Below are 42,415 nucleotides of genomic sequence, written 5' to 3'. Positions count from 1 at the left end.
CCTCTTCCACCGAGATCTCGTCGAACGGGTTCATCGACATCTTCACATTGGCAAGCTCGACACCCGTGCCATCCGGCTTCACCCGGATCTTCACGTTGTAGTCGACAACCCGTTTGACTGGCACGAGTATCTTCATGTGGTCCTTCCTTCAGGAGAAACTGGCTTCGGAGACTTTTTTAGAAAATGCGCGTTCGGACGCCGCTCCGATTGTCGAATGGCGACATGGATACGCGTTTTTCCTCCAAATTCAACGCTTGCATGAGGCCGGCAGGCGATTTGCCTCGGCAATATATGGACGTTTACGTTCACGTCAATATTGTCGTCAGCGGCGGCCCCAGGGAAATCGCTGCGCCGTCCGCCCGTCCGTGCCGGCTGCGATGGCCGGGCCGGCGCCCGGGTCGTTTCTGACGGCGCGGGGCGTGACGATCTGCCGGTCGAAGAGCGGCACACCAGGCCGGCGCAACAGCAGGATCAGTAAAGCGCCGGCAAGGATGCCGCCAACATGCGCGCCCCAGGAAACGTCGCCGTCAGGTGCAATCGCCAACATGAAGAACTGCTGCCCGATCCACAAAAGCAGCGGCACGAAGGCCGGCAGGGGCAACGGCACGCGGAAAAACACCAGCACCCAGACCCGGACGCGCGGATGCAGCATGACATAGGCGGCAACGACGCCGGAGACCGCCCCCGACGCGCCGACCAGCGGTGCTTCCGAGGTCATGGTCAGCAGGCCGTGGCAGAGCGCGCCGGCGGCGGCGCAAACGAAATAGAAGATCAGGAAGCGCAGATGCCCCATCGCATCCTCGACATTGTCGCCGAAGACCCAGAGGAAGATCATGTTGCCGGCCAAATGCCAAAAGCCGGTATGGACGAAGGCGTAGGTCAGGTAGGTCAGCGGCTCCGGCACGATTTCGAGCCCCTGCGCCAGCACCGCGTGACCGAAGGCGATTGCCGGGATGTAGCCGAGCCCGACGGTCGTTGCCTGGGCTGCCTGCTCGCTCTCCAGGCTGGTCAAAAGCCAGACCGCGATATTCAGGGCGATCAGTGCGAGCGTCACCCACTGGACCTTGATATGTTTCAGCGTATTGGCATCGTGAAGTGGTATGAACATAAAGGCCCCCCGGCGATCGTGATCGAGGCAAGCCTATCTGGTTTTTCCCGGAACCCAAAGTACATCCGCATGGCCCCGGTCATTTGCATGACGCGCGGCGACGAAGAGGAAATCGGAGAGCCGGTTGACATATTTCATCGCCGGCTCGCCGACGATTTCGCCGTCGGTGCGGGCAAGCGCCACCATCAAACGCTCGGCTCGGCGCGCAATCGTGCGGGCAAGATGCAGATGGGCGGCGGCCGGACTGCCGCCTGGCAGGATGAAGGATTTCAGCGGCTCCAGGCCGGCGTTCAACTGGTCGATATCACGCTCGACGCGGTCGACCTGCGTCTCGATGATCCGCAGGGGCTCGTAGGCCGGCGGCTCACCAGTGTCGGGGGTAGCGAGATCGGCGCCGAGATCGAAGAGATCGTTCTGGATCGACATCAGCATGGCGTCGAGTTCGGGCAAGCCTGATGTGTGCAGCCGCGCCAGGCCGATCGCGGAATTGGCCTCGTCGATCGTACCGTAGGCCTCGACGCGCAGATCGTCTTTGAGCCGGCGCGGGCCGGACACCAGCCCGGTCGTGCCGTCATCGCCTGTTTTCGTGTAGATCTTGTTGAGCTTGACCACGGTTTCCCCCTTGAAGTCCGGTCACGTCGGACGGCCGCCGCCGGTCCACCAGAGCGTTATCATGATCAGGATGACGGCGATCGCCTGCAACAGCACACGAAGCTGCATCAGCTTGTTGGAACGGTTGGGATCGCCGCCCTTCATCATGTTGAAGAGGCCGCGGATCAGGACGAGGGCGACGAGGCCCATGACAATGATCGCGAGGATATAGGTGACCGTGGACATGGCGTTCAACTTTCTCAGTCAGTCCGTCCAGCGCATCAGGCGGTAGAAGAGGTCTGCCGGAAGCAGCCGCTTCAGGAACATGCCCTGCTTAGCCGGAGTCGTTACAGGATAATGTGGCCTCGGATTTTTCGAGTTCAATGCGTGTTTCAACACGGAATAGACCGCTTCCGGGCCGAGTTTATGGCGGTTGACCGGCCCCGATCCGTCGAGTCTCGCCAATTGTCTGATGTAATCGACCGCGTGCGGCGAATTCTCGAGGTCGATATGCTCCTTGATCTTTGCGAGCGCATTGGCGGTGAACCGCGTAGTGATCGGTCCCGGCTCGATCAGACTGACATGGATGCCGCTGCCCTGCAGCTCCATGCGCAGCGTAACGCTGAGGCCTTCCAGCGCGAACTTGGACGCGGTGTAGGCGCCACGATAGCGATAGGGGACGACGCCGAGGATCGACGAGCATTGCACGATCCTCCCCTCTCCGCGCTTGCGCATCGGCGGAATGACCTGCCGCGTCAGCTCATGCCAGCCGAAGAAATTCGCCTCGAACTGCGCGCGCAGCGTTGCCGTCGACAGATCTTCGACGGCGCCCGGCTGGCCATAGGCGCCGTTATTGAAGAGGGCGTCGATGCGACCGCCGCTGCGTTCCAGAACCGCGCCGACCAGATCGGAAATCGTCTCGGTCCTGGCATAGTCCATCAGGAAGGCTTCGATGCCTTCTGCTTCCAGCCCCGAAAGATCGTCCGGCTTGCGCACCGTTGCGAAGACACGCCAGCCATCGGCTTTCAGCGCCCGCGCGCAATGAGCGCCGATACCGGACGAACATCCGGTCACGACGATGGTGCGCTCTCCCGCCATGGAATGATTCCTGTACAAAATGGGACTCGTTTCCCATATTCGGCCAGAGGATACAATCTGGAAAGCCGGAGACGGAATGCCGAAGGTGCTGCGCACGATCTACGACGTGGTCTATGACGCGATCTGTCACATGGTCGAGGACGACGGCTTTGCCATGGCAAGCCATGTGGCGCTGTCGAGCCTGCTTGCGGTTTTCCCCTTCCTGATCTTCGGCACCGCGCTTGCAAGCTTCCTCGGCGCCGATCAGTTCTCTTCGACCGCCATCCACCTGATCTTTGACACCTGGCCCGAGGCGATCGCCAAACCGCTCGCCGACCAGGTGCTGCAGGTGCTGACCATTCCGCGCGGCGGGCTGCTGACGATCTCGGTGCTGGCGGCCGCATATTTCGCTTCGAACGGTGTCGAGGCGCTGCGCATTTCGCTCAATCGCGCCTATCGGGTGCAGGAAACGCGGGCCTGGTATTTCACCCGTCTCGCCAGCCTGGGCTACGTGTTGATCGCGGTCATCATCTTCACGGCGATCAGCATTCTGCTGGTCGCCCTGCCGCTGGCGCTCGATTACTCGAGGAAATGGTTCCCGCTGTTTGCCGATACGCTCGACATCGTCTTCAGCTGGCGCATCTACGGCACGCTGGTGGTTCTGACCGTCGGACTGCTGGTCATGCATCTCTGGCTGCCGGCCGGCAAGCGGCGGGTCTTCGACGTCATTCCCGGGGTGCTGCTGACGCTGCTTCTCTGGCTCGCCGGCGCGCTGATCTTTGCCTATTATCTCGCGACCTTCGCCAATTACACGGCAACCTATGCCGGTCTCGCCTCTGTCATGATCGTGCTGATCTTCCTCTACATGGTCGGCGTCATCTTCATCATCGGGGCGGAGATCAATGCAGCGCTGATCAAGTTCCGCGTCTTCCGGATGTTCTCCCACACGCTGTCGATCGTCGGCAGAGAGCGTGTCGAAAGGCAATCAGAGCCCGACAAGGCGGCGAATATCCGCCCCTGACATGCCCTGGGCGCGCAATTCGCCAAGCCCGGTGTCGCCTTGGCTTTTCGAAAGCTTGCGGCCATCGGCGCCGAGAATGAGACGATGATGGTGATAGACCGGCTGCGGCAGGCCGAGCAGCACCTGCAACAGCCGGTGCACCGATGTGGCGTGGAAGAGGTCGAGCCCGCGCACGACATGGGTGACGCCCTGCAGCGCATCGTCGACGACCACGGAAAGATGATAGCTCGATGGCGCATCCGAGCGCGACAGGATGACGTCGCCCCAGACGTCGGGTTCTGCGGCAATCTCGCCTGTCCTGCCGTCGCCGGTTTCCGTCCAGAACAGCAGTTCGCCGATCAGGTCGAGCGCTTTGCGCATATCGAGCCGCCAGGCATGTTTCTTCCCCGAGGTCAGTATGTCCCGCCATTCGTCTGCCGGACGCTCGCGATCACTTGCGGGATAATGCGGGGTGCCGTCGGGATCGCGCGGCCAGAGTTCACCCGCCGCCTCGTAGGCGACGACGCGGGCCTTCACCTCGCCGCGCGTCAGAAAGGCCGGATAGACCAGCCCGCGCTCGATCAGCGTGTGCAGTGCCGCCTGATATTCGGGAAAATGTTCCGACTGGCGCCGCACCGGGCTTTCCCAGCCGATATCAAGCCATTCGAGATCCCTGAGAATGCCGGCCTCGAACTCCGGCGTGCAGCGTGTCTGGTCGATATCCTCGATGCGCAGCAGCAAGCGCGCTTGTTCGGCCTGCGCCATGTCGCGGTTCATGAGGGCCGAGAGGGCATGTCCGAGATGCAACGGTCCGTTGGGGCTCGGCGCAAAACGAAAGACAGGTTTTTGACGCTCACTCGTGGTCATGCTTTCTTCTGCCATGGATTCGGTTTTTGAACCACTGCGAGGCAAAGTGCAGATCATCCGCAACGAAGATGACGTCAAACAGGGGCTCGAAGCGCTGCTTCGCCTCGATCCGCGTCTTGCGACGATCGTTGCGGAGGCCGGGCCCATTCCGCTCAGGTTGCGCGAACCCGGCTTTGCCGGCCTTGCCCATATCATCGTCTCGCAGATGGTGTCGCGCGCCAGCGCCGAGGCGATCTGGCGGCGCATGCTGCCGGAGGACGGTTCGCTGACGGCCCAAGGCTACACGCTGCTTCACGCCGATGCGTGGCGCGAATTCGGTCTGTCGCGCGCCAAGGCCGAGACGCTGTCGCGGATTGCCGAAGCGGTCGCCTCCGGCCGTCTCGATCTCTCCGGGCTCTGCCTGAAGCCGCCGGGCGAGGCGCTTGGCGAACTGACCGCGTTGAAGGGCGTCGGGCCGTGGACGGCAGAGGTCTATCTAATGTTTTGCGGCGGCCACGCCGATGTTTTCCCGGCCGGCGATGTCGCGCTGCAGAATGCCGTCGGGGCGGCATTCGGTCTCGCTGCACGGCCGCAGGCGAAGACGCTTGCTGAGCTTTCGGCAGTCTGGTCGCCGTGGCGCTCGGTAGCGGCACGGCTTTTCTGGGCCTACTACGCCACGAAGATGCGCCGTGACATGGTGCCGATCGGCTGATCGGCAACACTCTTCAAATTGCCTTTATCCTCTGAATTTATTGGACTTCACAATCCTGTAACAACCGGCCTAATATACAGGTGCAGATGCCGAATCGATCAGGAGAGTCCCTTGACGATTGCAGTCTCCCCACAGGCCCTGCCGGCGCTCGTCCTGAACGCTGACTACCGGCCGCTGAGTTATTACCCCTTGTCGTTGTGGTCCTGGCAGGACGCGATCAAGGCGGTATTTCTCGACCGTGTGAACATCATTGCAGAATATGAACATTCGGTTTCCTCGCCGAGCTTTTCGATGCGGCTTCCGAGTGTCGTGTGCCTGAAGACTTACGTTCAGCCGTCCCGCAATCCCGCTTTCACCCGGTTCAACGTCTTCCTGCGCGACCGGTTCGAATGCCAGTATTGCGGCGCCCATGACGACCTGACCTTCGACCACGTCATCCCGCGCGCCCATGGCGGCGAGACCACGTGGGAGAATGTCGTGGCAGCCTGCTCGCCTTGCAATCTGCGCAAGGGCAGCAAGCTTCCGAAGCAGGCAAGCATGTTCCCGGCGCAGAAGCCCTATCAGCCGACGGTGCAGGATCTGCACAATAACGGCCGGCTGTTCCCGCCGAACTATCTGCATGAAAGCTGGCTCGACTATCTCTATTGGGATACCGAACTGCAGCCTTGATCGAACGGCCTGCAGCGTCGCGTCTTTTCGAGAGGCGCAAGGACGCTGCAGCACTTCGAATGCTGCATAATTTTATGAGGCGGCCTTGCGAACGCCGACAAAGGCGAAGGCTGCGAGCAGGATTCCGGCAATCACGTTCCAGCCCGCAAAAGACAGGCCGAGCACGCGCAGTGCCGCGTCGGTGCAGGACGGGCCCTTGATGGTGTTGAGCTCACCGAGCAGATCGCCGGCATTGGTCGTCATGCTGCTTGCCGTCGTTGAGCAGGTGGCCGGGCCGGGCCAGAAGTGCCATTCGACGCCGGCGTGATAGACGCCCATGCCTGCCGTCACCAGCATCAGGATGCCGGCCGCGAGAATGAGCGCCCGGGTGATCCAGTTCGGAAGTCCGACGAGCTCGGAGATGGCGGCCAGGATCGCGATCGGGATGGCGTAATAATAGGGCTGCCGTTGCAACAGGCAGAGGGCACAGGGAATATAACCGCCGATATACTGGAAGCCGAGCGCGGTGCCGACCGCCGCAGCCATGCCGATGGCGAGCAACATGGAATAGACAAAGCCGGGGCGGGCGAGCGGCGAGGAAATAGTCATGGCGGAGCTCCGCGAGTTTAGTAGAGCATGAGATGCAGATTGAGATTTTAGGCCTGTGCGGCCGAAAATCATCCTCGCCTAGTGAGCGAAAGAGCGGTAGCCGACATATAGCACGATCACGGTAGCGGCACCGATGCCAACGATTTGGCCGAGGCGCTTCTCGATGAAGTCACGGATCGGCTCGCCGTAGCGGCGCAGCAGCCAAGCGAGGAAGAGGAAACGCGCGCCGCGTGCAATAATCGCCGAAACAATGAAAAGGCCCAGATTGACGTGGATGACGCCAGACAGAATCGTCACGATCTTGATCGGCGGCAGATGCGCAAGACCTGATGTGACAAGCAGCAGCAGGATCCACTCGTAGGTGACATAGGCCTTCATCTGCTCAAAGGCATCGAGCTTGCCATAGAATTCGAGAACCGGCCGCGCGACCGTCTCATAGGCGTAAAAGCCGAGCGCCCAGCCGGCGATGCCGCCGAGTACGGATGCGACGGTCGCGACCAGCGCGTAGCGATAGGAGCGTTCCGGCCTGGCAAGCGCCATCGGCAGGAAGAGCACATCGGCGGGGACGAGAAAGATGGAGCTTTCGACGAAGGCGATGACGGCGAGCCAGATTTCGGCCGATTTGCGCGCGGCCAGAGACATGGTCCAGTCGTAAAGTCTGCGGAGCATTCCGTTTCCTTCCTGTTGCAGTGCAAAAGAGCTTTAGGGGCCGTGCGCGGCGCTGTAAATGCTCGCCCGTGTCCTTCCTGCCACCGCCGTCGAAAAATTTTCGTGATGACGGGTGTCAGCGCCTCTCCCAAGATTTCGCAGGATTGCGAATCGGCCATTCTGCGGCAAGCTGATTTAGGGTCGACGTGCAAGGTGGCATGAGAATGTTCAAAGTGATCGAAGGCGGCCGTGGGCGGGCCGTGCAAATGGATGACTGGTCCGAAGAGGGGCGCGGACCAAGCAAAGAGGACGTGCGCCGGGAGGCTGCGCGACGGATCAGCGAGAGCGGTTATCATCTGTCCCGCATCCGGGAATTCGCGACCGGTGTGCCAATGCTGGCGTCTCTCAAACACTTGTCGCTGCAGATCGATTTCGCAGCCGAGACGTTGTCGCGGCTCGATCCGATCCCGGAGGATTTCCGCTCCGACGGCTATTGGCCGGCGGGCTGAGGCAATCACGGTCGCGTGACATGCGGCGCTGTTTGCGTCAGGACAGGTCCATCGACTTTTCCCATTGCTGCCGCAGGACGTTCATTTCCGTCCGCTTCTGGGCCATTTCGCTAACGGCAGCGCGCAGATGCGGATGGTGCGACATGAACATGTTGAAGTCGCGCCGTTCGAGCACCTCGAACTGGCAGAAGTCGACGGCGATGACGTCGGCGGTGCGCCGTCCGCCGGTCAGCAGCGCCATTTCCCCGAAGAAGGCTCCCGGCTCTAGGCGGATCGCGCCGCTGGCGAGCCGCACTTCCACCGCGCCCGAGGAGATGAAATACATGCTATCGCCCCGGTCACCACGGCGGATGACGCGCTCGCCCGGCGGCGCGGATTTCGCCTTGAAGAGCAGCAGCAGCTCCTCCTGCGCGTTCTCATCGACCTCCGAGAACAGCGGGAAAGTCTCGATCAGCTGCTGCATCTTCAGTTGATGCTGGCGCTCGCGCTCTTCGCCGAGCGCCCTGATCTTTTCCAGTTCTTTGCCGAGCGCCTTCTGCCTGCTCCTACCGTAGCTTTCCCAAAGGGAGGGCCATTTCGAATGGATGTATTTCTTCAGGCCGTCGGTTGCGAAGATCACGATCGGGTTGAGTGTGATCGACAGGATCGCGGCGGCCAGGATCAGATCCTGGCCCTCATGCGGCAGGAGCCCGAGTGAGACGCCGAGGCCGGCGAGGATGAAGGAAAACTCGCCGATCTGGGCGAGGCCGCCGGCCAATGTCAGTCCCATGCTGATAGGGTATCTGAGCAGGATGACGATGAGGAAGGTGATGATGCCCTTGCCGAGGATGACGAGCGCCAGTGCGCCGATCACGGCCAGCGGCTGGCGCACCAGGATGGAGGGATCGAAGAGCATGCCGACGGAGACGAAGAACAGCACAGAGAAGGCATTCTGCAGCGGCAACGAGTCGGCGGCGGCCCTGTGGCTGAGCTGGGATTCGCTCATGACGACGCCGGCGAAAAATGCGCCGAGCGCAAAGGAGACGCCGAAGATCGCCGCCGAACCGAAAGCGATGCCGAGTGCGATCGCCAGCACCGTCAGCGTAAAGAGTTCCCGCGAGCCGGTGCGGGCGATCATCGTCAGCAGCCAGGGCACGATGCGAGGGCCGAGGAAGATCGCCATGGCGGCGAAGGCAACAACCTTCAGCAGTGTCAGGCCGATCGTCAGCGCCAGTGGCAGGTCACCGAGGCCGTGATTGGTCGTATTGCTGGCGTTGCCACCCAGAAGCTCTGCCAGCGCCGGCAGCAGCACCAGCGCCAGCACCATCACCAGATCCTCGACGATCAGCCAGCCAACGGCGACGCGTCCGCTCGCCGCGTTGACGAGATTGCGCTCTTCCAGCGCCTTCAAGAGAACGACGGTGCTCGCCACCGACAGGCTGAGGCCGAGGACGATGCCGGCGCCGAGGCTCCAGCCCCAGAGTTTGCAAAGGCCGATGCCCAAGAGGGTGGCGAGGATGATCCGCCCGATCGCGCCAGGCACAGCGATGCCGCGCACGGCGAGCAGGTCGGAGGCGGAAAAATGCAGGCCGACGCCGAACATCAAAAGGATAACGCCCATCTCGGCGAGCTGGCCGGCAAGGGCGGTATCGGCGACGAAGCCCGGTGTGAACGGCCCCATCAGGATGCCCGCCATCAAATAACCGACGAGTGGCGGCAGCCGAAGCCGGTCGGCCCCATAGCCCAGGATCGCTGCGAAAACGAAACTGACGGCGACCGTCGCGATAAGTCCTACTTCCTGATGCACGTCCGCCCTCTCTTGTGATAGCGGCGGCCACTTTGGACGAAGTGCAAGCAAAATTAAACAGTTGATTTGGGGATGGGCTGCTGTTCGGGCTTTCGTTCTCAGTCCTGGCTGGTGTGGCGCAGACGTCGTCCGCGGCACGGTCGGGCCGTCACCGATGTTGGAACCACTTGCGTCTTGCCTCGTTGCCCTTTCATCAAGAAAGGAGAAACGACATGCGGAAGATGATCTTGAACTGTACTGTGGCGGCCCTTGCCGCCTGCTCGTTTGCAGCGCCTGTTCTTGCCGACAGCGTCTATGTCAGGGAGCGTTCTTATGACGACGGCTATCGCCACGAGCGGGTACGACCCGGCATCACCATCAGCGAACGTGGCGTCACGTTCGGTGCCGTGCGTGAACGTGAGCACCGCCGCTATCGCGATAATGGCTGCGAAACCAGGAGCGTCACCCGACAGACCGACGAAGGCGAGGTCACCAAGACGGTCCGTCGCTGCAATTAGCGAAAAAATATGCGATAAGGACGAAGCCCGGTTCCGACGAGCCGGGTTTTCGCCTTTTGTGGCAAGAATATCTCAATGCGGTGGTGAAAGTCGTCTGTCGGTGTTATGAGCACGCCTTTGGTAAAAGCGCGTTCCCAGCGCAAACACCGCCCGCACAGGATCTTTTAGTATGATTGAGCTTACGCCGTCCCAGATCGCCGCACTTAAACTCGCCAGGGATGGAGACCTTTATCCTCAGCCAGCCAATAAATGGACGCACGAGAATGCGACAGTTACTTATGCAAAAACTGACCGGTGGAAAGAGCGGCCTCAGAAAATAAAGTCGGTCACTGCCAAGACGTTGGGCGAATTGAAGGAGCCGGGTTTTCTCGAAAGGCGGCACCTGGATGACGACGCATCAAAAGACGTCTACGGCATCACGATGGCCGGCAAGATGTGGCTGCTGAAGAATAAGTAAGCTTCGCTTAGATGCGAAATTCCTTCCGTAGGGCCATCGATTCTTTGAGGCAAGGCAAGGCATTTGAGATGATGGTGCAGCCAACCGGAGCATTATAGAACCCGTCCGCCTTCGTTCCTGACGGAACTACGGCGCGACAGCCTCCGCTTAGCTGCTCTCTTCGGCTTGCCGAGCCGAAGCTCACAGAGCGAAGGCTGGTGCCCCATGCCGGAGTCGAACCAGCACTTCTTTCGAAACTCGATTTTGAGTCGAGCGCGTCTACCAATTCCGCCAATGGGGCAACGGATATGAACGGGCGGCTGTCTAACATGCGAGCGCCCGGACGCGCAAGACGGGCAAGCGAAGTTATCGGACTGATCCGTAGAGAGATCCGGCCTCGCGTCGAGGCCGGATCCTGTCTGATATCAATGGGCGGCGGCCGGTGCCGGGCTGCTCAGGCCGGACTTCTTCAGCGTGATCGCCAGGATCGAGGCCAAGAGGCAGAAGGCGCCGGCGACGAAGAAGGCGGGCAGGTAGCTCGAAAGTTCCGTACGCGAGAGGCCGGCGCCATAGGCGGCGGTGGCTGCTCCCAGCTGATGGCCGGCGAAGACCCAGCCGAAGACGAGGCCGACCTTTTCGGGGCCGAAGCGATCGGCGGCGATCTTGACGGTCGGCGGCACGGTGGCGATCCAGTCGAGGCCGTAGAAGATGGCGAAGATGGAGAGGCCGTAAAAACTGAAATCGCTGAAGGGCAGGTAGAGCAGCGACAGGCCGCGCAGGCCGTAATACCAGAAGAGCAGCCAGCGATTATCGAAGCGATCGGACAGCCAGCCGGAGCCGATGGTGCCGAAGAAATCGAAGATGCCCATGACGGCCAGCACGCTGGCGGCGGCCACCGGCACGATGCCGAAATCGCCGCAAAGGGTGACGAAATGAGTCTGGATCAGGCCGTTGGTGCTGAGGCCGCAGATGAAAAAGGTGGCAAAGAGGATCCAGAAGGTCGAGGTCTTCGAGATTTCCTTAAGCACGGTGATCGGCGTCATCAACGCGACGCCAAGCGAGGTGCTTGCCGGTGGCGGCGTCACCTGCGTCTCACCGAAGGAGGGCAGGTTGAGGTCGGCCGGACGGTCGCGCATGAAGGCCAGCACGGCAAGGGCTGCGACCATGATCATGGCGCAGACGAAAAACACCGTCGAGCGCCAGCCGTAGCGCTCCGTCAGCTCCGCCATCAGCGGCAGGAAGACGAGCTGGCCGGTGGCCGAGCTTGCCGAGAGCATGCCGACGACGAGGCCGCGATGCTTGGTGAACCAGCGGCTGGAGACCGTTGCGGCGAGCACCATGGCCGTCAGACCCGTGCCGAAACCAACGACGATACCCCAGAGCAGCAGCAGCTGCCACAGCGTCGTCATGAACAGCGAACCGACGAAGCCCGCGCCAATCAGCGCCAGTGCGAAGACGATGACCTTGCGCACGCCGAAATAATTCATGAAGGCGGCGGCGAACGGACCCATGAAGCCGAAAAGGATCAGGCGAATCGCAAGGGCCGAGGAAATCTGCGAGGTCTCCCAGCCGAATTCGTCCTGCAGCGGCTTGATGAGTACGCCAGGTGCGCCCATGGCGCCGGCGGTGACCAGCATGGTGAGGAAGGTCGCGGCAACGACGACCCAACCGTAATGGATGTTGCGCCGGGCAAGGGTGGAGGCGAGGACGGTGGAAACCATGGGCAAGATTCCGTTTGAATTCAGGTTTTAGGAGATACTGGACCGATTTACATGATGGCCATCATATTTCTTGCGTATTGATGATGGACGTCATATATTTTGTCAAGCGACTATTTCTGGAGATGACAAATGCGGGTCAGCCGCGAAAAATTTGCCGAAAACCGCGAAAAGATCCTGATCGTTGCCGGCGTGCTTTTCCGCGAAAATGGCTTCGACGGGGTCGGCGTCGCCGACATCATGAAGGCGGCCGGGCTGACGCATGGCGGCTTTTACGGTCATTTCGGTTCGAAGGACGACCTGGCGCTTGAGGTCAGCCGCAAGCTGATCGACAAGGTCGAGACGCGCTGGAAGGAGCATATCGCCGAATCGCCGGACCGGCCGCTGGCAGCGCTTCTCGATCATTATATCCACTGGCGCACGGTTGACGATCCGGGCGGCAGCTGTGTCTTCGCAACGCTGATCCAGGAAGTCAGCCGCAGCCGCGGCGCGGTCCGCGCGGTCTTCAGCGACGGGCTGTCCGTGCTGGTCGACACGCTTGCCGATATCGTTCCCGGCGAAACGGAAGAAAAGCGCCGCGCCAATGCGACGACTACACTGTCATCGATGATGGGGGCCGTCATTCTTGCCCGTGCGGTCGAGGACAGGGCGCTTGCCGAGCAGTTTCTGGTGACGATGCGCCGGCAGCTCGATCCTGAAAGCCAGACATAATCTCAGTCGCGAATGGCGATGGTTTCGATCTCCCTCTCCACGTGGAGAGGGATCTACCTTGCATATGCCTGAGGACCGAGAAGCCAGCGGCTACTTGAAGCCGGCGATGGCGTGCGGGATGTAGGGTGCCTCCAGTGCCGCGATTTCCTCGGCGGTAAGCTTGACCGAGAGCGAGGCAACGGCGTCCGTGAGGTGGTTCGGTTTGGACGCGCCGATAATTGGGGCGGTCACCGCACTTTTCTGCAGGATCCAGGCAGTTGCGACCTGGGCGCGGGAGATGTTGCGGGCCCTGGCGATTTCGGCCACGGCCCCGACGATCTTGCGGTCGGCATCGATGGACTGGGTGTAGAGCGTCTTGCCGAATTCGTCGGTTTCGCTGCGTGCCGTCGTCTCGTCCCAGTCGCGGGTCAGGCGGCCGCGGGCAAGCGGGCTCCAGGGGATGACGGCGATCTTCTGATCCTCGCAAAGCGGCAGCATTTCGCGCTCTTCCTCACGGTAGAGCAGGTTCAGGTGGTCCTGCATGCTGACGAATTCGGTCCAGCCGTTCAGCCTGGAGACGTAAAGCGCCTTGGCGAATTGCCAGGCATACATGGAGGAGGCGCCGATATAACGGGCCTTGCCCGATTTGACGACGTCGTGCAGCGCTTCCAGCGTTTCCTCGATCGGCGTCGTGTAGTCGAAGCGGTGGATCTGGTAGAGATCCACGTAGTCGGTGCCGAGGCGACGCAGGCTGTTGTCGATCTCGTCGAAGATCGCCTTGCGCGACAGGCCGGCGCCGTTCGGGCCCGGCCGCATGCGGTTGAACACCTTGGTCGCCAGCACGATGTCCTCGCGTTTGGCGAAGTCTTTTATGGCCCGGCCGACGATCTCCTCTGATGAACCATTGGAATAGGTGTTGGCGGTATCGAGGAAATTGATGCCGAGGTCGATCGCCTGCTTGATCATCGTCCGGCTTTCTTCTTCCCGCAGGCTCCAGGCATGATTGCCGCGGCCGGGATCGCCAAAGGTCATGCAGCCCAAGCAGATCTTCGATACTTCGAGACCGGTCTTGCCAAATTTTGCGTATTCCATGAAACGACTCCGTGATGAATTGGATGACCCCAGGCGGCTTTCCATGATTTAGCGCGAGATGGCCAAAGTCGCAGGGCGGCAAATGAAGAATCTATGCTGCATGCGCACAATGATCCGTGATCGAGACTTCTGAAGCCGCGCTCATCGCCGTCGATTCTGGCTGCAGCTTGCACATCCGCGCCGCAAGATGTTAGCTGATGCAGCATTTTTATCGGAATCCGACCATGCAACTGCCGTCCCACGATCGCTATGACGATCTTTATCGCGATTTCTCCTGGCGGATTCCGGAGGATTTCAATATCGGCCGCGCCGTCAGCGACGACTGGGCGGCGAGAGATCCGGAGCGTGTCTGCCTTGAGCATTTCAGCCCCGATGGCGATCATCTTTCGCTGACTTACGGTGAGCTTGCCGGCGCCTCGTCCATGTTCGCCAATGCGCTGGCTTCGCTCGGCATTAAGCGAGGCGACCGCGTCGCGCTGCTGATGCCTCAGTCCTTCGAGACCGTGGTCGTTCATGTCGCGATCTACAAGATGGGCGCAATCGCCTTGCCGCTGGCGCTGCTCTTCGGCGTCGAGGCGCTCGAATACAGGCTGAGGACCTCAGGTGCGGTGGCAATCGTCACCAATGATTTCGGCCTTGATCGCGTCCGGAAAATTCGCGATCGGCTGCCGGAGCTTCGGCATGTGATCAGCCTCGATAGTGCTCTCGATGCTCTCTCCTTTGCCGATCTGATCGTGTCATACGAGCCCTTCTTCAAGGGAGAAAAGACGTCTCCCGACGATCCAGCGCTGATGATCTTCACCTCGGGAACGACGGGGCCACCCAAGGGCGCGTTGCATGGCCATCGCGTCCTGCCCGGCCATGTTCCCGGCATGCAGTTCGCCCATGAGGGTTTTCCGCAACCGGACGATAAGGTCTGGACGCCGTCCGACTGGGCCTGGGCCGGCGGGCTGCTCAACGCGCTGCTGCCGAGTCTTCTGCTCGGTATTCCCGTCGTTTCGTCGCCGGCGCAGAAATTCGATGCCGGCATGGCCTATCGCATCATGGCCGAAATGAAGGTGCGCAATGCCTTCATTCCGCCGACGGCGCTGAGGCTGATGAGATCCGTTGCCGATCCGCGCTCGAAATATGATTTGGTGCTGCGCACCATCGGCTCGGCCGGAGAGGCGCTCGGGCGCGAGACCTATGAATGGGCGCGCCATACGCTCGGCATCACCGTCAACGAATTCTACGGCCAGACGGAGTGCAATTTCGTGCTTGCGTCGAGCGCTGCCTATGGCGTCACTAAAGCGGGCGCCATAGGGCGGGCGGTGCCCGGGCATCGCGTCGCGATCGTCAGCGAGACGGGCGACGAGTTGCCCGTCGGCGAACCGGGCCAGATCGCCATCGCCAGTCCCGATCCTGTCATGTTCCTCGGCTATTGGGACGACACGGTGGCGACGGACCGAAAATTCGCCAAAGGCTGGCTGCTCACCGGCGATATCGGCCGGCAGGACGCCGAGGGATATGTGACCTTCGAAGGGCGCGACGACGACGTCATCACGTCGTCGGGATATCGCATCGGCCCGGCCGAGATCGAGGACTGCCTGATCGGTCATCCCGCCGTGCAGCTTGCCGCCGCCGTCGGCAAGCCCGATGCCGTGCGCACCGAAGTCGTCAAGGCCTATATCGTGCTTTCACCAGGCCATCATCCAAGCGAGGCGTTGGCTGCCGACATAAGGGAATGGGTGAAGACGCGGCTTTCGATGCACGAATATCCGCGCGAAGTGGAATTCATCGATGCATTACCGCTAACCACCACCGGCAAGGTGATCCGCCGGCTGCTGCGCGAAAGAGCGGCGGCTGAAGGGCTCTAGCCCCGGCCGGCAAGCGACATGATCTTTTCGCGCAGCATCTTCGCCATATTGCGGGTGCTGCGGTACATGTGAAGCTGGGCGGTGACCTGGCGCATGTCGCGGTCGCTGTTCTGCGTCAGGCCGATCACCAGCGTTCCCATCTCCTCGCGCTCCTGCCAGAAACGGCTCATGATCGGATGATCCGAGACGGCGCAGGAATCGGAGCGGACGATATTGGCGTCGTCGAGATGCCATTCGGTGAGTTCGCTCATCAGCAGCTTGCCCGGCGAATAGCGAGCATAGTTTTCGTCGTAGGCGGTCTTCCAAGTATAGGCCTCGCCGCCCATCATCAGCACGACGATGGCGGCGATCGCCTTGCCGTTGAGATCGATCGTGTGAATACGCACGGCATCGACGGCGGCAAGGTTCGACACCGCCTCGCGGGCGAAGGCCGTGTGATAACGATCGGTGACGAGAGCGCTTCGCCGCTTGCCCTTCCAACCGCCGGCTTCCATCGCCAGGAATTCCTCGAAGCGGGTATGGATTTCGCGCGGCTGGCGGGCGACGGCATAGACCGCGGTTCCCTGTTCCTCCAGCAGGCGCCACTGGCGGCGCATCTCGCGCATATGCGAGGAGGAGATGGTTTTGCCGAGATAGACCGGCGCCTCTTCCTCGCTCTGCAGCATCGGGCGCAGGTAGGGATTGGTAACGGTGACGGGAAGATTGCGGCTGAGCGCAACGGCCTTGACCATGCGCACGAAGATACCGTTCAGCCTGAGATCCGGCAGGACCATTATGGCGGGCAGATTGAGATCACGGGCGGTCAGCCCCTCGAAGAGATTGTCGAGGGTTTCGGCGGCATCCTCGCCATCGACGAGCGGCGTGCCGAGCGGACCGAAACTGTTTGACCAGCCGCGGATGATCGACGGGCCGACGGCAAAGCCCGGCTTGTCGACCGAAAACGGCAAGAGGAAGCGCATGCGGCTGCGACCGGCATTGTGGTCGCGGATCAGGGCGAAGTTCACCTGCCGGTCTTCGAGCCGCGGCATGGCGGGGGCGAGGAAGCGGCCGGAGAAAAAGACATTCGGTTCCATCGCCCGGTTGGAGAGGAAATCGAGCTCATCCTGAAGCTCATAGCCGAGTTTGCCGGGATAGAGGCAGAGCTCGCGCCCAGGCCGGCCGATCTCGGTGCGAGCCTCGGCCTGCGGCGCTTCGAAATGCAGTGCTGCGAGATCATGCACCATGCGGTTTGCGGCGCTGTCGGTGCTTTCGGTAACGGGGGGAACACGCACCATCTATCGAACTCTCATTTCTGGCGTTGCGGCGGAGGGGCTGGCGAAGGCGAAAAGAACGATGGCGAGGGTGCGGCGCACGGCGACATGCAGCAGGATTGCCTCGACTGCCATGGCAGAGGCCGTGGCGATCGCCGTGCCCTCGATGCCGTAATGCGGGATCAAAGCGAGGTTGAGGCCGACATTGGCCGTCAGTGCGCCGGCATAGAGCGCGACACAGAGGTTCTGCTTGCCTGCCATCATCAGCAGCGTTTCGGCCGGGCCGACCAGCGATTTGGCAAGGATGCCGGCGAGCAGGATCGCCATGACCAGATAGCCCGATGTGAAGGCGCCGCCGAAGAGCGACAGCAGCAGATGACCGGCCGCAAGCACGACAAGGCCGACCCCGAGCGCCGGCCAGAAGGTCCAGCGGGCGGCGTCGATGGCTGCGGCTGCCAGCTGGGCGTGGTCGCCTTCGGCGATGATCGAGGAAAAGCGCGGGCCGGAGGCCGCCTTGACCGAGAAATTGATGAAATGTACCAGCGCCATCGTTTTGGCGGCGGCGAAGTAGATGGCGACGTCATGCGGCTCGAGGAAGATGCCGACGACGACGACGTCGGAATTGGTCAGCAGGAAGCTCACGCCCTCGATCAGGAAAATCGGAAAGGCGACGCTGAACCAGGCGAGGAAATCGACCTTGCGTGGGCCGTCGTCATAATGCCGGCGAAGGCGGTAAAGCGTTGCGGCATACTGGCCGAGAGCGGTGACGTAGGTGGCGGCGAGCGCTGCCTGCATCGCGGTGACGGCTGTGTGCTCGGCGCCGATGGCAATCGCGATCAGCATGAAGAGGATGATGAGGATCGGGCGGACGATATAGACCGGGCTCAGCGCCATCACCGGCCAATGGTTTGCCCGTGACGTGCCTTCGAGAATGTCGCCGAGCGCGATCATCGGCATGGCGAGCAGGCCGATGAAGATCGGGATGAGATAATAGACCTGGATCATATCGCCGAAGAAATGCAGCCCGAGCATGCCAGCGGCGAGCACCGCCGTGCCGGACAGCAGCGCAAAGATGCGCGCCGTGCCGGTCAGGCCGCGGATTTCCTCGAAAGCGCCCGCTGCCCTGTATTGCGGCAGAAAGCGGACGATCGCGGTGTGGAAACCGAGGCATGAGAGATCGCCGAAGACGACGACCAGCACCCAGACGAAAACGAAGATGCCGTATTCATATTCGCCCATCAGCCGGGCGAGCACGATCTGGGAGACGAAGGCGAGTGCGGCGCTGAGGATACGGATCGAAAAGGCCGTCAGTGCCATACGCTGGGCGGCCGCCCTCTCACCGCGCTCGGTGAGCACGGCAGCAAGCAAACGCAGCGTGCGGCCGCCGATCGGGCGCAGACCCGCGGGCAGCATCTTCTCCGCTGTTTCTATGACCGCCATGATGAACACGCAAAACTCTGAGGTCAGGCAAATCGCCCCTGAAGTCTTGACAGAACAGGGTTAAGAAACGGTTCCGGATCGGGTCTGCTGTCCAACGCTGAAATTCCGGCTTTCCGGCATTGCCGCAGAAAAGAAAATGCCGCCCGGAGGCGGCATTTTCGCAGATGTTTGCGGGCCTGCCTCAGACCTGCTCGAAGGCGCCGTGGCAGTGCTTGTATTTCTTGCCGGAGCCGCAGGGGCAGGTCTCGTTGCGGCCGACCTTGCCCCAGGTGGCTGGGTCATCCGGGTTGCGGTTTTCAGGAGAAACGATGACTTCCGATGCCTGGTATATCGCCGGCGCGAAATCGTCTTCGCCGGTCGTCGGATCCAGGTGATGGGCCTGCATCAGCGGCGGTTCAGGCTCGGCAGGGGCCTGCTGCACCAGTTCGACGCGCATCAGCTGGGCAGTGACGGCCTCGCGCAGATTGTTGAGCAGCGCCGTGAAGAGCTCGAAGGCTTCCGACTTGTATTCCTGCAGCGGATCGCGCTGGGCATAGCCGCGGAATCCGATGACGGAGCGCAGATGGTCGAGGTTGACGATGTGCTCGCGCCAGAGATGATCGAGCGTCTGCATGACGATCGAGCGTTCGACATAATGCATGATGTCGTCACCGAAACGCTCAGCCTTTTCCGTGAAGGCGGCATTGGTGGCTTCCGTCAGGCGCTCACGGATATCGTCTTCGCCGATACCTTCTTCCTTCACCCAGTCCTCGATCGGCAGGTCCAGATTGAGAATGTTCAAAGCACCGGTCTTCAGGCCGGCGGCATCCCATTGTTCGGCATAGGCGCGTTCGGGGATATGCTTTTCGACCATGTCCTCGATCACCTCACGGCGCATGTCGGAAACGGTCTCGGAAATATTGGTCGATTCCATCAGTTCGAGGCGCTGCTCGAAGACCACCTTGCGCTGATCGTTGAGAACGTCGTCATACTTCAGGAGGTTCTTGCGGATGTCGAAGTTGCGGGCTTCGACCTTCTTCTGGGCGCGCTCCAGGGCCTTGTTGATCCAGGGATGGACGATCGCCTCGCCCTCCTTGAGGCCGAGCTTGGTCAGCATGCTGTCCATGCGGTCGGAGCCGAAGATGCGCATCAGGTCGTCCTGAAGCGAGAGGTAGAACTTCGAGCGGCCGGGGTCGCCCTGACGGCCGGAGCGGCCGCGCAGCTGGTTGTCGATGCGGCGGCTTTCATGGCGTTCGGTGGCGATGACGTAGAGGCCACCGGCTTCGAGCGCCTTTTGCTTGAGTTCCTTGATCTCCTCGATGATTGCCTGGATCCGGGCGTCACGCTCCGGACCGGCTTCGACTTCGCCGAGCTCGCGCTCGATGCGCATGTCGAGGTTGCCGCCGAGCTGGATGTCGGTGCCGCGGCCGGCCATGTTGGTGGCGATGGTGATGGCACCCGGCACGCCGGCCTGGGCGACGATATAGGCTTCCTGCTCGTGGTAGCGGGCGTTCAGCACCTTGAAGTCGTCGAAGCCCTGCTTGCGCAGGCGCTCGGCGAGCAGTTCCGATTTCTCGATCGAGGTGGTGCCGACCAGCACCGGCTGGCCGCGCTTATGGGCGTCGAGGATCTCTTCGATGATCGCCTTGAACTTCTCGTCGAAGGTCCGATAAACCTCGTCGTCCTCGTCGAGGCGCTTGATCGGCAGGTTGGTCGGGACCTCGATGACATCGAGATTGTAGATATTGGCGAATTCTTCCGCTTCCGTCTGCGCCGTGCCGGTCATGCCGGCGAGCTTGTCGTACATGCGGAAGTAGTTCTGGAAGGTGATCGAGGCCAGCGTCTGGTTTTCCGGCTGGATCTGCACCTTTTCCTTGGCTTCGAGCGCCTGGTGCTGGCCTTCCGAATAGCGGCGGCCCGGCATCATACGGCCGGTGAACTCGTCGATGATGACGACTTCGTCGTTGCGGACGATATAGTCCTTGTCGCGCTGGAAGAGCTTGTGGGCCTTCAGCGCGTTGTTGACGTGGTGGACGATCGCAACGTTCTCGATGTCGTAGAGCGCGTTGCCCTTCAAGAGGCCGGCTTGGCGGAGCAGGTTTTCCAGCTTCTCGGTGCCCTCTTCGGAGAAGTTGGCGGAGCGCTGCTTCTCGTCGATCTCGTAATCGCTGGGCGCCAGCAGCGGTATGTAGGCGTCGATCGTATTATAGAGTTCGGAGCGGTCGTCGAGCGGACCGGAGATGATCAGCGGCGTGCGCGCCTCGTCGACGAGGATCGAGTCCACTTCGTCGACAATTGCGAAGTTGTGGCCGCGCTGAACCATCTGGTTCTTCTCGTACTTCATGTTATCGCGCAGATAATCGAAGCCGAGTTCGTTGTTGGTGGCGTAGGTGATGTCGCAGGCATAGGCCGCGTGGCGTTCCTCGTCGGAAAGGCCGTGGACGATGACGCCGGTGGTCATGCCGAGGAAGCCGTAGACGCGGCCCATGGTCGCGGCATCGCGCTGGGCGAGGTAATCGTTGACGGTGACGACGTGCACGCCCTTGCCGGAAAGCGCGTTCAGATAGACCGGCAGGGTGGCGACGAGGGTCTTGCCTTCGCCGGTCTTCATCTCGGCGATCGCGTTCGAATGCAGGATCATGCCGCCGACCAGCTGTACGTCAAAAGGTCGCAGGCCGAGAACGCGGCGAGAGGCTTCGCGCACGACGGCAAAGGCCGGGATCAAAATGTCGTCGAGCGTCTTGCCCTCGGCGAGCAGGGCGCGAAACTCCACGGTCTTTGCCGCGAGCTGCTCGTCCGTCAGGGCCTTCGTCTTCTCTTCGATAGAGTTGATGGCAGTGACGTTCGGCTGATAGGACCGCACGCGGCGGTCGTTGGAAGACCCAAATAACTTGCGGGCTATACCGCCAAAGCTGACCATATGACTGGCCCTTTCTCAATATTCATCCCCGGCGTTTCTTGTCCGCGGCCCAGCCGAAAATCAGGCGCGCGCCTTAAAACGCCCGGAAACTGTTCTGGACGCGAGGTTGCGTGACAGATAAGAGGGGGGTCGAATGATGTCAACGGATTTGGCGGATACAGAAAGGCCACAATCCGGTGTTGATGGCTATTTTGGGCTGGATTCAGGGGATGCTGAAACCGGCAATGTAACTGTGAAGGGTATTTCATGTTGAGCACCAACAAACTTGCCGTTCTGGCGTTTGCAACCTTTGTTGCGCTCCAGGCCCCGGCCTATGCCGATGACGCCGTCATCGCCAAGGTCGGCACCCTGGAGATCCACCAGTCGGAACTCGACCTTGCCGTCGCCAATCTCGACCCCCAGTTGGCGCAGCTTCCCGATGACCAGAAGAAGGTCGCAGCCCTTTCCGCCGCCATCGACGTGAAGCTGCTTGCCGCCGACGCTGCGGCCGAGAAGCTTGATCAGACCGACGAATTCAAGAAGCGCATGCAGTATCTCTCCGACCGCGAGCTGCACAATGCCTATTTCAAGAAGCATGTCGTCGACATCGTGACGCCTGAAGAAGTCAAGGCCCGTTACGACAAGGAAGTCGCCGCCCTGCCGAAGCAGGAGGAAGTCCACGCCCGTCATATCCTCGTCAAGACCGAGGACGAAGCCAAGGACATCATCAAGCAGCTCGACGCCGGCAAGGATTTCGCCGAACTCGCCAAGGAAAAGTCCACCGATCCGAACAAGTCGGAAGGCGGCGATCTCGGTTATTTCTCGCGCGGCCGCATGGTCAAGGAATTCGAAGACGCAGCCTTTGCGCTCGAGAAGGGCACCTATTCCAAGACGCCGGTGAAGACCGATTTCGGCTTCCACGTCATCAAGGTCGAGGATAAGCGCGACGCTCCGCCGCCGCCCTTCGAGCAGGTGCAGGATCAGGTTCGTCAGCTCGTCATGCGCGACAAGTATCTTGAGCTTCTGAACAAGGCGAAGGCCTCGGCCAAGATCGAGATCACGGACGAGACGCTGCGCAAGGGTTACGACCAGGCCAACAAGCAGCCCGAGCCGGGCAGCGAGCCCGTTGCGCCGGCACCGCAGCAGTAATAATCGCATTAGGGCCCGGTTCTTCCGGGCCCCTCACTATCGTGGTTGTCGCATTTCCGGACGGCGAACCGGTTTCCATTTCGCCTGGAAATGCTCATTGGCAGGTCTCATCATGTCCGGTTCCGTCTCTCCGCTTGCTCCGAAATCCTTCGTCTCGATGCCACCGCTACGCGGCGTGCGCATGGCGACGGCTTCCGCCGGCATCAAGTACAAGAACCGTACCGACGTGCTAATGATGGTCTTCGACAGACCGGCGACTGTTGCGGGCGTTTTTACCCGCTCGAAGTGCCCGTCGGCGCCGGTCGATTTCTGCCGGGCCAATCTCCCCCATGGCAGCGCCCGCGCCGTCGTCGTCAACTCAGGCAATGCCAATGCTTTCACCGGCCTGAAGGGCCGCCAGGCGACCGCACTGACGGCGAAGTCGGCTGCCGCTGCCGTCGGCTGCGCCGAAAACGAGGTCTATCTGGCCTCGACTGGCGTCATCGGCGAGCCGCTCGATGCCACCAAATTCGCAGGCGTTCTGGATCGGATGCAGGTCGAAGCGACCGGCGATTTCTGGTTCGAGGCCGCCAAGGCGATCATGACGACGGACACCTATCCGAAGGTTTCGACCCGCAGCGCCGAGATCGGCGGCGTGGCCGTGACGATCAACGGCATCGCCAAGGGCGCCGGCATGATCGCGCCTGATATGGCGACGATGCTCTCCTTCGTCGTCACCGATGCCGACATTGCGCCTGCCGCGCTGCAGGCGCTTCTGTCCGACGGCGTCGGCCCGACCTTCAATTCCATGACCGTCGACAGCGACACCTCCACTTCCGACACACTGATGCTGTTTGCAACGGGTGCCGCAGCCGAGGACGGCCAGGCCCGCATCGAGCGCGCCGACGACCCGCGGCTTGCCGCCTTCCGGGCCGCACTCAACGAAGTGCTGAAGGATCTGTCGCTGCAGGTGGTGCGGGACGGCGAAGGTGCGACCAAGATGCTCGAAATCACCGTGACGGGGGCCGAGAGCGATGCCGCCGCCAAGCGCATCGCGCTGTCGATCGCCAATTCGCCGCTGGTCAAGACCGCGGCCGCCGGCGAAGACGCCAATTGGGGCCGTATCGTCATGGCCGTCGGCAAATCCGGCGAGATGGCCGACCGCGACAGGCTTGCCATCTGGTTTGGCGATATCAGGGTCGCCGTCAATGGCGAGCGTGATCCCGATTATTCCGAGGCGGCCGCCTCAGACGTCATGAAGGCCCAGGATATCCCCGTCAAAGTCGATATCGGGCTCGGTGCCGGCACGGCAACGGTCTGGACCTGCGACCTCACCAAGGAATATGTTGCGATCAATGGCGACTATCGGAGCTGATCGTTCATTGGAGCAGGCATCCATTTCCTCACACAATCTGCCGCTGGTGCGCAGGCTGGAGGCCGTCGGCTTCCGCGCCTGGCCGGCGGCATCCGTGCAATATGACGGCAGCTGGCAGGTGCGGCTGACGGCCGGTCACCCGTCCAACCGGCTGAACTCGATCGTGCCGCTCGATCCCTCGGATCATCGCGACGTCGAAATCCGCCTGGAAAAGGCGAGCCGGAAGTTCGAGGCCTATGGCCGCGCCGCCGTGGTCCGCCAGACGCCGCTTGCTTCGCCGGTGCTGATCGAACTTCTGCGCGCGCAGAACTGGACGCGCTTCGACGATACGGTGGTGATGGCCTGCGACCTCGCCGAGGCGGAGCTGCCGGATACGCTCGATCACCTGCCGACCCATGATATCGGCCGTTTCGTCGACGCCAACCTTGCCGTCGACCAGTCGCCACTGAGGCTGAAGCCGGCGCTTGCCGAAATCATTTCGGCGATCAAGCCGCCATCCGGCCTGTTCATGATCGAGAACGCGGTGGACGGCCCGCTTGCGACCGTGCTCTGTGTCCAGGACAACGACCTCGCCGGCATCATGTCGCTTTCGGTCTCCGAGGCGCGGCGGCGCGAAGGACTCGGCACCGAAATCCTGACCTCGGCGCTGCGCTGGGCGCGCATGCGCAGCGCCCGTTCGGCCTGGCTGCAGGTGAAGCTGTCCAACCGTCCGGCCATCGCACTTTATGAGCGCCTCGGTTTTCGCGACGCCTATCATTATTGCTATTGGCAGCAGGAGCCGCGATGAGCGAGGCGGGCCGGAAGATATTGCTGGTCGCCGCCTGTGCGCTGATCGATGCCGATGGGCGTATCCTGTTGGCACAGCGCCCCGAGGGAAAGTCGCTCGCCGGGCTCTGGGAGTTTCCCGGCGGCAAGGTCGAGCCGGGTGAGACGCCGGAGGAAACACTGGTGCGCGAGCTCGAGGAAGAGCTCGGCATCAACACCAAGATCGCCTGCCTCGCGCCGCTTACCTTTGCCAGCCACTCCTACGAGACCTTCCACCTTTTGATGCCGCTTTATATCTGCCGGCGCTATGAGGGCATTCCCCAGGGCCGCGAAGGCCAGGCGCTGAAATGGGTGCGTCCGCAGGCGCTGCGCGATTATCCGATGCCTCCGGCCGACGAGCCGCTCATCCCGATGTTGCAGGATTTACTTTAGCATTATCTGATTATTATTGTGCCACACCATTTTCGGCTGTGGATATTAATGGATCGTTTAACACCTTCTGCCAAAGATCGGCCTCAATCAAGCATCTGGCGTGCGTGTATTAAAAGGCTTGACCTCATGGACGATGATTTCTGGAAAGCTGTCCGGGAAAAGGAACGGGCCTCGTCTGCTTCGCGCAGGACGGGTGCGCTGAATATCGCCCTCCTGTTCGGCACGGCGGTAGTCGCGCTGACGCTTATCCTGACGCCAATGCTTGCGGATTCCTCGAAGAAAAGCGTCTTTGCCAGTGCTCCGGCGGATTTCGATACGATCACGACGGGATCGATCCCCAAGAGTGAAAGCGGCAAGCGTTATACGATCCGCCGCAGCGTCCTCCAGGATACGCCCGGCTCGGTCTGCGTCGTCCAGGGCTACGGCGTCGGCGCCGGTTGCTGAAAAATACCGGCCGTCGCCCGATGGCCGTGGAATTGATCGTTCGCCGTCGGTTTCGCTCAAAGGGTCGCGAAATAATGCGTATTTTGAAAGCATTTCTTGCAGATAACAGAGCTGCGACGGCAATTGAGTATGGCTTGATCGCCGCCCTCATTTGTGGCGCGCTCGTCTCCGGTCTCGGGGTCTTCACCGGCGCCTTGCAAGGCGTCTTCAACGTGATCAATAACAATATGACGGTGAATTGAAGAAGCCGCCGGCCCTCACTGTTTGAGCTTGTGTTCGTCCACCTTCAGTGCATCGGCAAGGCGCGCCTTGGCCGAACCCGGCTTGAGCGGCTTTTGCTGGCTCTCGTGGGCAGCCCATCCCGAGACATAGATGATCGAGAAGGTGGCGCGGATACGTCCGTCGGGATCGGCATAACGTTCGCCGTAGATCTCCGCTGCGCGCAGGAAGAAGGCGCGCGTCAGTGGCATCCGGGCGCGGGCTGCAAGCGGATTGCTCATGCCCATCGCTCTCAGATCCCGCATCAGCGGAAAGAGCGAATCATAGCGCACCGTATAATTCTCCGCATCGATCACCGGCAACGTGAAGCCGGCGCGCTGCATGAGGCTACCGACATCGCGCACATCGGCGAAGGGAATGACACGCGGGCTTGCGCCACCTGTCATCTCGACCTCGGCGGTCAGCAGCACGTCGCGCAGTTCCTGTAACGTGCCGGCGCCGGGGATCGCGGCCAGGAAAAGGCCGTCCGGCTTCAGGGCGCGGCGGATCTGGATGAAGACACCCGGCGTATCGTTGGTCAGATGCAGGCTGAGCGGCGCAAGGATGAGATTGGCCGATTGCGGTTCGAGCGGCACGTCCTCGAGCGGCGCCTCGATCAAGATTTCGTCCGGCCCGGCATAGGCCTTCTCGCTTTCAACGCGGATCATCGTACCGATCTTGCCCGTTGCCAGCGCCGCCCGGGCGGCAGCACCGGTCGCGCCATGCAGTTCGACGGCGGTCCCGAAAGTCCGCTCGACCACGGAAAGCCTTTCGCCCATTTCCTCAGCGGCGATGTCGAGCAGGAAGGCGGCTTTTGGATCGTTGTTGGCAAGCGCGCGATGGCGATGTGCGGCGATCAGGGCTCTGTCGAAGATCGTATCCATGGCGATGTCCTTAGTCCCGCGCCGCCCGTGCGGCAAGACGATTTTCCTTTCGTGGAGAACGCGCTAGTCTCTGCGGTATGGGGCCAACCGAATTGAAAAGACCGGTAGAATTCTTGCGCACGCATCTCTTGCGGCCGTTTTCGGCGCTTGCCGATTTCTTTTATCCGCCGGCCTGTTCCGTCTGCGGCATTTCGACCGGCGGCCATCGCGGGCTCTGTGCGAAATGTTGGTCCGGTATCCGCTTCATCGAACGACCCTATTGCGAGGTGCTCGGCATTCCCTTCTCGCACGATCTCGGTGCCGGCATCCTCAGCGCCGAGGCGATCGCCAACCCGCCGCCCTTCGACCGGCTGCGGTCTGCAGCGACCCACGACCACGCGGTCCGCGATCTCGTCCATGGGCTCAAATATCGCGATCGCACCGATCTGGCGCCGATGATGGCAGCCTGGATGCTGCGCGCTTCCGACGGGACGGTCGAAAGCTGCGATTCGCTGATCCCGGTGCCGCTGCACCGTAGCCGCATGCTGGCGCGCAAGTTCAACCAGGCAGCCGAGCTGGCCCGCCATATGGCAAGGCTCTCGGGCAAGCCGCTGCTGGCCGCCACGCTTATGCGCGTCAAGCGCACCAGCCAGCAGGTCGGCCTTGGCGCCAAGGCGCGCGAAGACAATGTCAGGGGCGCTTTTGCGATCGCCAAGGGTAGCGAAAACGACATTTTCGGCAAGCGCATCGTCCTTATCGACGACGTCTATACAACAGGGGCGACGGTTGCCGCGGCAAGCCGGACGCTGCGCAAGGCGGGTGCGGCCGACATAACGGTTTTGACCTTTGCAAGGGCTCTCTCCGAGCCTATATGACAGAAATACCCGGCATCGGTCTGGAGAGATTATGGTACCCGTCACAATCTATACACGGCAGTTCTGCGGCTATTGCACCCGCGCCAAGTCCCTTCTCGAAGAAAAGGGTGTCGAATATGTCGAGCACGACGCGACCTTTTCGCCGGATCTTCGCCAGGAGATGATCGGCAAGTCGAACGGTCGTGCCACTTTTCCGCAGATCTTCATCGGCGCCGATCATGTCGGCGGTTGCGACGATCTCTTTGCGCTCGATCGGGCCGGCAAGCTCGACCCGATGCTGGCAGCCTGAGGAAGAACCGATGAGCTTCAAGGCCGCCGTCGTCCAGATGTGTTCCGGGGTCGATCCGGTGAAGAATGCCGCCGCCATGGCGCGGCTGGTGCGCGAGGCCGCTGGCCAGGGCGCGACCTATGTACAGACGCCCGAGATGACCGGCATGCTGCAGCGCGACCGTGCGGCCGCACGCGCCGTGCTCGCCGACGAGGCGCATGACATTATCGTCAAGACCGGCTCAGAGCTCGCCAGGGAACTCGGCATCCACATGCATGTCGGTTCGACGGCGATCGCCCTTGCCGACGGCAAGATCGCCAATCGCGGCTTCCTCTTCGGTCCCGACGGCAGGATCCTCAATCGTTACGACAAGATTCATATGTTCGATGTCGACCTCGACAATGGCGAGAGCTGGCGTGAAAGTGCCGCCTATACAGCCGGCTCGGAGGCCCGCGTCCTGTCGCTGCCCTTTGCCGAAATGGGCTTTGCGATCTGCTATGACGTGCGGTTTCCCGCACTCTTTCGCGCCCAGGCGGTTGCCGGCGCCGAGGTGATGACTGTTCCTGCCGCCTTCACCAAGCAGACCGGCGAGGCGCATTGGGAGATCCTGCTCAGGGCACGCGCGATCGAGAACGGTGTCTTCGTCATCGCCGCCGCGCAGGCCGGCCGGCATGAGGATGGGCGCGAGACCTTCGGCCATTCGATGATCGTCGATCCCTGGGGCATGGTGCTGGCGTCGGCCGGCGCCACCGGTGAGGCGGTTATCGTCGCCGAGATCGATCCCACCGCGGTCAAGGCCGCGCATGACAAGATCCCGAACCTGAGGAATGGCCGGGAATTCTCGGTCGAGAAGATTGCGGGGGCAGTCGCCGGAGGCGTCGCCGCTTGATCCGCTATTCCCTCACCTGTGACAATGCCCATGAATTCGAAGGTTGGTTTTCGGAAAGCGCCGATTTCGATCGTCAGATCGAAACCGGTTTTCTGACCTGCCCGGTTTGTCATTCCGCCGCCATTTCGAAGCTGTTGATGGCGCCTTCGGTGTCGACCGCGCGGAAGAAGGACGAGAGGCAGACGCTGGCGATGAATGCCATGCGTCAGGAGGCCCTGCAAAAGCTCAAAGAAGCCGTCGCTGCGGTCAAGGCCAATTCCGAGGACGTCGGCACGCAGTTTCCCGAGGAAGCCCGCAAGATCCATTACGGCGAGGCGGATGCCCGCGGCATCATCGGCCAGGCGACGGTCGACGAGGCGCAGGCGCTCTTGGAAGAAGGCATCGAGATCGCAGCCATTCCCGTCTTGCCGGAAGACGTGAACTGACATGAAGTTCACGCCGCTTGCTGTCCATGATTTCAGCTTGCGTGTCGCGCTGAAAATAGCCGGCTTATTGATGGCGGGAGCTATGCCGGCCGCTTCGCCAGCAGCATATAATTTACGTCCATATCCTTGGACAGGTTCCACTGGTTCGACAGCGGATTGAAGAAGACGCCGGTGCGGTCGGTGATCTCAAGGCCGCTTGCCACCAGCGGCTTTTCCAGCTCTTCCGGGCGTACCAGCTTTTCATACTGGTGCGTTCCGCGCGGCAGCCAGCGCAGAATGTTCTCGGCGGCGAAGATGGCAAGCGCTGCCGCCTTCATCGTTCGGTTGATGGTGGCAACGAAGATCAGGCCGCCGGGGCGGACCATTTTTGCGCAGGTCGTCATGAAGAATTCGACATCGGCGACGTGCTCCACCACTTCCATATTCAAGACGATATCGAAGGTCTCGCCAGCCTCAGCGAGCTCTTCGGCGGTGACGGCGCGATAGTTGACCGAAACGCCGGAGGCCTTGGCATGGGTGGAGGCGATGCCAATATTCTTCTCGGACGGATCGGCGCCGACGACCGAGGCGCCCATGCGGGAGACAGGTTCGGACAACAGACCGCCGCCGCAGCCGATATCCAGCACGCGCAGACCCTCCAGCGGGCGTGCGCTTTTTGGATCACGGCTGAAATTCTCGCAGGCCTTGTCGCGGATATAGGCGAGCCGGACGGGATTGAACTTGTGCAGTGGTTTGAACTTGCCGGTCGGGCTCCACCATTCCGCCGCCATCGCCGAGAAGCGGTCCACTTCGCCCTGGTCGATCGTGCTTTTGGCGCCTTCCGTCATCGTCCACTCCTTCATTCGTGACATGTGAAGTCGGATGATCGGGGGCATAAGTCAAGGGGCGCGGATCAGGGGATTGGCGAGTGCGGAACCGCTCACCAATAGCTTTTGTCGCGTGCGCTTGCCTCCCCTCGCCAAACTCGCTAAGAGACGCCGCAACTTGGGGCCTTTGGGGCCTGGGCTTTTAGAGCGGTTCCAGAAGTTGGGAATCCGGCTCTCTGGCCCAAGCGGTCTGCCCCAGAGCTTTCGTGATGCCGGGTCCGGTTTTCCGCTTTCCCGGCGCCAGTCGTGGTAGAGGCATATGGCACGCATCGTAATGAAATTCGGCGGCACGTCCGTCGCTGACCTGGACCGCATCAAGAATGTTGCCCGCCACGTAAAACGCGAAGTCGATGCCGGGCACGAGGTGGCGGTGGTCGTCTCGGCCATGTCCGGCAAGACCAATGAACTGGTCGGCTGGGTCCAGGGCACGCCGAAGGTGATCGGCGCCAATTCTCCATTTTACGATGCGCGGGAATATGATGCGGTGGTCGCCTCCGGCGAGCAGGTGACCTCGGGGCTGCTGGCAATCGCATTGCAGGCGATGGATATCAATGCGCGTTCCTGGCAGGGATGGCAGATCCCGATCCGCACCGACAATGCGCATGGCGCGGCACGGATCATGGAGATTGACGGCTCAGACATCGTCAAGCGGATGGGCGAGGGGCAGGTCGCCGTCATCTCCGGCTTCCAGGGGCTGGGACCCGACAACCGGATCGCGACGCTCGGACGCGGCGGATCGGACACTTCAGCCGTCGCAATCGCGGCAGCTGTCAAGGCGGATCGCTGCGATATCTATACTGATGTCGACGGCGTCTACACGACCGACCCGCGCATCGTGCCGAAGGCGCGCAGGCTGAAGAAGATCGCCTTCGAGGAAATGCTGGAAATGGCCTCGCTCGGCGCCAAGGTACTGCAGGTGCGCTCGGTCGAGCTTGCCATGGTACACAAGGTGCGCACCTTCGTGCGCTCATCATTCGAAGATCCCGATGCTCCGGGCATGGGCGATCTGCTGAACCCGCCCGGAACGCTGATTTGTGACGAGGATGAAATCGTGGAACAGGAAGTAGTCACCGGCATCGCCTATGCCAAGGATGAGGCTCAGATCTCGCTTCGCCGTCTTGCCGATCGGCCGGGCGTCTCCGCGGCGATCTTCGGGCCGCTCGCCGAATCCCATATTAATGTCGACATGATCGTCCAGAATATTTCCGAGGACGGGTCGAAGACCGACATGACCTTCACCGTGCCGTCAGGCGACGTCGAGAAGGCGATCAAGGTGCTCGGCGACCATAAGGAGAAGATCGGCTACGACGTCGTGCAGAACGAATCGGGGCTGGTGAAAGTATCGGTCATCGGCATCGGCATGCGCAGCCACGCGGGCGTTGCCGCTACCGCATTTCGTGCACTTGCCGAAAAAGGCATCAACATCAAGGCGATCACCACCTCCGAGATCAAGATTTCCATCCTGATCGACGGTCCCTATGCAGAACTCGCTGTCAGGACTTTGCATTCCTGCTACGGTCTGGATAAGAATTGATTCCCAGCGGGCGGCCTGCCCCTTCAGGTTGAGGAGATGAGGCCGGCCCGCCGGGACTAAGTGCGTTGTTTCGGGAGCTTGAGACGCCATGAGAGACCTTTCCGGCGGTCCGCGCGTGCTGCTCAGGCGGCTGCGCGAGTTGATGGCGGAGCCGCTGGAGCCGCAGGATCGTCTTGACCGGATCGTCCGCCAGATCGCCGGCAACATGGTGGCGGAGGTTTGCTCCGTCTATGTGCTGCGCGCCGACGGCGTCCTCGAACTCTACGCGACCGAAGGCCTCAACCGCGAGGCCGTGCATCTGGCGCAATTGAAGATGGGGCAGGGCCTGGTCGGCACCATCGCGGCCTCGGCCCAGCCGTTGAACCTTTCCGACGCGCAGTCGCATCCTGCCTTCCGCTACCTGCCGGAAACGGGTGAAGAAATCTACCATTCCTTCCTCGGCGTGCCGATCCTCAGGACCGGGCGCTCGCTTGGCGTTCTCGTCGTGCAGAACAAGGCAAGCCGCAACTATCGCGAGGAAGAGCTAGAAGCGCTCGAGACGACGGCGATGGTGCTGGCAGAGATGATCGCCACCGGTGAGCTCAAGAAGATCACCAAGCCGGGCCTCGAACTCGACCTGACGCGTTCGGTCACCGTCGACGGCGATACTTATAATGACGGCATCGGCCTCGGTTACGTCGTGCTGCACGAGCCGCGCATCGTCGTCACCAATCTGCTGAACGAGGATGCCGAGAAGGAAATCCGGCGGCTGGCCGAAGCCATGGGCTCGCTCAGGATCTCGATCGACGATATGCTGTCGCGCCGTGACGTCTCGATGGAAGGCGAACATCGCGAGGTGCTCGAAACCTATCGCATGTTCGCCCATGACCAGGGCTGGGTGCGCAAGCTCGAGGAGGCGATCCGCAACGGCCTGACGGCGGAAGCAGCAGTCGAGAAGGTGCAAAGCGACACCAAGGCGCGGATGATGCGGTTGACCGACCCTTATCTGCGCGAACGCATGCATGATTTCGAGGATCTGGCGAATCGGCTGCTCAGACAGTTGACCGGTTATACCGGCCGGACGACCGGCGAAGGTTTCCCCAGCGATGCGATCATCCTGGCGCGCGCCATGGGAGCAGCCGAACTGCTCGATTATCCGCGTTCCAATGTCCGCGGGCTAGTGCTGGAAGAAGGGGCGGTAACGAGCCATGTGGTGATCGTCGCGCGCGCCATGGGCATTCCGGTCATCGGTCAGGCAGCGGGCGTGGTGGCGCTCGCCGAGAACGGCGATGCGGTGATCATCGACGCCGACGAGGGACATGTGCATCTGCGGCCGATGGCCGATCACCGGCGTTCCTACGAGGAAAAGGTTCGCTTCCGCGCCAGGCGGCAGGAGCAGTTCCGGGCGCTGCGTGCCGTCGAGCCGGTGACCAAGGATGGGCAGCGGATCGCGCTGATGATGAATGCCGGCCTGCTGGTCGACCTGCCGCAGCTTTCGGAATCGGGCGCCGAGGGCATCGGCCTGTTCCGCACCGAGCTGCAGTTCATGATCGCCTCCACCATGCCGAAGGCGGAGGAGCAGGAGCAGTTCTATCGCAATGTGATAAAGCAGGCGGCGGGCCGCACCGTCACCTTCCGTACGCTCGATATCGGCGGCGACAAGGTGGTGCCCTATTTCCGCGGCCATGAGGAAGAAAATCCCGCACTTGGCTGGCGCGCCATCCGGCTGTCGCTCGACCGGCCGGGATTGTTGCGCACCCAGTTGCGCGCCCTGCTGAAGGCATCGGCCGACACCGAGCTGAAGCTGATGGTGCCGATGGTGACCGAGGTTTCCGAGCTGAAGATGGTGCGTGAGCTCTTGCAGAAGGAAGTGCAGCATCTGTCGCGCTTCGGCCACGGGCTGCCGCGCAAGCTGCAATTCGGCGCGATGCTGGAGGTGCCGGCACTGCTTTGGCAGCTCGACGAGCTGATGGAGGCGGTCGATTTCGTCTCGGTCGGTTCGAACGATCTCTTCCAGTTCTCGATGGCGGTCGATCGCGGCAATGCGCGGGTCTCGGACCGCTTCGATCCGCTCGGCAAGCCGTTCTTGCGCATCCTGCGCGATATCGTGCGGGGGGCGGAGCGGAACAAGACGCCGGTGACGCTCTGTGGCGAGCTCGCCAGCAAACCGATCTCGGCGATGGCACTGCTCGGTATCGGCTTCCGCTCGATCTCGATGTCGCCGGCCTCGATCGGACCGGTGAAGGCGATGCTGCTCGGGCTCGACGTCGGGGCGCTGACGAAGGCGATGGATGAGGTGCTGGACGATCACCACGCCTTGATGCCGATGCGCGAAGTGCTTGCCCGCTTCGCCGAGAGCCACAATATTCCCCTTTAGACAGAGATTAAGAAGAATCGGAGTGAAGGGTGGCGAAGCTTCCCGTTGAAAAGATGCGCGAGCTGGAACGTCGTTTCGGCGAGATCGAGGCGCGCATGTCGGCTGGCCCGGCTGCCGATGTCTATGTGAAGCTCGCATCCGAATATTCCGAGCTGCAGCCGGTCGTGACGAAGATCCGCGTCTATGAAAAGGCGGTCGCCGAGCTTGCCGATCTCGAAACGCTGCTCGAGGACAGGTCGGTCGACCGCGAAATGCGCGACCTCGCCGAGCTGGAGCTGCCCGATGTGAAAGAGCAGATCGAGTCGCTCGAGCAGGAGATGCAGATCCTGCTTCTGCCGAAGGACGCAGCCGACGAAAAGAGTGCGATCCTCGAAATCCGAGCCGGCACGGGCGGCTCGGAAGCGGCTCTTTTCGCCGGCGATCTCTTTCGCATGTATGAGCGCTTTGCGGCGGAAAAGGGCTGGAAGGTGGAGGTGCTCTCGGCAAGTGAGGGCGAAGCCGGCGGCTACAAGGAAATCATCGCGACGATCACCGGCAGGGGGGTCTTTGCCAAGCTGAAATTCGAATCCGGCGTGCATCGCGTGCAACGCGTGCCGGAAACCGAGGCGGGTGGGCGTATCCATACGTCGGCCGCAACGGTTGCGGTGCTGCCGGAGGCCGAGGAGATCGACATCGAGATCCGGGCCGAAGACATCCGCATCGACACGATGCGCTCTTCGGGTGCTGGCGGCCAGCACGTCAATACGACGGACTCGGCAGTGCGCATCACCCACCTGCCGAGCGGCATCGTCGTCACCAGTTCGGAAAAATCGCAACACCAAAATCGCGCCAAGGCGATGCAGGTGCTGCGCTCCAGGCTTTATGATGCCGAGCGGCAGAGGGCCGATAGCGAGCGCTCTGCCGATCGCAAGAGTCAGGTCGGCTCCGGCGACCGCTCGGAACGTATCCGTACCTATAATTTCCCGCAGGGGCGGGTGACGGACCATCGCATCAATCTGACGCTCTATAAGCTCGACCGGATGATGGAAGGCGAGATCGAGGAGGTTGTCGACGCGCTGATGGCTGATTACCAGGCGAGCCAGCTGGCGCAGCTCGGCGAGCAACAATGAGCTCGACGGTCGCCGATATGCTTGCCGATGCGCGCCGCCGCTTCACCGAAGCAGGTATCGTCGACCCGGCGACCGATGCGCGGCTGCTTGTCGCGGGTCTTCTGACACTGTCGCCGACCGAGCTGTTGACGCGATCGGCCGAGAGGCTTTCTGCCGAGCAGGCCGAAGTGATTTTCAAGGCGCTGGAGCGGCGGCTTGGTCATGAGCCGGTGCATCGCATTCTCGGCGAGCGTGAATTCTACGGCCTGCCGCTTCGGCTCTCGGCTGAAACGCTGGAACCGCGGCCGGATACGGAAATCCTGGTCGATACGGTTCTCGTCTATCTCAAAGACCTTGCAAAGGCGCAAAACCGTCTCCATATCCTTGACATGGGAACCGGGACCGGGGCGATATGCCTTGCGCTTTTGAGCGAATGTCCTCATGCATCAGGTGTCGGCAGCGACATATCGGCGGATGCACTTTTGACGGCAAGATCGAATGCAGAAAGAAACGGGTTGCAGGATCGTTTTGAGGCCGTACAGTCAAGTTGGTTCGAGGACATCCAGGGATCCTTTCACGCGATTGTCTCAAATCCGCCCTATATTGCTTCCAATGTCATTCACGATCTCGCTCCCGAAGTGACGAAATTTGATCCGGCGGCGGCTCTGGATGGCGGCCCGGATGGGCTTGACGCTTACAAAGCCATAGCCAAGGATTCGGCAAGGTTCATCAGGCCCGATGGGGTCGTCGGACTGGAGATCGGCTACGATCAGCGAAACGACGTGACGGCGATCTTTGAAGCGAAAGGCTTCAGGTGCCTCAAATCCGTGAAAGATTATGGTCAGAACGACAGGGTGCTCGTGTTCGCGCTCGCGTGAAAGACGATAATGCGGCATTGGACGAGACATTATTGTTATTGCGAAGAAAAGGCTTGGATTTCCCGGTGAAGCAATATAGGTTGCGGTCACGTGTTGGGCAGATAGGAATGAACGAGATTCGTTCGGTACTTGGTTTGCCTCGGGGGTCCGCTCTTTTAAACGAGAGTTTCAACGGTTGAACACGACCCAATGCGTGAATCAGTCAAACTGACTTGAGAACCAAGCGGCAGGTCGGCGCAAAGGCGCAGTATGCTCGCGGCACAAAGGTCCTGATCCGGTTTTCCGGTCATGGCGGTTGGTGCCATGTATCCATCACAAACAGAGAATTCAGGTGAACGATCTATGAGGCCAGGACAGCAGAACAAGCGCGGTCGAGGGCGTGGTAACAATAATAACGGCGGCGGTGGCGGCGGTGGAAATAACAATAACAACAATTTCAACCGCAAGGGCGGCAATCCGCTAACCCGGACTTATGACAGCTCCGGCCCCGATGTGAAGATTCGCGGTACTGCGCAGCATATCGCCGAAAAATACGCGCAGCTCGCCCGCGACGCCCAAAGCTCCGGCGACCGCGTGATTGCCGAGAACTATCTCCAGCACGCCGAACATTATAATCGTATCATCGCCAGCGCCCAGGCGCAGATGCAGGAACGCTTCCAGCGCGACGACCGCGGCGAGTATAATGATCGCGACGGTGCGGACCGTGACGGCGACGATATGGACAACAATGACAATGAGAATGACAATGACGGCGACGATGTCGTTATCGTCCAGCCGCCGCAGAGCAGGCCGCACCAGCCGCAACAGAGCAGACAGCACCAGCCGCAGGCACAGCCGAAGCCGGTAGCCGCTCAGGCGCCTGCACCGGCACCCCAGTCCGAACTCATCGATGGAACCGGCCCGCAGCCGGAGATCGAAGGCATTCCGGCCGAAGTCGCGATGGACGAGGAAGGTGCCGGCGGCCAGCCGCGTGAACGCCAGCCCCGCCGCCGCAGCACCGGCAGCCGTCCCCGACGCCCGCGTCGTGGTGCTGAGGGCGAAGAAGCCGCCGCTGAAGGCGAGGGCGCCTCTGCCGAGGCGCCAGTGCTGGCTGACGTCACATCGGAATGAGGATTTCGCTTCCCTTCAGGGGAGAGCGTGACGTTCATGCCATCTACTCGAATTAGCTTGAAAATCCCCGGCCTTGTGCCGGGGATTTTCATTTTATGGGCTCTTTAAACTCGCAGAACAGGCTACCATATTCTCTTCGAACTGCTTCGCCCGAATCCCAGCCGGGCCAAGCGCGACCTGCCTTTTCAGGGGGTCGATCTCAATCATCGGTCTGCGCCTCGTCAGGGCAGGGCGATCCATGGAGGTAGAATATGAATATCGAGAAATATTCGGAGCGGGTGCGCGGTTTCATCCAGTCCGCCCAGACCTATGCGCTGGCGCAGGGTCACCAGCAATTTACACCGGAACATGTGCTGAAAGTCCTGCTCGACGACGATCAGGGCATGGCGGCGTCGCTGATCGAGCGCGCCGGCGGCGATGCCAAGGCCGCCCGCCTGGCCAATGACGCGGCTCTCGCCAAATTGCCGATGATCTCCGGCGGCAACGGCAATATCTATCTGGCACAACCACTCGCCAAGGTGCTTTCGACTGCCGAAGAAGCGGCGAAGAAGGCCGGCGACAGCTTCGTCACGGTGGAACGCCTGCTGCAGGCGCTGGCGATCGAATCCTCGGCCTCGACCTTTTCGACGCTGAAGAACGCAGGCGTGACGGCCCAGGGCCTGAACCAGGTGATCAACGACATCCGCAAGGGTCGGACGGCGGATTCCTCCAATGCCGAGCAGGGTTTCGACTCGCTGAAAAAGTTCGCACGCGATCTCACTGCCGAAGCCCGTGAGGGTAGGCTCGACCCGGTGATCGGCCGCGATGACGAAATCCGCCGCACCATCCAGGTGCTTTCGCGCCGTACCAAGAACAATCCTGTGCTGATCGGCGAACCCGGCGTCGGCAAGACGGCGATCGTCGAGGGCCTGGCGCTGCGCATCGTCAACGGTGACGTGCCGGAATCGCTCAAGGATAAGAAGCTGATGGCGCTCGACATGGGCGCGCTGATTGCCGGTGCGAAATACCGCGGCGAATTCGAGGAGCGGCTGAAGGCCGTGCTCAACGAGGTCCAGGCGGAAAACGGCGAGATCATCCTGTTCATCGACGAGATGCATACGCTGGTCGGCGCCGGCAAGGCGGATGGGGCGATGGATGCCTCGAACCTCCTGAAGCCCGCCCTTGCCCGCGGTGAGCTGCATTGCGTCGGCGCGACCACGCTCGACGAATATCGCAAACATGTCGAGAAGGATCCGGCCCTTGCCCGCCGCTTCCAGCCCGTTGTCGTCGACGAACCGACGGTCGAAGACACGATCTCGATCCTGCGCGGCCTGAAGGAAAAATACGAGCAGCATCACAAGGTGCGCATCGCCGATGCGGCGCTGGTGGCGGCTGCGACACTTTCCAACCGCTATATCACCGACCGTTTCCTACCCGACAAGGCGATCGACCTGATGGACGAGGCGGCGGCGCGGTTGCGCATGCAGGTTGATTCCAAGCCGGAAGAACTCGACGAACTCGACCGTCGCATCATGCAGCTGAAGATCGAGCGCGAAGCGCTGAAAAAGGAAACGGACGTCGCGTCCGCCGACCGGCTGAAGCGGCTTGAAACCGAAGTGACCGATCTCGAGGAACAGGCCGATGCGCTGACGGCCCGTTGGCAGGCGGAAAAGCAGAAACTCGGCCTTGCCGCCGATCTCAAGAAGCAGCTCGATGATGCCCGCAACGAACTGGCGATCGCCCAGCGCAAAGGCGAATTCCAGCGTGCCGGCGAGCTGACCTACGGCGTCATTCCCGACCTTGAGAAGCAGCTCGTCGATGCCGAGAAGCAGGATGGCGACCGCGGCGCGATGGTGCAGGAGGTGGTCACCCCCGATAACATCGCCCATGTCGTTTCCCGCTGGACCGGCATTCCGGTCGATAGGATGCTAGAGGGCGAACGCGATAAGCTGCTCCGGATGGAAGACGAACTGGCGAAATCGGTGATCGGCCAGGGCGATGCGGTTCAGGCCGTGTCGCGCGCCGTTCGCCGCGCGCGCGCCGGCCTGCAGGATCCGAACCGGCCGATCGGCTCGTTCATCTTCCTCGGTCCGACCGGCGTCGGCAAGACGGAGCTCACTAAGGCACTCGCCCGCTTCCTCTTCGACGACGAAACGGCGATGGTGCGCATGGACATGTCGGAATATATGGAGAAGCACTCCGTTGCCCGGCTGATCGGCGCGCCTCCCGGCTATGTCGGTTATGACGAAGGCGGAGCGCTGACGGAAGCCGTGCGCCGCAGGCCCTATCAGGTCGTGCTGTTCGACGAGATCGAAAAGGCGCATCCCGACGTCTTCAACATCCTGCTGCAGGTGCTGGACGATGGACGCTTGACCGACGGTCAGGGCCGGACGGTCGATTTCCGCAACACGATGATCATCATGACCTCGAACCTCGGCGCCGAATATCTGACGCAACTGAGGGACGGCGACGACAGCGACACGGTTCGCGAGCAGGTGATGGAGGTCGTGCGCGGGCATTTCCGGCCGGAATTCCTGAACCGCATCGACGAGATCATTCTGTTCCATCGCCTGAAGCGCGAGGAGATGGGCGCGATCGTCGATATCCAGCTGAAGCGGCTGGTGGCTCTGCTGTCAGAGCGCAAGATCGTCATCGATCTCGACGAGGAAGCCCGCCACTGGCTGGCGAACAAGGGTTACGATCCGGTCTACGGCGCAAGGCCGCTGAAGCGGGTGATCCAGAAGTTCGTGCAGGATCCGCTGGCCGAGCAGATCCTGTCTGGCCAGGTGCCGGATGGATCGACGGTGACGGTGACGAGCGGTTCGGACCGGCTGCAGTTCAGGACGAGGCAGACGGTGAGCGAAGCGGCGTAACCGATTTGCCGGATGAATGAGAAATGGCGGCTTCGGCCGCCATTTTTTGTTAGGAGGGGGTAATGACCGGCGGGTCATCAGCTTGTCGGTTTAATGGAAATTACTTGCTCGCCACCTGGTCCGGCGTCTGGTTGTTCAGCAGCGTATCGATGCGCTTGCGCTCGTCTTCGAATTTCGCCAGCGCCTCGCCCTGCAGGGATTTGCCGCCTGGTAGCCGGATGCGCAGCGGATCGACCTTGGTGCCGTTGACGATCAGCTCGTAATGCAGGTGTGGGCCGGTGGATTCGCCCGTCGTGCCGACCCAGCCGATCACCTGGCCCTGGCGGATCTTGGCACCGGGGACGACACCCTTGGCGATGGCGCTCTGGTGATTGTAGGAGGATTCATAGCCGTTGGCATGGCGCACGATCGTCTGGTTGCCGTAACCGCCGGAATCCCAGCCGGCTTTTTCGACCGTACCGTTGCCGGCGGCGATGATCGCCGTGCCGCGCGGTGCTGCCCAATCGACGCCGGTGTGCATGCGGGCGAAACCGAGGATTGGGTGGCGGCGCATGCCGAAGCCGGATTTGAAGATGCCGTTCGGAACCGGGTTGCGCAGCAGGAACTGGCGGATGCTCTTGCCGTTCTCGTCGAAATAATCGACCGTGCCGTCGTCGGGGTCCTGGAAACGGTAGAAGCGCGTCTGCGTATCGCCGAAACGGGCGTTGACATAGAGCAGTTCGGAATCCTCGGTCGCCTGACCGGCGCTGTCGGCGACGGAGAAGAAGGCTTCGAGACTGTCGGTCGGCCTCAGCTGCGCCTGGAAATCGACATTGCTGGCGAGCAGCTTGATGATCAGCGCCGTCATATCCTTGGTCATGCCGTAGGAAAGGGCAGCACGATAGATGCCGTCATAGACGCGCGGCAGGTTCTGGCCGGGGGGCGGTGCGAAGGAATTGTCATCGAAGGCGGTGGCGATGGCATCCAGCATCGGCGGCTCGCTGCCGGGCACGTACCTGCCCTTGTCGTCGACGGCCACGGTGACGAGATGGCGCGTGCCGCGATAGACGCTGGCTCGGATGATCTTTGCCTGTTCGCCCTTCTGAATGATGCCGATGCGCAGTACGTCGCCCTTGTCGAGATCACCGGAACCCAGCTGCTGCGCGATATAGCCGGCAATGCCATCGGCATATTGCTGCGGATAGCCTGAATCCGTCAGCGCCTTGGCGATCGGCGTGTCGACGCGCACCGGCAGGATGTCGTCGGCGAATTCTTCGGTCTGCGGCGTGATCGATTCCGATGCGGAGACCGTCATGTTCTGTTCGAGCACGCGGGCGGACAGACCGGCGGTCAGATCGACATCGGCGTCCTCGTTGGAGAAACGACGCGGATCGACGTAATAAAGGGCTGCCAGCTGAGTGTTGCCGTCGGTCAGCACCGAGCCGTTGGAGCGCACATTCTCTTCGACCTCCTCGAGCGACAGGCCGGATGCCATCTGCATGCTGGTCTTGCCGGTCGGGAAGGGAATGGTCTTCAGGCTGACTTCGGATTCGACGTCGGAGCCGTAAAGCGCGCCGGTGCGGCTTTGCGGCGCGGGCTGCGGCTCGTCGGCGGAAAAGATCGCCAGGGGATCGAAGTCGGGATAATCTTCCGTCGCCACATGGTTGGCGGCCAGCGTCATCTTCACATGTGCGAAGGGCTGGCGGCGCACGACTTCCTTTTCGCCGTCGTGGACGACGGTTGAGACTTCCATGATGGCACGGTCGGACGGCTTTGCGGCGATGGCGGGCGCGATCAGCCGGCCACCGCGGACCACCGTCGTATCCTCATGCGCGTCTGCCGCAACACTTGCATAGGCTTCGGCGGGGATCGCCAATTGCTGGCGGCCGTCAAGGGCGGCAAAAAGAGCAACCCCCATCAGGACGGAAGATGTAATGCCGGTGAGGAACGTGCCCGAGAGCCAACGCAAGGAAACTTCGCGCCGGTCGGGCGCGCGTCTGCCGTCGGCCAGAAGCGGAGGCTCGTTGCCTAACGAGCGGATCATCATTTTCTCCGTCATCATGGCAGTCGGGTCCGCGTCCTTACATCAGGCGTCTGTGGGAGCATGTATCGGCCATCCTGGCTGGGGCGAAAGATGTGCATATTTTGGGCACGGAAGTCAAATCACTCAGGAAAAGGCAGTCTGCCTGCATTTGCCTGTGTGAATCATGTGTCTCTTAAGACCAGCAGATTGTGATGATGTCGGGGCGCAGGGGACAAAACAGCGTTCTTTTCACGAAAAGTCGAAAGACGTTCATCTTTCCTGGCCGTGTAAAGGCCGGACGGAATCCGGGAAATGATCTCACTTGAAATTTTCCCTGTAAAAACAATGTTTTGAAAGAAAAATCAGTTTTTTCGAAAAGCGCTGTTGACTGTTTCGGTGGGTTAGTTCTATAAGCCCACTCACTGAACGAGGGCGGCGGCGCTGCTGGCGACGAAGTCTTTCGTTCTAGTGAAACTCAAGCGGATTGGCGATTGCTGGTTTGTGTTCTGGGCGCGAGTTTGGAACGGGTTTTGTCGACGGCTTAGGTTCGTCTGTTATTTGACAATTGAATATAGAGAAGAAAGAGAAACGTGGGCGGCGGAGCTTGCGGGATCTG

At 61.4% G+C, this 42,415-nt stretch carries 40 protein-coding genes, 1 tRNA gene and 1 pseudogene; 24 read left to right on the top strand and 18 right to left on the bottom strand.

Translation table 11 applies throughout. From position 1 onward, the window contains the following. The 5 genes and pseudogenes from HX898_RS32825 to HX898_RS32805 form a co-directional block, all read right to left on the bottom strand. Positions 1-136, bottom strand: a pseudogene (locus HX898_RS32825) (electron transfer flavoprotein subunit beta/FixA family protein); the annotation flags it as partial. 186 nt (positions 137-322) lie between these two features. Beyond that, positions 323-1,108: a rhomboid family intramembrane serine protease gene (locus tag HX898_RS32820; protein ID WP_180196793.1), complete on the bottom strand. Its 786-nt coding sequence runs from the start codon at positions 1,106-1,108 to the stop codon at positions 323-325. Positions 1,109-1,141: 33 nt separating this feature from the next. Continuing rightward, a complete protein-coding gene (locus HX898_RS32815; protein WP_180196792.1) occupies positions 1,142-1,720 on the bottom strand; it encodes a cob(I)yrinic acid a,c-diamide adenosyltransferase in 579 nt (192 codons plus the stop codon). A gap of 21 nt (positions 1,721-1,741) precedes the next feature. Continuing rightward, the gene (locus HX898_RS32810; protein ID WP_138331685.1) at positions 1,742-1,945 is read right to left on the bottom strand and encodes a twin transmembrane helix small protein; all 204 of its coding nucleotides are present in this window, start codon (positions 1,943-1,945) and stop codon (positions 1,742-1,744) included. 18 nt (positions 1,946-1,963) lie between these two features. Further along, complete coding sequence (locus HX898_RS32805; RefSeq protein ID WP_180196791.1) at positions 1,964-2,797, bottom strand: SDR family oxidoreductase; 834 nt, start codon at positions 2,795-2,797, stop codon at positions 1,964-1,966. Positions 2,798-2,873: 76 nt separating this feature from the next. On the opposite strand from HX898_RS32805, the gene HX898_RS32800 reads away from it, so the two are divergent. After that, positions 2,874-3,797 (top strand): YihY/virulence factor BrkB family protein, encoded by a 924-nt coding sequence (locus HX898_RS32800; RefSeq protein ID WP_003543284.1) that lies wholly within the window; start codon positions 2,874-2,876, stop codon positions 3,795-3,797. On the opposite strand, the gene gluQRS is transcribed toward HX898_RS32800, so the two are convergent. Beyond that, a complete protein-coding gene (gene gluQRS / locus HX898_RS32795) occupies positions 3,762-4,643 on the bottom strand; it encodes a tRNA glutamyl-Q(34) synthetase GluQRS (RefSeq protein WP_138331683.1) in 882 nt (293 codons plus the stop codon). The genes HX898_RS32800 and gluQRS overlap by 36 nt on opposite strands. Here gluQRS and HX898_RS32790 point away from each other — a divergent pair. Continuing rightward, positions 4,642-5,334, top strand: coding sequence for a DNA-3-methyladenine glycosylase (locus HX898_RS32790; protein WP_138332021.1), 693 nt, complete (start codon positions 4,642-4,644; stop codon positions 5,332-5,334). The two genes, gluQRS and HX898_RS32790, sit on opposite strands and share 2 nt — an antisense overlap. A gap of 111 nt (positions 5,335-5,445) precedes the next feature. Next, positions 5,446-6,003: an HNH endonuclease gene (locus HX898_RS32785; protein WP_012759160.1), complete on the top strand. Its 558-nt coding sequence runs from the start codon at positions 5,446-5,448 to the stop codon at positions 6,001-6,003. A gap of 72 nt (positions 6,004-6,075) precedes the next feature. Here the strand turns inward: HX898_RS32785 and HX898_RS32780 are convergent, their stop codons facing one another. After that, positions 6,076-6,591, bottom strand: coding sequence for a disulfide bond formation protein B (locus HX898_RS32780; RefSeq protein ID WP_138331682.1), 516 nt, complete (start codon positions 6,589-6,591; stop codon positions 6,076-6,078). Between the two features lie 78 nt (positions 6,592-6,669). Continuing rightward, the gene (locus HX898_RS32775) at positions 6,670-7,260 is read right to left on the bottom strand and encodes a YqaA family protein (protein WP_017995313.1); all 591 of its coding nucleotides are present in this window, start codon (positions 7,258-7,260) and stop codon (positions 6,670-6,672) included. 197 nt (positions 7,261-7,457) lie between these two features. Between HX898_RS32775 and HX898_RS32770 the strand changes: the two genes are divergently transcribed. Next, entirely contained in the window at positions 7,458-7,748 is a 291-nt protein-coding gene (locus HX898_RS32770; RefSeq protein ID WP_138331681.1) for a hypothetical protein, read from the top strand. 37 nt (positions 7,749-7,785) lie between these two features. Here the strand turns inward: HX898_RS32770 and HX898_RS32765 are convergent, their stop codons facing one another. Continuing rightward, the gene (locus tag HX898_RS32765) at positions 7,786-9,534 is read right to left on the bottom strand and encodes a cation:proton antiporter (protein WP_138331680.1); all 1,749 of its coding nucleotides are present in this window, start codon (positions 9,532-9,534) and stop codon (positions 7,786-7,788) included. A 212-nt stretch (positions 9,535-9,746) separates the two neighbouring features. On the opposite strand from HX898_RS32765, the gene HX898_RS32760 reads away from it, so the two are divergent. Together HX898_RS32760 and HX898_RS32755 are read left to right on the top strand one after the other, a co-directional pair. After that, positions 9,747-10,031 carry a hypothetical protein gene (locus tag HX898_RS32760; protein ID WP_105007503.1) on the top strand — a complete coding sequence of 95 codons (285 nt, stop codon included), beginning with the start codon at positions 9,747-9,749 and terminating at the stop codon, positions 10,029-10,031. A 169-nt stretch (positions 10,032-10,200) separates the two neighbouring features. Beyond that, the gene (locus HX898_RS32755) at positions 10,201-10,488 is read left to right on the top strand and encodes a hypothetical protein (protein WP_003543268.1); all 288 of its coding nucleotides are present in this window, start codon (positions 10,201-10,203) and stop codon (positions 10,486-10,488) included. A gap of 195 nt (positions 10,489-10,683) precedes the next feature. Here HX898_RS32755 and HX898_RS32750 read toward each other — a convergent pair. Next, a tRNA-Leu gene (locus tag HX898_RS32750) sits at positions 10,684-10,768 on the bottom strand. Positions 10,769-10,892: 124 nt separating this feature from the next. Continuing rightward, a complete protein-coding gene (locus tag HX898_RS32745; protein WP_138331679.1) occupies positions 10,893-12,188 on the bottom strand; it encodes an MFS transporter in 1,296 nt (431 codons plus the stop codon). Positions 12,189-12,317: 129 nt separating this feature from the next. Here HX898_RS32745 and HX898_RS32740 point away from each other — a divergent pair, with 129 nt between their 5' ends. After that, the gene (locus tag HX898_RS32740) at positions 12,318-12,896 is read left to right on the top strand and encodes a TetR/AcrR family transcriptional regulator (RefSeq protein WP_138331678.1); all 579 of its coding nucleotides are present in this window, start codon (positions 12,318-12,320) and stop codon (positions 12,894-12,896) included. A 90-nt stretch (positions 12,897-12,986) separates the two neighbouring features. Here the strand turns inward: HX898_RS32740 and HX898_RS32735 are convergent, their stop codons facing one another. Beyond that, a complete protein-coding gene (locus HX898_RS32735) occupies positions 12,987-13,967 on the bottom strand; it encodes an aldo/keto reductase (RefSeq protein WP_138331677.1) in 981 nt (326 codons plus the stop codon). A 224-nt stretch (positions 13,968-14,191) separates the two neighbouring features. On the opposite strand from HX898_RS32735, the gene HX898_RS32730 reads away from it, so the two are divergent. Next, entirely contained in the window at positions 14,192-15,823 is a 1,632-nt protein-coding gene (locus tag HX898_RS32730; RefSeq protein WP_180196790.1) for an AMP-binding protein, read from the top strand. Here HX898_RS32730 and HX898_RS32725 read toward each other — a convergent pair. The 3 genes from HX898_RS32725 to secA all read right to left on the bottom strand — a co-directional run bounded on the left by HX898_RS32725 (position 15,820) and on the right by secA (position 21,412). Continuing rightward, positions 15,820-17,097 carry a GNAT family N-acetyltransferase gene (locus HX898_RS32725; RefSeq protein WP_180196789.1) on the bottom strand — a complete coding sequence of 426 codons (1,278 nt, stop codon included), beginning with the start codon at positions 17,095-17,097 and terminating at the stop codon, positions 15,820-15,822. The genes HX898_RS32730 and HX898_RS32725 overlap by 4 nt on opposite strands. Next, a complete protein-coding gene (locus tag HX898_RS32720; protein WP_138331674.1) occupies positions 17,098-18,513 on the bottom strand; it encodes a lipopolysaccharide biosynthesis protein in 1,416 nt (471 codons plus the stop codon). It abuts the gene before it with no gap. Between the two features lie 181 nt (positions 18,514-18,694). Beyond that, complete coding sequence (secA, locus tag HX898_RS32715; protein ID WP_138331673.1) at positions 18,695-21,412, bottom strand: preprotein translocase subunit SecA; 2,718 nt, start codon at positions 21,410-21,412, stop codon at positions 18,695-18,697. 246 nt (positions 21,413-21,658) lie between these two features. On the opposite strand from secA, the gene HX898_RS32710 reads away from it, so the two are divergent. The 6 genes from HX898_RS32710 to HX898_RS32685 all read left to right on the top strand — a co-directional run bounded on the left by HX898_RS32710 (position 21,659) and on the right by HX898_RS32685 (position 25,777). Then, positions 21,659-22,540, top strand: coding sequence for a peptidylprolyl isomerase (locus tag HX898_RS32710; RefSeq protein ID WP_072640438.1), 882 nt, complete (start codon positions 21,659-21,661; stop codon positions 22,538-22,540). Between the two features lie 112 nt (positions 22,541-22,652). Next, positions 22,653-23,894 carry a bifunctional glutamate N-acetyltransferase/amino-acid acetyltransferase ArgJ gene (argJ, locus tag HX898_RS32705; protein ID WP_072640439.1) on the top strand — a complete coding sequence of 414 codons (1,242 nt, stop codon included), beginning with the start codon at positions 22,653-22,655 and terminating at the stop codon, positions 23,892-23,894. Continuing rightward, positions 23,875-24,681 carry a GNAT family N-acetyltransferase gene (locus tag HX898_RS32700; RefSeq protein WP_138389574.1) on the top strand — a complete coding sequence of 269 codons (807 nt, stop codon included), beginning with the start codon at positions 23,875-23,877 and terminating at the stop codon, positions 24,679-24,681. The genes argJ and HX898_RS32700 overlap by 20 nt, the downstream gene beginning before the upstream one ends. Then, on the top strand, positions 24,678-25,091 hold the full coding sequence (gene mutT / locus HX898_RS32695; RefSeq protein WP_012759141.1) for an 8-oxo-dGTP diphosphatase MutT: 414 nt from the start codon (positions 24,678-24,680) through the stop codon (positions 25,089-25,091). Before HX898_RS32700 ends, mutT begins: the two co-directional genes overlap by 4 nt. 126 nt (positions 25,092-25,217) lie before the next feature. Further along, a complete protein-coding gene (locus HX898_RS32690; RefSeq protein ID WP_003543245.1) occupies positions 25,218-25,535 on the top strand; it encodes a hypothetical protein in 318 nt (105 codons plus the stop codon). A 74-nt stretch (positions 25,536-25,609) separates the two neighbouring features. Further along, complete coding sequence (locus HX898_RS32685) at positions 25,610-25,777, top strand: Flp family type IVb pilin (RefSeq protein ID WP_138332020.1); 168 nt, start codon at positions 25,610-25,612, stop codon at positions 25,775-25,777. A 15-nt stretch (positions 25,778-25,792) separates the two neighbouring features. On the opposite strand, the gene HX898_RS32680 is transcribed toward HX898_RS32685, so the two are convergent. Further along, positions 25,793-26,677 (bottom strand): methyltransferase domain-containing protein, encoded by an 885-nt coding sequence (locus tag HX898_RS32680; protein ID WP_180196788.1) that lies wholly within the window; start codon positions 26,675-26,677, stop codon positions 25,793-25,795. Positions 26,678-26,754: 77 nt separating this feature from the next. Between HX898_RS32680 and HX898_RS32675 the strand changes: the two genes are divergently transcribed. The 4 genes from HX898_RS32675 to HX898_RS32660 are packed head-to-tail and all read left to right on the top strand — an operon-like array spanning position 26,755 to position 29,113. Continuing rightward, positions 26,755-27,531 carry a ComF family protein gene (locus tag HX898_RS32675; protein ID WP_180196787.1) on the top strand — a complete coding sequence of 259 codons (777 nt, stop codon included), beginning with the start codon at positions 26,755-26,757 and terminating at the stop codon, positions 27,529-27,531. Between the two features lie 31 nt (positions 27,532-27,562). Next, entirely contained in the window at positions 27,563-27,820 is a 258-nt protein-coding gene (gene grxC, locus HX898_RS32670) for a glutaredoxin 3 (protein ID WP_062941150.1), read from the top strand. A 10-nt stretch (positions 27,821-27,830) separates the two neighbouring features. Continuing rightward, entirely contained in the window at positions 27,831-28,688 is an 858-nt protein-coding gene (locus tag HX898_RS32665; protein WP_138331668.1) for a carbon-nitrogen hydrolase family protein, read from the top strand. Continuing rightward, on the top strand, positions 28,685-29,113 hold the full coding sequence (locus tag HX898_RS32660; RefSeq protein ID WP_138331667.1) for a DUF1178 family protein: 429 nt from the start codon (positions 28,685-28,687) through the stop codon (positions 29,111-29,113). The genes HX898_RS32665 and HX898_RS32660 overlap by 4 nt, the downstream gene beginning before the upstream one ends. An 80-nt stretch (positions 29,114-29,193) precedes the next feature. Here the strand turns inward: HX898_RS32660 and ubiG are convergent, their stop codons facing one another. Next, positions 29,194-29,940, bottom strand: a complete 747-nt coding sequence (gene ubiG, locus HX898_RS32655) for a bifunctional 2-polyprenyl-6-hydroxyphenol methylase/3-demethylubiquinol 3-O-methyltransferase UbiG (protein WP_180196786.1) — start codon at positions 29,938-29,940, stop codon at positions 29,194-29,196. Between the two features lie 298 nt (positions 29,941-30,238). Between ubiG and HX898_RS32650 the strand changes: the two genes are divergently transcribed. The 6 genes from HX898_RS32650 to clpB all read left to right on the top strand — a co-directional run bounded on the left by HX898_RS32650 (position 30,239) and on the right by clpB (position 39,797). After that, positions 30,239-31,513 (top strand): aspartate kinase, encoded by a 1,275-nt coding sequence (locus HX898_RS32650; RefSeq protein WP_011653679.1) that lies wholly within the window; start codon positions 30,239-30,241, stop codon positions 31,511-31,513. 88 nt (positions 31,514-31,601) lie between these two features. Continuing rightward, entirely contained in the window at positions 31,602-33,869 is a 2,268-nt protein-coding gene (gene ptsP / locus HX898_RS32645) for a phosphoenolpyruvate--protein phosphotransferase (protein ID WP_138331665.1), read from the top strand. A 29-nt stretch (positions 33,870-33,898) separates the two neighbouring features. Beyond that, positions 33,899-34,978: a peptide chain release factor 1 gene (gene prfA, locus HX898_RS32640; protein ID WP_138331664.1), complete on the top strand. Its 1,080-nt coding sequence runs from the start codon at positions 33,899-33,901 to the stop codon at positions 34,976-34,978. Then, positions 34,975-35,835, top strand: a complete 861-nt coding sequence (gene prmC / locus HX898_RS32635) for a peptide chain release factor N(5)-glutamine methyltransferase (protein WP_180196785.1) — start codon at positions 34,975-34,977, stop codon at positions 35,833-35,835. The genes prfA and prmC overlap by 4 nt, the downstream gene beginning before the upstream one ends. A gap of 342 nt (positions 35,836-36,177) precedes the next feature. Then, the gene (locus tag HX898_RS32630) at positions 36,178-36,945 is read left to right on the top strand and encodes a DUF4167 domain-containing protein (RefSeq protein ID WP_171600130.1); all 768 of its coding nucleotides are present in this window, start codon (positions 36,178-36,180) and stop codon (positions 36,943-36,945) included. Positions 36,946-37,196: 251 nt separating this feature from the next. After that, positions 37,197-39,797: an ATP-dependent chaperone ClpB gene (gene clpB / locus HX898_RS32625; protein ID WP_180196784.1), complete on the top strand. Its 2,601-nt coding sequence runs from the start codon at positions 37,197-37,199 to the stop codon at positions 39,795-39,797. A 100-nt stretch (positions 39,798-39,897) separates the two neighbouring features. Here the strand turns inward: clpB and HX898_RS32620 are convergent, their stop codons facing one another. Continuing rightward, positions 39,898-41,838: a M23 family metallopeptidase gene (locus tag HX898_RS32620; protein ID WP_033182109.1), complete on the bottom strand. Its 1,941-nt coding sequence runs from the start codon at positions 41,836-41,838 to the stop codon at positions 39,898-39,900. Positions 41,839-42,415: the final 577 nt, after the last annotated feature.

Source organism: Rhizobium sp. WYCCWR 11128 (assembly GCF_013416305.1).
GTDB classification, from domain to species: domain Bacteria; phylum Pseudomonadota; class Alphaproteobacteria; order Rhizobiales; family Rhizobiaceae; genus Rhizobium; species Rhizobium indicum.
This window is presented reverse-complemented; position numbering and strand designations above follow the sequence as displayed.

Coding starts and splice junctions, on each gene's coding strand:
- HX898_RS32620 (WP_033182109.1), bottom strand. CDS start 41,838: ATGATGACGGAGAAAATGATGATCCGCTCGTTAGGCAACGAGCCTCCG.
- ubiG (WP_180196786.1), bottom strand. CDS start 29,940: ATGACGGAAGGCGCCAAAAGCACGATCGACCAGGGCGAAGTGGACCGC.
- HX898_RS32820 (WP_180196793.1), bottom strand. CDS start 1,108: ATGTTCATACCACTTCACGATGCCAATACGCTGAAACATATCAAGGTC.
- mutT (WP_012759141.1), top strand. CDS start 24,678: ATGAGCGAGGCGGGCCGGAAGATATTGCTGGTCGCCGCCTGTGCGCTG.
- HX898_RS32630 (WP_171600130.1), top strand. CDS start 36,178: ATGAGGCCAGGACAGCAGAACAAGCGCGGTCGAGGGCGTGGTAACAAT.
- HX898_RS32650 (WP_011653679.1), top strand. CDS start 30,239: ATGGCACGCATCGTAATGAAATTCGGCGGCACGTCCGTCGCTGACCTG.
- secA (WP_138331673.1), bottom strand. CDS start 21,412: ATGGTCAGCTTTGGCGGTATAGCCCGCAAGTTATTTGGGTCTTCCAAC.
- HX898_RS32745 (WP_138331679.1), bottom strand. CDS start 12,188: ATGGTTTCCACCGTCCTCGCCTCCACCCTTGCCCGGCGCAACATCCAT.
- HX898_RS32740 (WP_138331678.1), top strand. CDS start 12,318: ATGCGGGTCAGCCGCGAAAAATTTGCCGAAAACCGCGAAAAGATCCTG.
- gluQRS (WP_138331683.1), bottom strand. CDS start 4,643: ATGACCACGAGTGAGCGTCAAAAACCTGTCTTTCGTTTTGCGCCGAGC.
- HX898_RS32800 (WP_003543284.1), top strand. CDS start 2,874: ATGCCGAAGGTGCTGCGCACGATCTACGACGTGGTCTATGACGCGATC.
- HX898_RS32700 (WP_138389574.1), top strand. CDS start 23,875: ATGGCGACTATCGGAGCTGATCGTTCATTGGAGCAGGCATCCATTTCC.
- HX898_RS32735 (WP_138331677.1), bottom strand. CDS start 13,967: ATGGAATACGCAAAATTTGGCAAGACCGGTCTCGAAGTATCGAAGATC.
- HX898_RS32790 (WP_138332021.1), top strand. CDS start 4,642: ATGCTTTCTTCTGCCATGGATTCGGTTTTTGAACCACTGCGAGGCAAA.
- HX898_RS32780 (WP_138331682.1), bottom strand. CDS start 6,591: ATGACTATTTCCTCGCCGCTCGCCCGCCCCGGCTTTGTCTATTCCATG.
- HX898_RS32810 (WP_138331685.1), bottom strand. CDS start 1,945: ATGTCCACGGTCACCTATATCCTCGCGATCATTGTCATGGGCCTCGTC.
- HX898_RS32805 (WP_180196791.1), bottom strand. CDS start 2,797: ATGGCGGGAGAGCGCACCATCGTCGTGACCGGATGTTCGTCCGGTATC.
- HX898_RS32755 (WP_003543268.1), top strand. CDS start 10,201: ATGATTGAGCTTACGCCGTCCCAGATCGCCGCACTTAAACTCGCCAGG.
- HX898_RS32725 (WP_180196789.1), bottom strand. CDS start 17,097: ATGGTGCGTGTTCCCCCCGTTACCGAAAGCACCGACAGCGCCGCAAAC.
- HX898_RS32730 (WP_180196790.1), top strand. CDS start 14,192: ATGCAACTGCCGTCCCACGATCGCTATGACGATCTTTATCGCGATTTC.
- HX898_RS32665 (WP_138331668.1), top strand. CDS start 27,831: ATGAGCTTCAAGGCCGCCGTCGTCCAGATGTGTTCCGGGGTCGATCCG.
- ptsP (WP_138331665.1), top strand. CDS start 31,602: ATGAGAGACCTTTCCGGCGGTCCGCGCGTGCTGCTCAGGCGGCTGCGC.
- HX898_RS32720 (WP_138331674.1), bottom strand. CDS start 18,513: ATGGCGGTCATAGAAACAGCGGAGAAGATGCTGCCCGCGGGTCTGCGC.
- clpB (WP_180196784.1), top strand. CDS start 37,197: ATGAATATCGAGAAATATTCGGAGCGGGTGCGCGGTTTCATCCAGTCC.
- HX898_RS32690 (WP_003543245.1), top strand. CDS start 25,218: ATGGACGATGATTTCTGGAAAGCTGTCCGGGAAAAGGAACGGGCCTCG.
- HX898_RS32775 (WP_017995313.1), bottom strand. CDS start 7,260: ATGCTCCGCAGACTTTACGACTGGACCATGTCTCTGGCCGCGCGCAAA.
- HX898_RS32760 (WP_105007503.1), top strand. CDS start 9,747: ATGCGGAAGATGATCTTGAACTGTACTGTGGCGGCCCTTGCCGCCTGC.
- HX898_RS32685 (WP_138332020.1), top strand. CDS start 25,610: ATGCGTATTTTGAAAGCATTTCTTGCAGATAACAGAGCTGCGACGGCA.
- HX898_RS32680 (WP_180196788.1), bottom strand. CDS start 26,677: ATGGATACGATCTTCGACAGAGCCCTGATCGCCGCACATCGCCATCGC.
- grxC (WP_062941150.1), top strand. CDS start 27,563: ATGGTACCCGTCACAATCTATACACGGCAGTTCTGCGGCTATTGCACC.
- prmC (WP_180196785.1), top strand. CDS start 34,975: ATGAGCTCGACGGTCGCCGATATGCTTGCCGATGCGCGCCGCCGCTTC.
- HX898_RS32770 (WP_138331681.1), top strand. CDS start 7,458: ATGAGAATGTTCAAAGTGATCGAAGGCGGCCGTGGGCGGGCCGTGCAA.
- HX898_RS32710 (WP_072640438.1), top strand. CDS start 21,659: ATGTTGAGCACCAACAAACTTGCCGTTCTGGCGTTTGCAACCTTTGTT.
- argJ (WP_072640439.1), top strand. CDS start 22,653: ATGTCCGGTTCCGTCTCTCCGCTTGCTCCGAAATCCTTCGTCTCGATG.
- HX898_RS32675 (WP_180196787.1), top strand. CDS start 26,755: ATGGGGCCAACCGAATTGAAAAGACCGGTAGAATTCTTGCGCACGCAT.